Annotated in this window: 37 protein-coding genes; 18 read left to right on the top strand and 19 right to left on the bottom strand. The window is 74.4% G+C overall.

Annotated features, from left to right (window positions below; translation table 11 throughout):
- Positions 1 to 501: 501 nt before the first annotated feature.
- Both ACGFZP_RS38445 and ptsP read left to right on the top strand, forming a co-directional pair.
- Entirely contained in the window at positions 502 to 951 is a 450-nt protein-coding gene (locus ACGFZP_RS38445; RefSeq protein WP_392941819.1) for a PTS glucose transporter subunit IIA, read from the top strand.
- 174 nt (positions 952 to 1,125) lie between these two features.
- The gene (gene ptsP, locus ACGFZP_RS38450; protein ID WP_392941822.1) at positions 1,126 to 2,796 is read left to right on the top strand and encodes a phosphoenolpyruvate--protein phosphotransferase; all 1,671 of its coding nucleotides are present in this window, start codon (positions 1,126 to 1,128) and stop codon (positions 2,794 to 2,796) included.
- Between the two features lie 87 nt (positions 2,797 to 2,883).
- On the opposite strand, the gene ACGFZP_RS38455 is transcribed toward ptsP, so the two are convergent.
- The 3 genes from ACGFZP_RS38455 to ACGFZP_RS38465 form a co-directional block, all read right to left on the bottom strand.
- Complete coding sequence (locus tag ACGFZP_RS38455) at positions 2,884 to 4,920, bottom strand: acetoacetate--CoA ligase (RefSeq protein WP_392941825.1); 2,037 nt, start codon at positions 4,918 to 4,920, stop codon at positions 2,884 to 2,886.
- A gap of 143 nt (positions 4,921 to 5,063) precedes the next feature.
- Complete coding sequence (locus ACGFZP_RS38460) at positions 5,064 to 5,612, bottom strand: NUDIX domain-containing protein (RefSeq protein WP_392941827.1); 549 nt, start codon at positions 5,610 to 5,612, stop codon at positions 5,064 to 5,066.
- A 40-nt stretch (positions 5,613 to 5,652) separates the two neighbouring features.
- Positions 5,653 to 6,552: an NUDIX domain-containing protein gene (locus ACGFZP_RS38465; RefSeq protein WP_392941830.1), complete on the bottom strand. Its 900-nt coding sequence runs from the start codon at positions 6,550 to 6,552 to the stop codon at positions 5,653 to 5,655.
- 191 nt (positions 6,553 to 6,743) lie between these two features.
- On the opposite strand from ACGFZP_RS38465, the gene mmuM reads away from it, so the two are divergent.
- From mmuM to ACGFZP_RS38490, 5 genes are all read left to right on the top strand, one after another.
- Complete coding sequence (gene mmuM / locus ACGFZP_RS38470) at positions 6,744 to 7,703, top strand: homocysteine S-methyltransferase (protein WP_392941833.1); 960 nt, start codon at positions 6,744 to 6,746, stop codon at positions 7,701 to 7,703.
- Between the two features lie 102 nt (positions 7,704 to 7,805).
- Positions 7,806 to 8,570: an IclR family transcriptional regulator gene (locus ACGFZP_RS38475; RefSeq protein WP_392941836.1), complete on the top strand. Its 765-nt coding sequence runs from the start codon at positions 7,806 to 7,808 to the stop codon at positions 8,568 to 8,570.
- 346 nt (positions 8,571 to 8,916) lie between these two features.
- A complete protein-coding gene (locus ACGFZP_RS38480) occupies positions 8,917 to 9,636 on the top strand; it encodes an MIP/aquaporin family protein (protein ID WP_392941838.1) in 720 nt (239 codons plus the stop codon).
- 107 nt (positions 9,637 to 9,743) lie between these two features.
- Positions 9,744 to 11,270, top strand: coding sequence for a glycerol kinase GlpK (gene glpK, locus ACGFZP_RS38485; RefSeq protein WP_392941841.1), 1,527 nt, complete (start codon positions 9,744 to 9,746; stop codon positions 11,268 to 11,270).
- 151 nt (positions 11,271 to 11,421) lie between these two features.
- Complete coding sequence (locus ACGFZP_RS38490) at positions 11,422 to 13,017, top strand: FAD-dependent oxidoreductase (protein WP_392941844.1); 1,596 nt, start codon at positions 11,422 to 11,424, stop codon at positions 13,015 to 13,017.
- A gap of 319 nt (positions 13,018 to 13,336) precedes the next feature.
- Here ACGFZP_RS38490 and ACGFZP_RS38495 read toward each other — a convergent pair whose 3' ends face one another.
- A complete protein-coding gene (locus ACGFZP_RS38495; protein WP_392941847.1) occupies positions 13,337 to 14,728 on the bottom strand; it encodes a GntP family permease in 1,392 nt (463 codons plus the stop codon).
- Positions 14,725 to 15,279: a gluconokinase gene (locus ACGFZP_RS38500; RefSeq protein WP_392941849.1), complete on the bottom strand. Its 555-nt coding sequence runs from the start codon at positions 15,277 to 15,279 to the stop codon at positions 14,725 to 14,727. The genes ACGFZP_RS38495 and ACGFZP_RS38500 overlap by 4 nt, the downstream gene beginning before the upstream one ends.
- 143 nt (positions 15,280 to 15,422) lie before the next feature.
- Between ACGFZP_RS38500 and ACGFZP_RS38505 the strand changes: the two genes are divergently transcribed.
- Together ACGFZP_RS38505 and ACGFZP_RS38510 are read left to right on the top strand one after the other, a co-directional pair.
- Positions 15,423 to 16,118 (top strand): FadR/GntR family transcriptional regulator, encoded by a 696-nt coding sequence (locus ACGFZP_RS38505; RefSeq protein ID WP_392941852.1) that lies wholly within the window; start codon positions 15,423 to 15,425, stop codon positions 16,116 to 16,118.
- A gap of 193 nt (positions 16,119 to 16,311) precedes the next feature.
- Positions 16,312 to 16,671: a hypothetical protein gene (locus ACGFZP_RS38510; RefSeq protein ID WP_392941855.1), complete on the top strand. Its 360-nt coding sequence runs from the start codon at positions 16,312 to 16,314 to the stop codon at positions 16,669 to 16,671.
- Here the strand turns inward: ACGFZP_RS38510 and ACGFZP_RS38515 are convergent.
- From ACGFZP_RS38515 to ACGFZP_RS38540, 6 genes are all read right to left on the bottom strand, one after another.
- Positions 16,647 to 17,735, bottom strand: a complete 1,089-nt coding sequence (locus ACGFZP_RS38515) for an NADH:flavin oxidoreductase/NADH oxidase (RefSeq protein WP_392941857.1) — start codon at positions 17,733 to 17,735, stop codon at positions 16,647 to 16,649. The genes ACGFZP_RS38510 and ACGFZP_RS38515 overlap by 25 nt on opposite strands.
- A 26-nt stretch (positions 17,736 to 17,761) precedes the next feature.
- Positions 17,762 to 18,526 (bottom strand): metallophosphoesterase, encoded by a 765-nt coding sequence (locus ACGFZP_RS38520; RefSeq protein WP_392941860.1) that lies wholly within the window; start codon positions 18,524 to 18,526, stop codon positions 17,762 to 17,764.
- A 19-nt stretch (positions 18,527 to 18,545) separates the two neighbouring features.
- Positions 18,546 to 23,111, bottom strand: coding sequence for a hypothetical protein (locus tag ACGFZP_RS38525; RefSeq protein ID WP_392941863.1), 4,566 nt, complete (start codon positions 23,109 to 23,111; stop codon positions 18,546 to 18,548).
- 127 nt (positions 23,112 to 23,238) lie between these two features.
- Positions 23,239 to 24,114, bottom strand: a complete 876-nt coding sequence (locus ACGFZP_RS38530) for a hypothetical protein (protein WP_392941865.1) — start codon at positions 24,112 to 24,114, stop codon at positions 23,239 to 23,241.
- The gene (locus tag ACGFZP_RS38535; protein WP_392941867.1) at positions 24,111 to 24,302 is read right to left on the bottom strand and encodes a hypothetical protein; all 192 of its coding nucleotides are present in this window, start codon (positions 24,300 to 24,302) and stop codon (positions 24,111 to 24,113) included. The genes ACGFZP_RS38530 and ACGFZP_RS38535 overlap by 4 nt, the downstream gene beginning before the upstream one ends.
- Positions 24,299 to 25,834 (bottom strand): hypothetical protein, encoded by a 1,536-nt coding sequence (locus tag ACGFZP_RS38540; protein WP_392941910.1) that lies wholly within the window; start codon positions 25,832 to 25,834, stop codon positions 24,299 to 24,301. The genes ACGFZP_RS38535 and ACGFZP_RS38540 overlap by 4 nt, the downstream gene beginning before the upstream one ends.
- 222 nt (positions 25,835 to 26,056) lie before the next feature.
- Between ACGFZP_RS38540 and ACGFZP_RS38545 the strand changes: the two genes are divergently transcribed.
- The 4 genes from ACGFZP_RS38545 to ACGFZP_RS38560 all read left to right on the top strand — a co-directional run bounded on the left by ACGFZP_RS38545 (position 26,057) and on the right by ACGFZP_RS38560 (position 29,920).
- Entirely contained in the window at positions 26,057 to 27,136 is a 1,080-nt protein-coding gene (locus tag ACGFZP_RS38545; protein WP_392941869.1) for an IPT/TIG domain-containing protein, read from the top strand.
- Between the two features lie 344 nt (positions 27,137 to 27,480).
- Positions 27,481 to 28,257, top strand: a complete 777-nt coding sequence (locus tag ACGFZP_RS38550; protein ID WP_392941872.1) for a LamB/YcsF family protein — start codon at positions 27,481 to 27,483, stop codon at positions 28,255 to 28,257.
- 92 nt (positions 28,258 to 28,349) lie between these two features.
- Complete coding sequence (locus ACGFZP_RS38555) at positions 28,350 to 29,054, top strand: allophanate hydrolase subunit 1 (protein ID WP_392941874.1); 705 nt, start codon at positions 28,350 to 28,352, stop codon at positions 29,052 to 29,054.
- Between the two features lie 2 nt (positions 29,055 to 29,056).
- Positions 29,057 to 29,920: a biotin-dependent carboxyltransferase family protein gene (locus ACGFZP_RS38560; protein ID WP_392941913.1), complete on the top strand. Its 864-nt coding sequence runs from the start codon at positions 29,057 to 29,059 to the stop codon at positions 29,918 to 29,920.
- A 66-nt stretch (positions 29,921 to 29,986) separates the two neighbouring features.
- Here ACGFZP_RS38560 and ACGFZP_RS38565 read toward each other — a convergent pair whose 3' ends face one another.
- The 3 genes from ACGFZP_RS38565 to ACGFZP_RS38575 form a co-directional block, all read right to left on the bottom strand.
- On the bottom strand, positions 29,987 to 30,316 hold the full coding sequence (locus tag ACGFZP_RS38565; RefSeq protein ID WP_392941877.1) for a hypothetical protein: 330 nt from the start codon (positions 30,314 to 30,316) through the stop codon (positions 29,987 to 29,989).
- A gap of 113 nt (positions 30,317 to 30,429) precedes the next feature.
- The gene (locus ACGFZP_RS38570) at positions 30,430 to 31,425 is read right to left on the bottom strand and encodes an aminoglycoside phosphotransferase family protein (RefSeq protein ID WP_392941880.1); all 996 of its coding nucleotides are present in this window, start codon (positions 31,423 to 31,425) and stop codon (positions 30,430 to 30,432) included.
- A 411-nt stretch (positions 31,426 to 31,836) separates the two neighbouring features.
- Complete coding sequence (locus ACGFZP_RS38575; RefSeq protein ID WP_392941883.1) at positions 31,837 to 32,604, bottom strand: alpha/beta fold hydrolase; 768 nt, start codon at positions 32,602 to 32,604, stop codon at positions 31,837 to 31,839.
- Positions 32,605 to 32,777: 173 nt separating this feature from the next.
- Here ACGFZP_RS38575 and ACGFZP_RS38580 point away from each other — a divergent pair, with 173 nt between their 5' ends.
- A complete protein-coding gene (locus ACGFZP_RS38580; protein ID WP_392941885.1) occupies positions 32,778 to 33,311 on the top strand; it encodes a PadR family transcriptional regulator in 534 nt (177 codons plus the stop codon).
- A 165-nt stretch (positions 33,312 to 33,476) separates the two neighbouring features.
- Here the strand turns inward: ACGFZP_RS38580 and ACGFZP_RS38585 are convergent, their stop codons facing one another.
- The gene (locus ACGFZP_RS38585) at positions 33,477 to 34,025 is read right to left on the bottom strand and encodes a DUF4396 domain-containing protein (protein WP_392941888.1); all 549 of its coding nucleotides are present in this window, start codon (positions 34,023 to 34,025) and stop codon (positions 33,477 to 33,479) included.
- 195 nt (positions 34,026 to 34,220) lie between these two features.
- Between ACGFZP_RS38585 and ACGFZP_RS38590 the strand changes: the two genes are divergently transcribed.
- Complete coding sequence (locus ACGFZP_RS38590) at positions 34,221 to 34,913, top strand: class I SAM-dependent methyltransferase (RefSeq protein ID WP_392941892.1); 693 nt, start codon at positions 34,221 to 34,223, stop codon at positions 34,911 to 34,913.
- 231 nt (positions 34,914 to 35,144) lie between these two features.
- On the top strand, positions 35,145 to 35,987 hold the full coding sequence (locus tag ACGFZP_RS38595; RefSeq protein WP_392941916.1) for an undecaprenyl-diphosphate phosphatase: 843 nt from the start codon (positions 35,145 to 35,147) through the stop codon (positions 35,985 to 35,987).
- A 190-nt stretch (positions 35,988 to 36,177) separates the two neighbouring features.
- Here the strand turns inward: ACGFZP_RS38595 and ACGFZP_RS38600 are convergent, their stop codons facing one another.
- Positions 36,178 to 37,689, bottom strand: coding sequence for a HEAT repeat domain-containing protein (locus tag ACGFZP_RS38600; RefSeq protein ID WP_392941895.1), 1,512 nt, complete (start codon positions 37,687 to 37,689; stop codon positions 36,178 to 36,180).
- A gap of 271 nt (positions 37,690 to 37,960) precedes the next feature.
- On the opposite strand from ACGFZP_RS38600, the gene ACGFZP_RS38605 reads away from it, so the two are divergent.
- The gene (locus ACGFZP_RS38605) at positions 37,961 to 38,458 is read left to right on the top strand and encodes a hypothetical protein (RefSeq protein WP_392941897.1); all 498 of its coding nucleotides are present in this window, start codon (positions 37,961 to 37,963) and stop codon (positions 38,456 to 38,458) included.
- Positions 38,459 to 38,657: 199 nt separating this feature from the next.
- Here ACGFZP_RS38605 and ACGFZP_RS38610 read toward each other — a convergent pair whose 3' ends face one another.
- Entirely contained in the window at positions 38,658 to 40,139 is a 1,482-nt protein-coding gene (locus ACGFZP_RS38610; protein WP_392941900.1) for a hypothetical protein, read from the bottom strand.
- 470 nt (positions 40,140 to 40,609) lie between these two features.
- Between ACGFZP_RS38610 and ACGFZP_RS38615 the strand changes: the two genes are divergently transcribed.
- On the top strand, positions 40,610 to 41,821 hold the full coding sequence (locus ACGFZP_RS38615; RefSeq protein ID WP_392941903.1) for a phosphotransferase: 1,212 nt from the start codon (positions 40,610 to 40,612) through the stop codon (positions 41,819 to 41,821).
- A gap of 130 nt (positions 41,822 to 41,951) precedes the next feature.
- Here the strand turns inward: ACGFZP_RS38615 and ACGFZP_RS38620 are convergent, their stop codons facing one another.
- On the bottom strand, positions 41,952 to 43,232 hold the full coding sequence (locus ACGFZP_RS38620; protein WP_392941906.1) for an acyl-CoA dehydrogenase family protein: 1,281 nt from the start codon (positions 43,230 to 43,232) through the stop codon (positions 41,952 to 41,954).
- Between the two features lie 355 nt (positions 43,233 to 43,587).
- Positions 43,588 to 44,082, bottom strand: coding sequence for a hypothetical protein (locus ACGFZP_RS38625; protein WP_387951031.1), 495 nt, complete (start codon positions 44,080 to 44,082; stop codon positions 43,588 to 43,590).
- Positions 44,083 to 45,078 lie beyond the last annotated feature (996 nt).

Consider the following 45,078-nt stretch of genomic DNA (forward strand, 5'->3'; position numbering starts at 1 on the left):
TGGCACGCTGTTGAGTTCTCAAGGAACGGACACTTCCTTCGGACCGCCTTCCAGCGGGCCCTCCGGGCGCTTCGTTCTTTCGTGTTTCCAGCTTAGCAGATCCGTTTGCCAGTTATTAACCGGCGCTTTTCGTATCTGAAACCTGGTGTTAACCGCCAACTCGTGGCGACTCGCCCAACCATAGCGGGTCCCCGGCCCGAGTGCGAATCGAGTCGCGCCACCATCACCCGGTCGGCCGCATGATTTGTTGCTCTCGCGAGCATATACAGCAATGGTTCCGGTCCGGCAAGATGCCTGTAGAGTGCGGCGCATCAACCAGAGGACTAGACCACTTCAGCCGACGGACCGTCGGCCCGGCGCCCTGGCAACCGTCGTTACTTTGAGGGCTCCTGGCCCGGCTATGTCAGCAGATGTCCGAAGTTGACATGATTTAGGCTTCAGTCGATCGTCCTGCCGCTGCCTGCGGCCGCTCGCTGTACCGCGCACTTGGGAGGTTCAACCATGACCACTGTGACGTCGCCGCTGACCGGCAATGTCGTCGGGCTCGCCGGCGTGCCCGACCCCGTCTTCTCGGGCGCGATGGTCGGTCCCGGCACTGCCATCGACCCGGTGCGCCAGCCGACGGAGGCCGTTGCGCCGGTGGACGGTGTCGTCGTCTCCATGCACCCGCACGCCTTCGTCGTGGTGGACGCGGACGGGCACGGTGTACTGACCCACCTCGGCATCGACACCGTGCAGCTGAACGGCGAGGGCTTCGAGCTCCTCGTCAACAAGGGCGACACGGTGACCCGCGGCCAGGCCGTCATCAAGTGGGACCCGGCCGCCGTCGAGGCCGCCGGCAAGTCGCCGATCTCGCCGATCGTCGCGCTGGAGGCGGCCGCCGACGCACTGGTCGACGTCCGGGAGGACGGGCAGGTCGCCGTCGGCGACGCCCTCTTCGGCTGGAGCTGACCGCTCCCCTATGTACTTCCCCGGGCCGCTCGGCGCCCGGGGCGCGGGTGCGCACCGGCGGAGTCCACGCCACAACCAAGCCGAGCCAACACGCCCGCCCCGCCGTACTCGACGGGGCGGCCCGGCAGACGGCGGCTCCCGGCGGGGCCGCCGACCTCAGCGGAGACAGGTGACATGAAGAAGACGCTGCGCGGCGTGGGTGTGAGCCACGGGGTCGCGATCGGCCAGGTGCGGCACATGGGGACGGCGGTGCTGGAGCCGCCGGCCACCCAGATCCCCAGCGAGGACGCCCCCCGTGAGCAGGCCCGGGCCCAGGCGGCCGTCGAGGCGGTGGCCGCCGACCTGATCGCCCGCGGCAACCTGGCCGGCGGCGAGGCGCAGGCCGTGCTCGAGGCGCAGGCCCTGATGGCACAGGACCCTGAGCTGATGGCCGACGTCAGCCGGCGGATCACCGTCGGCAGCAGCGCCGAACGCGGCGTGTACGACGCCTTCGCCGCCTACCGCGCACTGCTCGCCTCCGCCGGGGAGTACCTGGCCGGGCGGGTCGCCGACCTGGACGACGTCCGCAACCGCATCGTGGCGCGGCTGCTCGGCGTGCCGATGCCGGGTGTGCCGGACAGCGACGAGCCGTACGTGCTGTTCGCTCGGGACCTCGCGCCCGCCGACACGGCGTTGCTGGACCCGCTCCTGGTGCTCGGCTTCGTGACCGAGGAGGGCGGGCCCACCAGCCACAGCGCCATTCTGGCCCGCGCGATGGGCGTGCCGGCCGTGGTCGCCCTGCCCGGTGCGGCCGAGGTCGCCGAGGGCACCGTGGTCGCGGTCGACGGCAGTTCCGGCGATGTGCTGGTGGAGCCGTCGCAGGAGACGCAGGACGAGCTGCGCCGCGTCGCCGCCGAGCGGAAGGCCGCGCTGGCCGCGTCCTCCGGTCCGGGCCGAACCTCGGACGGGCACCGGGTGCCGCTGCTCGCCAACGTGGGCGGCGCCTCGGACCTGCCGGCCGCGCTGGAGGCCGGAGCGGAGGGTGTCGGCCTGTTCCGCACCGAGTTCCTCTTCCTCGACGACTCGGCGAAGGCCCCGAGCGAGGAGAAGCAGGTCGAGGCGTACCGCAAGGTGCTGGAGGCGTTCCCGGAGGGCCGGGTCGTGGTCCGGGCGCTGGATGCCGGTGCGGACAAGCCGCTGGACTTCCTGACGCCGGCGGACGAGCCCAACCCGGCGCTCGGTGTGCGGGGTCTGCGCACGTTGCTGGAGAACCCCGAGGTCATGCAGACCCAGCTGCGCGCGCTGGCGAAGGCCGCCGAGGGTCTGCCGGTGCACCTTGAGGTGATGGCTCCGATGGTGGCCGACCGCAAGGACGCCAAGGACTTCGCGGACGCGTGTCGCCAGGCCGGGCTCCAGGCCAAGTTCGGCGCGATGGTGGAGATCCCGTCGGCCGCGCTGCGGGCGCGTTCGATCCTGCAGGAGGTCGAGTTCCTCTCGCTGGGGACCAACGACCTCGCGCAGTACACCTTCGCGGCCGACCGCCAGGTCGGTGCGCTGGCCCGGCTGCAGGACCCGTGGCAGCCGGCGCTGCTGGACCTGGTCGCGCTCGCGGCCGAGGCCGCTCAGGCCACCGGCAAGAGCTGCGGCGTCTGCGGCGAGGCGGCCTCCGACCCGCTGCTGGCCGTCGTGCTCACCGGTCTCGGGGTCACCAGCCTGTCCATGGGCGCGGCGTCCATCCCCTATGTCCGGACCGCGCTGGCCAAGTACACCCTGGCGCAGTGCCGCCGGGCCGCCGAGGCCGCGCGGGCTGCGGACAGTGCCGACGAGGCGCGGGCCGCGGCGCAGCAGGTGCTGTCGGGCGAGTAGCCCGGACCGGACCGGACAGCACAGCAGGACGGTACGAGAGAGGGGCCGCTTCCACCGGTGGGTGGGGGCGGCCCCTCTCTCGTGCGGTCAGGCCTGGCGGTCCCGGCGGAGCTGCTCGAAGAAGCGCAGGTGGTCGAGGTTGTCGACCGAGCCGGGGTTGACGGCCTGCTCCAGCGGGGTGCCGGAGAGCAGGCGCTTCACCGGGACCTCGATGCGCTTGCCGGTCAGGGTGTGCGGCAGGCCGCGGACGGCGATGACCTCGTCGGGCACGTGCCGCGGGGAGAGCTCGGTGCGCAGCGAGGTGCGGATGCGGCCGATCAGGCCGTCGTCCAGGGCCGCGCCGGGGGCGAGGACGACGAACAGCGGCATCCAGTAGCCGCCGTCGGGCTCCTCCAGGCCGATGACCAGGGATTCGGCGATCTCGGGCAGGCGCTCGACGACCTCGTAGATGTCGGAGGAGCCCATCCGGACGCCCTGGCGGTTGAGGGTGGAGTCGGAGCGGCCGTGGATGACGACGGTGCCGCGGGAGGTGACGGTGATCCAGTCGCCGTGCCGCCAGGTGCCCGGGTACATGTCGAAGTAGCTGTCGCGGTAGCGGGTGCCGCCGGGGTCGTTCCAGAAGCCGGTGGGCATCGACGGGATCGGCTTGGTGACGACGAGCTCGCCGACGGTGTCGGTGTGCGGGCGGCCCTGGACGTCCCAGGACTCGACGGCGGCGCCGAGGCAGGGGGCCTGGATCTCACCGAGGTACACCGGGAGGGTGGGGACGCCGCCGACGAAGCAGGAGCAGACGTCGGTGCCGCCGCTGACGGAGGCGAGCCAGACGTCCTCCTTGACCTCGTCGTAGATCCAGCGGAAGCCGTCGGGCGGGAGCGGTGAGCCGGTGGTGCCGATGCAGCGGACGGCGCTGAGGTCGAGGTCGCGGCCGGGGTGGAGCTCGGCCTTGCGGCTGGCGATCACGTAGGCGGCGGAGGTGCCGAGGACGGTCGCGCCGGTGCGGGCGGCGACGGACCAGAGGGCGCCGGTGTCGGGGTGGCCGGGGCTGCCGTCATAGGTGACGATCGTGGACCCGGTGAGCAGGCCGGCGAGGAGGAAGTTCCACATCATCCAGCCGGTGGAGGTGTACCAGAGGAAGCGGTCCTCGGGGCCGAGGTCGAGGTGGAGGCCGGCCTGCTTGAGGTGTTCGAGCAGGATGCCGCCCTGGCTCTGGACGATGGCCTTCGGCAGGCCGGTGGTGCCGGAGGAGTAGAGGACCCAGAGCGGGTGGTCGAAGGGGACCGGCTCGAAGACCGGCGCCACGTCGTCGGCGACCAGGTCGTCCCAGTGCAGGGCGCCCTCGGGGGCGGGGGCGCCGAGCAGCGGGACGTGCACGACGGTGCGCACCGTGGGGAGTTCGCGGCGCAGCTCGGCGACCACCTCGGTGCGGTCGTGGTCCTTGCCGCCGTAGTGGTAGCCGTCGATGGCGAAGAGGACGGCGGGTTCGATCTGCTGGAGGCGGTCGAGGACGCTGCGGGCGCCGAAGTCGGGGGCGCAGCTGGTCCAGACGGCGCCCACCGCGGCGGTGGCGAGGAGGGCGACGGCGGCCTGCGGGATGTTGGGCAGGTAGGCGCCGACGCGGTCGCCGGGGCCGATGCCCTGGGCCCGGAGGGCGGCGGCGAGGGAGCCGACCTGGCGGCGGAGTTCGGCCCAGGTGAGGGTGGTCGGCTGCTCGGTGGTCTCGTCCAGGTGGAGGATGGCCGGCTGGTCTGCGTTGGCCGACGGCGTTCCGTCGGGGCCGGGCTCACCGTGGCGCAGGGCGTGCTCGGCGTAGTTGAGGCGGGCCCCGGGGAACCAGCGGGCGCCGGGCATGGCGGGGTCGGCGAGGACGGCCTCGGGCGTCCGGGTGAACCGGACGTCGAACCACTGGGTGACGGCGGTCCAGAAGCGGTCGAGGTCCTCGGTGGACCAGGCGTGCAGGGCGGCGTAGCGCTCGGCGGCCTGCTGGTCGCCGTCCACGGGGGCGAGGGGTGCGGCCGGTGCGCCGTGGTGTTCGGCGGCCCAGGCCTGGAAGGCCACGAGGCCGGCGGCGGCGGCGCGAGCGGGGGTGGGGCGCCAGAGCGGCTGGTCCTGGGGTGGGGTGCTCACGGTGGTGGTCTCCCGGCCGGTGGATGGGACGGGGTTGCTTGTGGCAGGGCCCGTCCGGTTGGGGCTGTCGGTGCAGACCCTGCCATGTGATCGCCCGGTGCGCCAGGGTCTGTTCCCGGGGTGCGGGCCTGGTCAGCGGCAGGTCAGCGCGGGGTGTACTCGCCGTTGAACCAGGAGCGGGAGACCCGGGTGTGGAAGGGGAAGGCGAGCGGGGTGTCGAGGGTGCCGAGCTGCCAGCCTTCGGTCTCGTCGGTGGGCCGGGAGGGCGGCAGGTCCACGAGGGGGCGGGCGGGGAGGAGGCCGAAGAGGCAGAGGAAGCCGCCCCCGGTGTCGGTGTCGGTGGCGACCAGGGTGACGTCGGTGGAGTCGGCCAGGATGCCGGTCTCCTCGCGCAGTTCGCGGACGCAGGCCTGCTGCCAGCTCTCGCCGTAGTCGACGTAGCCGCCGGGGAGGGCGAGTTGGCCGTAGCCGGGCTCGATGGTGCGGCGGATGACGACGAGCCGCGGCTCGGTGCCGGTGTCGGTGACCGGGAGGAGGGTGACCACGACGGGCAGCGGGTTGCGGTAGCTGATCTCGGCGCAGCCGGGGCAGGTACGGGGCCAGGCGGAGGTGCCGGGCGGGTAGGGGGTGCCGCAGAAGTGGCAGTGGGAGTTGGGCCGGTGGGCCGCCGGGCGCGCCTCGTGTGTGGTCATGGGCGGATGCTAATGGGGCGGGTGGGGCCCGGGGAGCCGGTCAGTGGATCTCGTCCTCGCGGGTGGGGCGGAGCAGTGCGGGGTGGAGGAGCTGGGCGTCGCCCGCGCAGTAGTTGCGGGCGCGCGGGCCGCCGCGGGCGCCGCCGCGCTCGGTGGTGGTGCCGGTGCTCTCGACGAAGCCGGGGACGGAGAGCACCTTGCGGTGGAAGTTGCCCGGGTGGAGCTTCTCCGCCCAGACGGCCTCGTAGACGGCGCGCAGCTCGGGGATGGTGAAGTCGTGCTGCAGGAACGCGGTGGCCAGCGGGCTGTACTCGATCTTGGCGCGGGCGCGGTCGAGGCCGTCGGCGAGGATGCGGGCGTGGTCGAAGGCGAGCGTGATCGGTGCGGCCCCGTCGGGCCGGAGGCCGGTGTGCCCGTCGACGCCACCCCCGTGGGTGTCGACGGGCACACCGGCGGCTTGGGGGTGGCCGGTGTGCGGCCGGAGGTCGAGGCCGGTGACGGGGTGCCAGGCGGCGGACGCCGCGTCCGAGCCTGCCTGCGGGTCGGGCAGGTCGGGGGCGAAGGCCAGGTAGGCGACGGAGACCACGTGCATCCGAGGGTCCCGGTCGGGTGCGCCGTAGGTGCCCAGCTGTTCGAGGTGGATGCGGCTGAGGGCGGCCTCGGCGTCGGCGGCGTGCAGGCCGGTCTCCTCGGCGAGCTCGCGGGCGGCGGCCTCGGCGAGGCCCTCCTCGCCGGCCCGCAGGAAGCCGCCGGGCAGCGCCCAGGAGCCCTGGTAGGGCGGGGCGGCCCGCTCGACGAGCAGGACGTACAGATGGCCGTGGCGCAGCGTCAGGGCGACGACGTCGACGGTGACGGCGACCGGGGTGTAGGCACGGGGGTCGTAGGAGGCGAGCCAGGCGAGCTCGGCGGCGGTGCCGCTGTGCGGCTGCTCCCCTGTCATGGCGTGCTCCTCTCGGCCTCGGTCGTGTCGGTCGCGGGCCTCCGCGGCGGTGTCGTCGCCGCCCGTCCCGTCGTTCTCGGAATGAGCACAACGTAGCGATCGTTTGACTGTGCGGCAAATGGTTTTCCCCGTGATTGCAGGGCTCCCGCCCTCCTAGGGTGTGATCAGGAGCTTTACCTCAGGAGGCCGCCATGTCCGTCACTCCCCCGTCCGGTCGGCCGGACTTCGTCGCCGCGCTGGCGGCCGGACCGCTGGTGCTGGACGGCGGGATGTCCAACCAGCTGGCGGCGGCCGGGCACGACCTGTCGGACGCGCTCTGGTCGGCGCGGCTGCTCGCGGACGATCCCGGCGCGGTGGTGGCCGCGCACCGGGCGTACTTCGACGCCGGGGCGGACGTCGCGATCACCGCGAGCTACCAGGCGAGTTTCGAGGGGTTCGCCCGGCAGGGGCTGGGCCGCGCGGAGGCCGCCCGGCTGCTGGCGCGCAGCGTGGAGCTGGCGCGGCGCGCCGCACGGGAGGCGGCGGCGGACCGCCCGCTCTGGGTGGCCGCGTCGGTGGGCCCGTACGGGGCGGTGCTGGCGGACGGCTCGGAGTACCGGGGGCGGTACGGACTGGGCGTGGCGGAGCTGGAGGCCTTCCACCGGCCCCGGCTGGAGGTGCTGGCGGCGGCCGGTCCTGACGTCCTGGCGCTGGAGACGGTGCCGGACGCGGACGAGGCGCGGGCACTGCTGCGGGCGGTGCGCGGGCTGGGGGTGCCGGCCTGGCTGTCGTACAGCGTCGAGGGCGACCTGACCAGGGCGGGGCAGCCGCTGGCGGAGGCGTTCGCGCTCGCGGCGCGGGCGCCGGAGGTGGTGGCGGTGGGGGTGAACTGCTGCACGCCGGCGGACGCGGACCGGGCGGTGGCGCTGGCGGCACGGGTGACGGGCAAGCCGGTGGTGGTGTACCCCAACAGTGGTGAGGGGTGGGACGCCGCAACGCGCGACTGGTCCGGCGTGTCGACGTTCGGTTCGGCGGGCGGTTCGGCGGGCGAGGGGGCGGGGAGGGCGGGTGGCTGGCTGCGCGACGGCGCCCGGCTGGTGGGCGGCTGCTGCCGGGTGGGGCCGCGGGAGATCGCGGCGCTGGCCGCCGAGGTGGCGCGGGCCCGGCACTGAGTTACGAGGGGGAAGGTGCACGGAGCGGGTGCGGCCTGGCAGACTCGTCCCGTCACCATCGCGGTCGACATTGTCGACCGCCTGTCAGCGCGGAGGTACCGAATGCCCGGCCCGATCCAGTCGCTTTCCCGGGCCGCCGCGATCATGCGCCTCTTGGCCGGCGGCGAGCGCCGCCTGGGCCTGTCCGAGGTCGCGACGGCGCTCGACCTCGCCAAGGGCACCGCACACGGCATCCTGCGCACCCTCCAGCAGGAGGGATTCGTGGAGCAGGACCCGGAGAGCGGCAAGTACCAGCTGGGCGCCGAGCTGCTGCGGCTGGGCCAGAGCTACCTGGACGTGCACGAGTTGCGGGCGCGCGCCCTGGTCTGGGCGGACGACCTCGCCCGGGCGGCCGGCGAGACCGTCTACCTGGGGGTGCTGCACCAGCAGGGGGTACTGATCGTGCATCACGTCTTCCGTCCGGACGACACCCGGCAAGTGCTGGAGGTGGGCTCGATGCAGCCGCTGCACAGCACCGCCCTGGGCAAGGTGCTGGTGGCGTACGACCCGGTGGCGCGCGGCGAGCTGGGCGACGGGCCGCTGGAGGCGTACACCGGGCGGACCCTGACCGATCTCGCCGACGTCGACGCGGAGGCGGCGCTGACCCGCGAGCGCGGCTGGGCCGACTCGATCGAGGAGACCTGGGAGGGCGTGGCCTCGATCGGCGCACTGATCCAGGATCGGCGCCGCAACCCGGTGGGCGCGGTCTGCGTCAGCGGCCCGGTGGAGCGGGTCTGCGAGGACGGGTTCGTGCGGCCCTCGCTGGTCGCCTCGGTGCGCAGCGCGGCGCGGGCGATCTCCCGGGACCTGGGCGCCGGGCGCTTCTAGGCCCGGCCCAAGGGCACGTCCGGACGCGGGCCCGGCGCGGGCCCGGTCCGCGGACATCCGAACATCTGACGTTCACGCTGAGGCGCGGACAGGCGGGATGCCTGTCCGCGCCTTAGCGTTTTGTCCGTATTTAGGGTTATCCGATTGGTAACTTCGAGTGAAGGGTCACAGCTGCATAACCCGGCCTTGACGCGAAGGCGGCCAGGGGAGGAAGCTTCCGCATGACGGTCGACATTGTCGAACGATGGCCGAGCAGATCACTCCCACGTAGCGCTCACCCGCACAGCGATCGCTCGGCATCCTGCCCCCACCCGCACCTCCGGGCCATATGGACAAGGGAGTCTTTGTGTCCGCGTTCTCCAACGGCGACATCTTCGTCGGCGAAACCCTCGGCACCGCAGCCCTGATACTTCTCGGCGGCGGCGTCTGCGCCGCCGTGACGCTCAAGAAGTCGAAGGCCATCAACGCCGGCTGGCTGGCGATCACCTTCGGCTGGGGCTTCGCGGTGATGATCGCCGCCTACATGTCGGCCCCCAAGTCGGGCGCGCACCTGAACCCCGCCGTCACCCTCGCCCTCGCGGTCGACAGCGGCGACTGGAGCAAGGTCCCCGTCTACCTCGGCTCCCAGCTGCTCGGCGCGATGATCGGCGCCGTCCTCGTCTGGGTCACCTACCTCGGCCAGTTCCAGGCCAACGAGGAGCCGACCCTGGGCATCTTCTCGACCGGTCCCGAGATCCGGAACCCGATCCAGAACCTGCTCACCGAGATCATCGGCACCATGGTGCTCTGCCTGGGCATCCTCACCCAGGGCCTCAACAAGGGTCTCGGCCTCTCCGGCATGGGCATCCTGATCGTCGCCTTCACCGTGGTCGGCATCGGCCTCTCGCTCGGCGGCCCGACCGGGTACGCCATCAACCCGGTCCGCGACCTGGGCCCGCGCATCGTGCACGCGCTGCTGCCGATCCCGAACAAGGGCGGCTCGGACTGGTCCTACGCCTGGATCCCGGTGGCCGGTCCGGTCATCGGCGGTCTGCTGGCCGGCGGCCTGTACCACGTCGCCTTCTGACGGTCGCCTTCCGGCGGACCCGGGTTTCCCGCCCACCCGAGCACGGGGACTGACCAGACGAGTCGGACCCACCCACCCCGTACCCCCATCTTGAGCCGAGGACCCTCATGACCTCCACTGGCACTGGCAACTACATCGCCGCGATCGACCAGGGCACCACGTCCAGCCGCTGCATCATCTTCGGTGAGGACGGCCGGATCGTCGCCGTCGACCAGCAGGAGCACCGGCAGATCTTCCCCCAGCCCGGCTACGTCGAGCACGACGCCGCCGAGATCTGGACCCGGGTGCAGTCGGTCGTCCGCGGTGCGCTGGAGAAGGCCGGACTGACCAAGGACGACATCCGCGCGATCGGTATCACCAACCAGCGCGAGACCACCGTCCTGTGGGACAAGAACACCGGCGAGCCCGTGCACAACGCGCTGGTCTGGCAGGACACCCGCACCGAGGCGCTCTGCCGCGAGCTGGGCCGCAACGTCGGCCAGGACCGCTTCCGCCGCGAGACCGGCCTCCCGCTGGCCAGCTACTTCGCCGGCCCGAAGATCCGCTGGCTGCTGGACAACGTCGAGGGCCTGCGTGAGCGCGCCCTGGCCGGCGACATCCTCTTCGGCACCATGGACACCTGGGTCATCTGGAACCTCACCGGTGGTGTCAACGGCGGCAAGCACGTCACGGACGTCACCAACGCCAGCCGCACCATGCTGATGAACCTGCAGACCCTGGCCTGGGACGACAAGATCGCCGAGTCGATGGGCGTGCCGCTGGCCGTCCTGCCGGAGATCCGCTCCTCCGCCGAGGTCTACGGCCACGCCGTGGGCGACCTGGAGGGCGTGCCCGTCGCCTCCGCGCTCGGTGACCAGCAGGCCGCGCTGTTCGGCCAGACCTGCTTCAACAAGGGCGAGGCCAAGTCCACGTACGGCACCGGCACGTTCCTGCTGCTGAACACCGGCGAGGACATCGTCAACTCGTACCACGGCCTGCTGACCACCGTCGGCTACCGGATCGGCGACCAGGCCCCGGTGTACGCCCTGGAAGGCTCGATCGCCGTCACCGGCTCGCTGGTGCAGTGGCTGCGCGACCAGCTCGGCATCATCTCCACCGCCGCCGAGATCGAGACCCTGGCCAACACCGTCGAGGACAACGGCGGCGCCTACTTCGTCCCGGCCTTCTCCGGCCTGTTCGCCCCGTACTGGCGCTCCGACGCCCGCGGTGTGATCGCCGGCCTCACCCGGTACGTCACCAAGGGCCACCTGGCCCGCGCCGTCCTGGAGGCCACCGCCTGGCAGACCCGCGAGGTCGTCGACGCCATGGAGAAGGACTCCAAGGTCAAGCTGACCGCCCTCAAGGTCGACGGCGGCATGACCAGCAACAACCTGCTCATGCAGAACATCGCCGACGTGCTGGACGCCCCGGTCGAGCGCCCGTACGTCGCCGAGACCACCGCGCTCGGCGCCGCCTACGCGGCGGGCCTCGCGGTGGGCTTCTGGAACGACCTCGACACCCTGCGGGCCAACTGGCACCGCGCCGCCGAGTGGACCCCGCGCATGGACGAGGCCACCCGGGAGCGCGAGTACAAGAAGTGGCTCAAGGCCGTGGAGCGCACCATGGGCTGGGTGGAGGAGGACGACCAGAACTGACCGCCGAGCCGGTCGGGGCCACCAGCCCCGACCGGCTCGCTCCCGTTCCACCGGCCCGCCGCACCGGGCCGACCGGCCTCTCAGCAGGGGCCGCACCGCACACCGAGAGGAGTAACGGCGCCGCCCGACCCGCGTCGCCGTAACACACACCATGGCAACCATCCCGACCCTGGGCGCCGAGCGCACCGCCGGCCACACCGCCTCCCGCGCCGAGACCCGCGAGCTGCTGGGCAAGGCCACCTACGACCTGCTGGTGATCGGGGGCGGCATCCTCGGCACGGCCGTCGCCTGGACCGCCTCCCAGGCCGGCCTCAAGGTCGCGATGGTCGACGGCGGCGACTTCGCCGGTGCCACCTCCAGCGCCTCCTCCAAGCTCGTCCACGGCGGTCTGCGCTACCTGCAGACCGGCGCGGTCAAGCTGGTCGCCGAGAACCACAAGGAGCGCCGCGCGCTCGCCACCGACGTCGCCCCGCACCTGGTCAACCCGCTGACCTTCTTCGTGCCGGTCTACAAGGGCGGCCCGCACAGCGCGCCCAAGCTCGGCGCCGGTGTCTTCCTCTACTCGGCGCTCTCCGCCTTCCGCGACGGCATGGGCCGGGTCTCCACCGCCGCGCACGCCGCCCAGCAGGTGCCCGCGCTGCGCACCGAGGGCCTGCGCTCGGTGGCCGTGTACGGCGACCACCAGATGAACGACTCGCGCGTCGCCGTGATGACGGTGCGCGCCGCCGTCGAGGCCGGCGCCGTGGTGCTCAACCACGCCGAGGTCACCGGCCTGCGCTTCACCGGCAGCCGGGTCACCGGTGCCGAGCTCAAGGACCGCCTGGACGGCACCGAGTTCGGCGTCAACGCCCGCCTGGTGCTCAACGCCACCGGCCCCTGGGTCGACCACCTGCGCGCGATGGAGGACGCCGGCGCCGCGCCGTCGATCCGCCTCTCCAAGGGCGCGCACGTCGTCGTCAAGCGCCGCGCCCCGTGGCGTGCGGCCCTGACCATCCCGATCGACAAGTACCGCGTGTCCTTCGCCATCCCGTGGGAGGACCACGTCCTGCTCGGCACCACGGACGAGGAGTACACCGGCGACCCGAAGGACGTCCGGGCCACCGACGCCGACATCGACCAGATCATGGGCGAGGCCGGCCACGCGATCCGCGACGAGCACCTCGACCGCGACCTGATCACCTACGCCTTCGCCGGCCTGCGGGTGCTGCCCGGCGGCCCCGGCGACACCGCCGCCGCCAAGCGCGAGACGGTCGTCACCGAGGGCAAGGGCGGCATGCTGTCGGTCGCCGGCGGCAAGTGGACCACCTACCGGCACATCGGCCGCACCGTGCTGGAGAAGCTGGCCCACGTGCCCGGCACCAGCCTCGGCGAGGACATGTCCACGATCGCCCGGACCGTTCCGCTGCCGGGCGTCGGCGCGCCGAACGCCGTGGCGCACCGCCTGCTGATCGACCGCGAGCCCGGCTCCCGGATGGAGCCGCTGGTCGCCAAGCACCTGGCCAGCCACTACGGCACGCTCTCCTTCGAGATCGCCCGCATGATCGACGAGAACCCCGAGCTCGGCGCGCCGATCCACGCCGACGGGCCGGACGTGTGGGCACAGGTCGCGTACGCCGCCGACAGCGAGTGGGCGTACACCGCGGACGACGTGCTGCGCCGCCGCACCACGATGACCGTGCGCGGGCTGGACACGCCGGAGATCCGGGCCGAGGTCGAGGCCTTCCTCGCGAAGCGCGGAAACAAGTAGGAGCACAGCCTCGCGAAGCGCGGAAACAAGTAGGCACGCAGGACACAGCCTCGCGAGGCGTGGAGCCGGGTAACGGCACCGCCTCGCGAGGCGCGGGACTCCGGAGGGCGGGCACCCCAGGGCTGGGGGCGTCCGCCCTCCGGCATGTCCGGACGGGGCGGCACGGCCGGACGGCGGTGCCGGGGTCGTGCGCGGGCGGCGCGTCACGAGCCCACCGCCGCACGGTGAACGCCGAACGGGCGGGCACTCCCCGTGGAGCGCCCGCCCGTTCGGCGTTTCGGTTCTGCTGGGCCCTGTCCGGCCGGTCGAGGCGGACGGGTCAGATGATCAGGCTGAGCGGCATGATGAGGGCGATCGCGACCACCGATATCACCGTCTCCATCACCGACCAGGACTTGATGGTCTGCCCGACGCTCATCCCGAAGTACTCCTTCACCAGCCAGAAGCCGGCGTCGTTGACGTGCGAGAAGAACAGCGAACCCGCACCGATGGCCAGCACCAGCAGGGCCGAGTGCGTCGAGGACATGTCCGCGGCCAGCGGGGCCACGATGCCGGCGGCGGTGATGGTGGCGACCGTGGCGGAGCCGGTGGCCAGCCGGATGAGCACGGCGATCAGCCAGCCGAGCAGCAGCGCGGAGATGTGCCACCGGCTCGACCACTCGCTGACGGCGTTGCCCACGCCGACGTCGATCAGCGTCTGCTTGAAGCCGCCGCCCGCGCCGACGATGAAGACGATGCCCGCGATCGGGCCGAGCGAGCGGCCGACGGTGTCGGAGATCCGCTCCTTGGTGAAGCCCGCCGCCCGGCCGAGGGTCAGCATGCCGAGCAGGGTCGCGGCCAGCAAGGCGATCAGCGGGGAGCCGATGAAGTCGAACACCCGCTGCGGCAGCGCCTTGGGATCGTCGATGACGACGTCGGCCAGCGCCTTGCCGAGCATCAGTACGACGGGCAGCAGGATGGTGGCGAGGACCGCGCCGAAGCCCGGGGTGTGCTCGGGCTTCTCCATCTCCACGGGCGCGGTGGCCTGCGGGATCTCCAGCGGGCCGACCCAGCGCTCGGCCAGCCGGGCGAACAGCGGGCCGGCGATGACCAGCGTCGGCACGGCGATCAGCAGACCGAGCGCCAGGGTGATGCCGAGGTCCGCCTTCAGCGCGTCCACGGCCACCAGCGGGCCCGGGTGCGGCGGGACGAGGCCGTGCAGCACGGAGAGCCCGGCCAGCGCGGGGATGCCGATCCGCATCAGCGGGACGTTGCCGCGGCGGGCCACCAGCAGCACGATCGGGATCAGCAGGACGACCCCGACCTCGAAGAACAGCGGCAGGCCGAGGACGGCCGCGATCAGCGCCATCGCCCAGGGAAGGGCCCGGGGCCCGGAGCGCGACAGCACGGTGTCCGCGATGATGTTCGCCCCGCCGGAGTCGGCGAGCAGCTTGCCGAGCATCGCGCCGAGCCCGATCAGCAGGCCGACGCCCGCGACGGTCGCGCCGAAACCCGTGGAGAAGCTGCCCAGCAGCTTGTCGAAGGGGGCGCCGGCGACGGCGGCGAGCAGGCCCGACCCGAGGGTGAGGGCGAGGAACGGGTGCAGCTTCAGCCGGGTGATCAGCACCACGATGGCGCCGATGCTGAGCAGCACCGCGAGCAGCAGCCGGGCGTCGCTGTCGGTGTGCGGCAGGGCCGGTGGGGCGGCCGCCGCGAGCAGGGAGGGGATCACGCGAGGTCTCCATTGACGGGCCGCAGCAGGGATACGGCCATCTCGACGAGCTCTTCGGGGGACGGTCCGACGTCCAGAACGGCGCCGCGCTCGTCCGCCGCCAGGGGTTCCAGGGCGGCGTACTGCGAGTCGAGCAGCGACGGCGGCATGAAGTGGCCGGTGCGGTGGGCGAGTCGGTCCTCGACCAGCTCGGGGCCACCGCTGAGGTGCAGGAAGAAGGCGCCCGGGCAGGCCGCGCGCAGGATGTCGCGGTAGCGGTGCTTCAGCGCCGAGCAGGTGACCACGCCGCCGGTGCCGGCCTCGGCCCGCTCCCCCAGCCAGCCGCCGAGGGCGCGCAGCCAGGGGCCGCGGTCCGCGTCGTCCAGCGGGGTGCCGGCCGACATCTTGGCGATGTTGGCGGGCGGGTGGAAGTCGTCCGCCTCGGCGTAGGGGAGGCCGAGCCGGTCGGCCAGGAGGCGGGCCACGGTGGTCTTGCCGACACCGGAGACGCCCATCACCACGAGGGTGAGGGGCGGCTCAGGGGTGTCGTGGTTCTCGACGCTGAGAGCCATGGGTGGTGCTCCTTCGTTGCCAGGCCGCCACTATCGCTCCAAAGATATGACGTATTCAAGTGGCGGAAACCAAATCGTCATACTTTATCGGCTTGCGGGGGCCGACCGGAGAGCGGACCGCCGGCACCGCCTAGGCTGGGCGGATGGAGATCCAGGGGCTGCCCGGCCGACTGCTTGCCGACCTCGGACCGGCCATCGCCTCCGGGGAGGTCCCCGAGGGGGCGGTGCTGCGCGCCGAGGAGCTGGAACAGCGGTACGGGGTGTCGCGGACGGTGGTCCGCGAGGCGGTCCGGATCCTGGAGGGGATGGGCCTGGTCGCCTCCCGGCGGCGGGTCGGCAGCACCGTGCAGCCGAAGTCCGCCTGGGACGTCTTCGACCCGCTGGTGATCCGCTGGCGGCTGGCCGGCGCCGACCGGCCGGCGCAACTGCGCTCGCTCGGCTCACTGCGGGTGGCGGTGGAGCCGGCCGCGGCCGCGCTCGCGGCGCGGCACGCCACCGACGACGAGCGTCGCGAACTGAGCTCGCTGGCCGTGGAGTTGACGATGACGGCGCGGGCCGCCGACCTGGAGACCTTCCTCCGGCACGACATCGCCTTCCACGCGACCGTCCTGAAGGCCTCCGGCAACGAGATGTTCGCCCACCTCGGGGACACCGTCGGGGCGGTGCTGACCGGGCGCACCGAGTACCATCTGATGCCCCATCAGCCGGAGCCGTACGCGATCCGGCTGCACCGCGAGGTCGCGGAGGCGATCTGCGCAGGGGACGCCGCGCAGGCGGAACGGGCGATGCGGACGATCGTGACGGGCGCGCTGGAGGAGCTCGACCAGCAGCTGGGGTGAGCCGCCCCGGCCGAGCGTACGGTCGGACCGGGCGGCGCGGGGGTTTGCGGCGCTTTCCTGGGCAGATCACACGATTTGACGGCAGTTCAGCGGATTCGGACGCATAGTCCGGGTACGACGGGGCAGAGTGTTGCGCAGGGGCGCGCTCGGGTGCGCCCGTCCCACCACCGTGACCGCGCCTGGGGGTCGCCCGATGTCATCCGCACGCCGTCGCCGCCGTCTGCCGGACGAGGTGCGGGCCGCCGTCGTCCGGGCGGTGCTCTGCCTGGCCTTCACGCTGGTCGGCCTGCTGGTCGCGACGCTGGCCTCGTACGCGGACAGCTGGCTGATGACACCGGCCCTGATGGCGATGGGCCTCGGGGTGTTCGGCACCATGTGGTGTCTGCTGGAGATCATGATCTCGCGCCAGGTCGCCGCCCAGCGGATGCGCGGGCCGGGCCAGGCCACGCCGATGGCGGGCAGCCGGGAGCCGGGCAGGCCCCGGCCGTTCCCTCAGCCGGCGCCACCGCCGGCCGGACCGGCGCCGCGTCAGCCGCGGGTGCCGACCGCGTAGCCGTACTGCTCGGGCCAGTCCCGCCCGGCGCCGAGCTCACGGGCGGCGTGCAGCGGCCAGTACGGGTCGCGGAGCAGCTCGCGGCCGAGCAGCACGACGTCCGCCCGCCCGTCCGCGACGATCCGCTCGGCCTGCGCGGGCTCGGTGATCAGGCCGACCGCGCCGGTGGCCAGCCCGGAGGCGGTACGGACCTCCTCGGCGAACGGCACCTGGTAGCCCGGGCCGACCGGGATCACCGCGTCCGGCGAGGTGCCGCCGCTGGAGACGTCGACCAGGTCGATGCCGATGGTCCGCAGCTCCTTCGCGAGCAGCACCGTCTCCTCGACGGTCCAGCCGGGCCGCCCCTCCAGCCAGTCGGTGGCCGAGACGCGGAAGAGCAGCGGCAGGGTGTCCGGCCAGACGGCGCGCACCGCCGCGGCGACCTCCAGGGCGAAGCGGCTGCGCCCGGCGAAGTCCCCGCCGTAGGCGTCGGTGCGGTGGTTGGCGGCCGGGGAGAGGAAGGCGTGCACCAGGTAGCCGTGCGCGCCGTGGATCTCGACGGTCCGGAAGCCGGCCGCCAGCGCCCGACGGGCGGCCTGGGCGAAGTCCTCGACGATTTCGCCGATCTGCCCGACCGTCAGCTCGGACGGCGCCGGCCGGGTGCCGAACGCGACGGCGGACGGCCCGACCGTCGGCCAGTCGAGCCCCTCGGGGGCCGAACCCCCGCCCTGCCAGGGGCGGTTGCCGGACCCCTTGCGCCCGGCGTGGGCCAGCTGGACCGCGGGTATCGCGCCGTGCGCGGCGATCAGCGCGGCCACCCGGGCCAGTCGGTCGCGCTGGCGGTCGTTCCACAGGCCCAGGTCGAACGGGGAGATCCGGCCCTCGGGACTGACCGCCGTGGCCTCCAGCACCACCGCTCCGGCGCCGCCGGCCGCCCGGGAGCCGTAGTGGGCGAGGTGGAAGTCGGTGGCCACACCGGCCGCGTCCCCCTGCGAGGCCGCCGAGTACGTGCACATCGGTGCCATCCAGACCCGGTTGCGGGCGGTCAGCGACCTCAGGGTGATCGGCTCGAACAGGGCGCTCATGGCGGCTCCTCGCAGGGGGCGGTGGGTCATTCCGGGGTGACGGCCCGGTAGTGGGAGGTCAGCCGGCCCTCGTCGTCCAGGACGTGGAAGACGAGCATCGGCGGCTGGTCGAAGGTGATGTCGGGCTCGCCCTCGCAGGGCAGCGTGACGGTGGAGACGACGCCGGGCGCCACCCGGACCGGCAGCCCGGCGAAGGTGGTGGCGGCACCGGTGTGGGAGTGGCCGCAGAGCAGGGCCGCCACCCGGGGGTGGCGGGCCAGCACCTCGGCGAGCCGCTGCTCGCCGAACTGCCGGATCGGGTCGACGAACGGCAGGTGGAGCTCCACCGGCGGGTGGTGGAAGGCCACCAGCGCCGGTACGTCCTGGCGGCCGTCGGCGAGCCGGGCGTCCAGCCAGCCGAGGGTCTCCTCGTCCAGCAGGCCGTCGTCGCGGCCCGGTATCGACGAGTCGAGCATCAGCACGTCCGCACCGGGCAGCCGGTGCAGGCGGTTGACCGGGCCGTCGGCGGGTGCCTCGCCGAGCAGGCCCTCGCGGTAGGGCGCGCGCCGGTCGTGGTTGCCGGGGCAGTCGAACAGCGGGTGACGGGAGGTCAGCACCTTGGCGGCCTGCTCGTACTCGGCGGGCAGGCCGTGGTCGGCGATGTCCCCCGTCACCAGCACGGCGTCCAGCGGGCCGGGCAGGGCGTTGAGGTACGCCATCACCTGCCCGGCGCGCCGGTACGCCCGGGCACCGCCGTCCCCGCGGTGGTCCTGGCCGATGTGGATGTCACTGAAGTGGGCGATCGTCAGCATGGCCGTCACGCTAGCCCGGTCAGGGCGCGGCGGGTACCTCCGCGGGCCGCTTGAACATCCGGGTGGCGGTGATCTCGCCGTGGACGGCCGGGCCGTCCGGGTCCTGCGGGGCGGGCAGGCCGGGGCGCAGGTGCTCCTCCACCGAGATGTACTTGAGGCCGGCCCGCAGGTCGGCGTCGTTGCGCAGCCGGATGACGAGCGGGAACTCGGCGAGCGCGGTGGTGTCGAACAGGCCGGTGGTGTAGATCAGCTGGACGCCGAGCGCGTCGGCCACGGCCCGCTGGAGCTCCAGCAGGTAGGTGGCGTTGGCGCGGCCGATCGGGTTGTCCAGGAAGAGCGTGCCGGCGTGCCGCAGCTGGGACTGGCCGCGGTCGTTGGCCCGCAGGGCGGCCATCGTGCAGTAGAGCGCGATGGCCGCGGTGAGCAGCTGGCCGCCGGAGAAGACGTCGGACATCTGGCCGACGCCGACCCGCTCGGCGCGCAGCACGGCGTCCGGCTTGAGGATCTCGACGCTGACGCCGCGCGGGCCGATCGCGGCGGCGACGCCGCGCAGCAGCAGGGACATGCCGTCGCGGCGCAGGTCGCTGTTCTTCCGGACGGCGGCGCGGGTGGCCTCGTCGATGACCTCGCCGAGGCGCTCGACCAGGGTGGCGTGGTCCGGGTCCTCGAAGCGGATCCGCAGGAACTCCTGGCCGGACCACTCCCCCAGGCCCTCCGGGAGGCGGGAGAGGCGCTGGGCGGCGCGCAGGGTGGTGAGCGAGGACTCGACCAGTCCGCGCAGCCGGTCGACGATCGAGCCGCGGTTGCGCTCCAGCTGGGCGAGCTCGTCGGTGAGCACGCGCAGCCGGGGCGCGAAGGCGGTGGCCCAGGCGGCCGCGTGGTCGGGCAGCGCGGCGGCGGGCAGTTCGCGGATCTGCTGGCGGGCCGGGGTGCGGACGGCCTCGTAGCGGGCCGCGTTGGCGTGCCGGACGAGCGCGTCGGAGGCGTCCCGGACGGCCAGTTCGGCGGAGGACAGCTCACCGGCGGCGGTGCGCAGGGCCCGGCGGGCGTCGGCCGCGGCCGCGCGGGCTTCGGCGAGTGCGCCGAGGTAGGGCTCGACCGGCTGGCCGTCCTCGTCCTGGTGCTCGCGCAGGCCGTCGCGCAGCTGCCCCGCGTGCTCGTCGAAGTCGGCGGCGGCGGCCTGGGCGGCGTCGAAGGTGCGCTGCAGGTCGGCGTGGGCGGTGCGGGCCGCGTCGACGCTCTCGCGGCGCTCGGCGAGCCGGGTGGTGGCGGTGCGCAGCAGCACCTGGGCGTGCTCGGGGTCGGTGGGGACGAGGTCCTCGGGCAGCTCGGTGTGGGCCTCGCCGTCGGCGGGGGCGGAGCGTTCGGCCTCGCCGCGCAGGCGGCCGAGCTGCTCGCTGGCGACGGCGGAGCGGGCCTCGATGGTGGCGACCAGCTCCTCGGCGCGGGCGGCGGCGGCCTGGCGGGCGGGACCGTCGGCGCCGTCGGGGCTGCCGAGCAGCTCCTCGGCGCGGGTGCGGACCTTGTTGGTGAGGCGGTCGAGTTCGGTCGCGGCGGCGGCCTCGTCGCCCTCGGCGCGGGCCTGTTCGGCGCGCAGGTCGGCGCCGACGCCGACCTTCTCGTAGAGCTGGGAGGCGGCGCGGTAGGCCTCGCGCAGGGCGGGCAGCGCGGCCGGGGCGGTGTCGGCCGGGTCGTCGGTCTGCTCGGCGGCGGGGATCTCGGCGCGCTCGGCGCGCAGGGTGCGTGCGGTGCGGCGGGCGTCGTCGGCGGCGCGCTGGGCGGCGCGGCGGTCCTCGTCGCAGGTGCGGGCCCGTTCGGCGCACTGGGCCTGGCGGCGGTCGCACTCGACGGCGTCCTCGGCGAGTTCGCGCAGCGAGCGGACCCAGCCGGCGCGCTCGCGCAGGCGGAAGGCCAGGCCGGAGAGGGCGTCGGCGCGGCGGCGGGCCTGCTGGGCGGCCTCGCGGTGCTCCTCGTGGGCCGCGGCCGCGGTGGCGTGGTCGACCTCGGCCTCGTCGTGGTCGGCGCGCAGGGTGCCGAGGCCGGCCGCGGCCTGCTCGGCGTGCTCGCGGGCGGCCTCGGCGGCGGCCGCCAGCTCGGCGAGGGTGCCGGGCGGGCAGCTGGCGTGCCAGGAGGCGAGGCGGGCGGCGAGCGCCCGGTCGCCGCCGAGGCGGGCGGCCAGTTCGCGGATGTGCTCCTCGCGGGCGGTGGCGCGGGCGCGCAGTTCGCGGCGCTCGCCGTCGGCGGCGCTCTCGTCGTGCATGGCCGGGTTCGGCGGGACGAGGAAGAAGGCGGGCTCGTCGGTGATCGGGGCGATCAGCGCGGCGGCGGCGCCGACGGCGACGGTGGAGCGGGGCAGCAGGGCGGCGGACTGCAGCGCCTCGCGGGCCCGGTCGAGCGAGTTGGGGTCGGTGATCACCACGCCGTCGACCAGTTCGGGGCGGGCGGCGAGGATCGCCTCGTGGTCGGTCGGGTCGACGGACTGGGCGAGGTAGCGCCAGCCGGGCAGGGCGGGGATGCCGTGCTCGGCGAGGTACTCGACGGTGGCGAGCACGTCGGGGCCGGGCGGCAGCAGGCCCCCGTCACCGAGCGCGGCGAGGATGCGGGAGTCGTCGGCGGCGGCGGTGCGCAGGTCGAACAGGGTGCGCTCGGCGGTGGCGATGGCCTCGTCGAGCAGCTCGCGCAGCGCCTCGGCGGAGCGGTCCAGGACGGCGGGGGTGAGGAAGCCGGCGTCCTCGTCGGCGCTGTCCTGGTAGGGCGTCAGGGAGAGCAGGTCGGCGAGGCGCGGCTCGGTGGCGAGCAGGGCGGCGGTGCGCTGCTCGGCGGCGAGGGCCTGGGCGGCGGACTTGCGGGCGTCGTGGGCGCGGGCGGCGGCGAGCTCGGCGCGGCCGGCGGCGGCGGCGGCCTCACGCAGCCGGGCGGCGGCGCCCTCGGCGGCCGTGCGGGCCCGGGCGAGCGCGGCGCTGGCGGCCTTCTCGACGTCGGCGGCGTGCAGGGCTGCGCGGGCCGGGTCCGGTTCGTCGGAGTCGGCGTCGATCCAGCCGGACTCGACGGCGGCCGCGGTCTCCTGCTCGACCTCGGCGAGGCGCTGGCGCAGGTGGTCGGCCTCGCTGCGGGCCTTCTGGGCGGCGGTGGCGGCCTCGGTGGCGTCGGACTGGGCCCTGGAGCCGTCGGACTGGAGCTCTCCGGCGCGCTCCTCCTCGGTGTCGGCGCGGCTCTCGGCGGCCGCGGCGGCGCTCTCCAGGGCGCGGGCGAGGGCGGTGGCGGCGCGGGCGCGGGCGGCCAGGGCGGGGGCGGCGTCGAGCTCGGCCTCGCGGATCGCGGCGGCGACCCGGGTGACCCGGTCGGCGGCGGCGCGCTGGCGCAGCACGGCCTCGGCGGCCTGCCAGGCGGAGTGCAGGGTGCGGGCCTCGATGAGCTCGCGGCGCAGCGCGGCGGCCTCGGCGGTCGCGGCGGCCAGGCCCAGGGTGGCGTGGCGGTGGGTGAGCTCGGCGGTGATCAGGGTGTGCCGGGTGCGGTCGGCCTCGGCGGCGGTGACGGCGCCCGCGGCGGCGGCGACGTCGATGGCGAGGTCCTGGGCGCGGTCGCGCTCGGCGGCGGCGCGGGAGGTGAGGGCGTGGGCGAGGCGGCGGGTGCGGCGCTCGGCGGTGCGGTGGGCCTCGCGGACGCCCTCGCGGGCGAGGGTGGACTCGGCGATGCGCTCCAGCAGGTCGAGCGAGCCGGCGGTGAAGTCCCGTTCGGCGGTGAGCTCGGCGCGGCGGCCGAGCTTGGCGGCGAAGCCGTGGACCAGGTCGGCGAGGCCGTCGGTGTCCCGGGTGTCGGTGACGGCGCGCAGCAGGAGGTCGGTGAAGTCGCTGTCGTGCTTGACCGCGAAGAGGCCGGCGGCCTCGCCCTCGTCGGCGTTCATCTCGCGCTGGTAGCGGAAGAGTTCGGGGTCGAGGCCGAGCTCGCCGAGGTGCTCCGTCCAGCGGTCGTGGCCGTCCTCGAAGACCAGGTCGAGGTGGGAGTGGGCCTTGCCGGCCTCTGTGAGGGCGTCGCGGAAGCCCTTCATGGTGCGGCGGCGGCCGCGGGCCTTCTGGTCGCCGGCCAGGCTGACCCGCTCGGCGACGGGCAGCGAGTCGAGGGTGAGGCCGGCGCCGGGGCGGAAGGAGTACCAGGTCTCGGCGAACTTGCGCGGGTCGGAGGAGACCTGGCGGCCGCGCCACTCGCTGACCTTGCCGACCACGATCAGCTCGCCGGTGACGGTGTGCTGCCACTCCAGGGCGACGTGGCCGCAGTCGTCGGCGAGCAGGAACTTGCGCAGCACGCCGGAGCTGGCGCCGCCGAGGGTGTTGCGGTGGCCGGGGAGCATCACCGAGAAGATCAGCTTGAGCAGGACGGACTTGCCGCCGCCGTTCTCCAGGAAGAGCACGCCGGCCGGTGCCGGGCGGCGGACCGGTCCGTCGAGGTCCTCGCCGAAGAGGCCGATCTGCTGGGGGGCCGGGTCGGAGACGGGCTCGCCGACGCCGCGCAGGTCGAGCACCGTGTCGGCGTAGCGCGCGCCGGCCGGTCCGATCGAGTAGAGGCGGACCCGGTTGAGCTCGTACATGTGCGGCGGTTCTCCAGGATGTGCAGGGGTCTGGATCTGGGGTGGGGCTCGGGTGGGGCTTGGTCTGGGACTTGGGGCGCGGGCTGGGCTGCTCTGGGTGGTGTGGGTGGTGTGGGTGGCGTGGGGCTCAGAGCGAGTGGAACGGCAGGCCCGCGTCGGCGACCAGTTCGTCCCCGGTGTCCGGGGGCAGCAGGCTGGCGGTGCCGTCGGAGACCGGGACGATGCCGAGGTCGAGCAGTTCGGCCATGGCGGCACTGCCGGCCAGGTCGCGGACCTGGAGCTGGTAGCGGGCGGTGGTGCGGTAGGTGCCGCCGGCGTCGTCCGAGGTCTTCTGCAGGAAGCCGGAGTCGACCAGGAACATGACGGCCTTGGCGACGATGCCGATGGTGGAGCCGGAGAGCCGGCGGGCGTCCTTGGTGGCTCCGGTGGCGGTGCGCCGGGCCCAGACCCGCCAGGCGGCCTCCAGGCCGGGGGCGTCGCTCTGCGGGTCGGTGTTGGCGCCCTCGGCGTCGGCCTGCTCCTCCAGGCGGCGGCAGGCCTGGCGGACGAAGGCGTCGACACCGTTGACAGTGATCCGGCCGAGGTAGCCGTCGTCGGCGAGGTCCTCGGGGCGGGGGAAGGCCATCGCGGCGACGGCGAGGTGGGCCAGGCCGTGCAGGAAGCGGTCGGTGGACTCGGAGGCGGCGCGGCGGGAGTAGTCGCCCATCCGGACGGCGAAGACGGAGTCCTCGGCGGCGGAGACGGCCATTCCGGCGCGCGGCGAGACCTCCAGGACGATCAGGCCCATGCCGGTGGCGACGGCGTCGGCGAGGCGGGCGAAGGCCGGGTCCTCGCGGTGGCGGCGGACCAGTTCGGCGTACTCGGCGTCGCGGGCGGGGAGCAGCTTGGCCTGGAGACCGAAGGAGACCAGCCGGGCGGCGTCGGCGACGTCGGCCGGGGTGATCGCGGCGGGGGCCGCGGGCTCGGTCTCGGGCGCCCAGGACGTGTCGTGGTGGGTCGTCACGGGCGGTGCTCCTCGGGGCTGATGCGGGCGGTGCTGGTGGTGCCGGTGGTGCCGGTGGTACTGGTGAGGCCAGTGGTGGCTTCGGTGTGCGCCGGCCTGTTGCCGCCGTCGCGGGGGCCGCGCTGGTGCGGTCGGCGCGGATGCGGTCGGCGCGGCTCGCGGGCCGGGAGGGGGCGGCGGGCCGTCAACTGGCGTCCTTGCGGTCGGCGGCCATACCGGCCGCGTCGAGCAGGGCGCTGCCGACGATGAGGTCGGCGCCGCCGAACTCCGGGTCCTGCAGCGGGGTGCCGTCGTCGACGGCGAAGAGCAGCCGCTCCTCGCCCTGCCGATAGGCGGTGCCGACCGGCGGGCTGGCCGCGTGGACCGCCAGCAGGGCGACCAGGTAGGGCAGGTCCCGGTCCTGCCCGCGCGCCTCGGCGAGCAGTCCGGAGAGCCGGCGCGGGGCGTCGGGGGGCAGGTCGAGCAGGAGCAGGGCCGCCTCCAGCTGGTCCTCGGAGAAGCGGCTGTCGTCCGGGGTGGCGACGAGGTCCGGGTCGGGCAGCTCGGCGCCCAGGTGCTCGCGCTCGACCGGCGGGGTGAGGAGCAGGTCGACCAGGTCGGCGACCCGGACGGAGACGGGTGTCCGCAGGCCGGCGCCACGGGCGAAGAACGCTCCGGTGGGCCGGACGGCCTGCTCCACCGGCAGCCGCAGGACGGGCGCGAGGAGCTGCCCGTAGAGGTCGATGCCGCTGCGGGCGGCGGGCGCGGCGAAGGCCTGCCGGTCCTGCTCGGCGCGGAACAGCGGGCCGGCCTCCAGCAGGCGGGTCTGCAGCTGGGTGTGGCGGCGGATGCAGTCCTTGACGATGTCGACCAGCTCGGCGGCGCGGCGCTTGTGCTCGGGCTCCTCGGCCTCGTCGCGGGCCTTGCGGATGTTGGTGAGAATCGCGTTCTCGTGCCGGTAGCGGTCCGCGATGTGGTCGAGGGCCTCGTCGATCAGATCGGGGATGGCCTGCATCCAGTCGACGGCGCGCACGTTGCGCCTGGTCGCGTCGAGGGCGCGGCGCAGCGTCTCGGCGTACTGGACGGTGCGGTAGCGGGCCTGCTCGGCGGCGAGCTGGGCGTCGGCGAGGCGGCCGCGGCGGATCAGCACCTCGAGCTTGACCTCGGCGGCGATCTGGGCGGAGGTGACGTCGGTGTCGAGCGCGCCGACCAGGACGTTGACGGCCTCGTCGGTGGTGCGCAGGTAGACGCCGCCGTCGGGGCCCGGTACCTCCTCGATCAGCTTGAAGTCGTAGTCGCGGCGGACGTACGCGCCGTCCTGGCCGAAGGTGCCGTAGACGGCGCGGAAGCCGCGGTCGACGCTGCCGACGTTGATCAGCGACTCCAGCACCCAGCGGGCGACCCGCTCGTGCTCCGCGGTGGGCCTGGTGGCGGCCTGGGCGGCGACCCGGGGCAGCAGCCGGGCCAGCACTATGTCGCGGTCGGCCCCGGTGTCGAAGTCCATGTGCAGGGTGACCAGGTCGATCGCGGCGAGACCGACCTCGGCCATCGCGTAGCCGCCGTACTCGCCGGCCAGCATCACCTTGCGGCTGTCCAGGTCGTGCAGCGGGGCGGTGCAGGCCAGCGCCTTGAGCCGGCGGGCGAGGCCCTCGTCGGCGGCGGGGCCGGGCGCGGGCCGCGCGGCGGCTGCGGCGGGCCCGGCGGGCGGCCGGGGCCCGTGCTCGATGGGCGGGTCAGCGATGGCGGTCACGGTGGACAAGATTAGAGGTACGCACCGACAACGACCGAAACGGACCTTATGGGCGGGCGGGAGCGGAGGGTGGGACGGGGTGGGTCAAGGGGCGGGCGGGGCCGGGTCAGGGAGCGGGCAGGGGCCGCACCGCAGGGGCCGAGGCATGGACGATAGAACTGGCTTTCGAGAAAATGCCCCCGCGGCTCGGCCGCCACCGCCATGATTCCTCATATGATCATCCGACTGGTACGAGGCGGCCTCGCCGCCGCCCTCGCCGTGGCCGCCCTCGCCGCCGGCACCGCCGTCTCCACTGCCGCGACCACCTCGGCGACCACCGCCGGGACCGCCTCCGGGGCCGCCAAGGCCGTCGCCACGGCGGCGGTCACCGGCCAGAACGTGGCCGTCACCCAGGCCGGGAACTACCCGATCTTCCCGACCGACTACACCAACTTCTCGGTGACCTGGAAGTCCTCGGGCACCGCCGACCTGACCGGGGTCACCCACCTCACCGTCGAGCTGCCGCCCGGCCTGACCACCAGCGGCGCCATGATCACCTCCTTCCAGGACTACACGTTCACCCAGGCGATCTCACCCGACGGCCGCCGCCTGGACGCCTTCTTCACCGGCAACCGCGCCCCGGGGCGCAGCGAGTTCATGAAGGTCTTCGTGGCCTCCCACGGCACCAGGCCGGCCGGGACGATCAAGGTGACGGCCGCGAACCGGAACGACGCGGACCCGTCCGACAACGTGTCGACCTACCTGCTCGGCAGCGGCCCGCAGGCGCCGGCCACCCAGGCCGCCCCCGCGGTGACCGGCATCGGCACCACGTCCGGCGCGGGCACCGGCGGTACCGCCGTCACCGTGACCGGCACCAACCTGGACAACGGCTTCGTGCTGTTCGGCGACTCGGTCGCGGTCGGCGGCTGCACCGCCACCACCTGCACCGTGACCACCCCCGGCGGTGCGGGCAGCACGCCGGTCACCGTGGTCACCCCGGGCGGCTCGGCGACCTCGTCCACCCCGTTCGACTACACCGGCGCGGCTCCCCCGGCGCCGCCCGCCCCTGCGGTCACCGGCCTGACCACCAGCACCGGCCCGGCCGCCGGCGGCACCCAGATCTACGTTCAGGGCGGCAACCTGGCCAACGGCGCGGTGCTCTTCGGCGGGGTCCCCGCCACCCGCTACTCCTGCGGGGCGTCGCTCTGCTCGGCGACCGCCCCGGCGGGCACCGGCGTGGTCGACGTGACGGTGGCCACGGCCGGCGGGACCAGCGCGACGAGCACGGCCGACCGGTACACGTACACCTCGTAGCGGGCGCCCACAGGGCCCGTACCGCGCACGGCGGTGGCCGGACACGTCCCGTGTCCGGCCACCGCCGTTTCTCCTCCCGCCCCGGCCCGGGGTCCACCAGATGGCCCTGTCCTGCCGATCTCCCCCGGGCAGCCCGTGCCGTACTGGCGATTCGTCGACATGTCGTTCGAGGTCGCCTGCGCGGTACCGCTGCCGATCGCGCCGAGCGGCAGCACGGCTGGGCCGAGCGGGGGAGCGTCTGCGGCCGTACCGACGCCGGGGCGCCCAGGGCCCGGGTCACGGGCACCGGCCTTCACACGCAGGCCCTACCATCTGGCTCAACAGCTGCTGGGAGGCGGACGGGCGTGGCCGATGCGGTGATCGATCTCAATGCGGACCTCGGTGAGGGGTTCGGGCGGTGGACGCTGACCGACGACGAGGCCCTGCTCTCCGTGGTGACCAGCGCCAACGTCGCCTGCGGCTTCCACGCCGGGGACCCTTCGACGATGCGCCGGGTCTGCGCACTCGCCGCCGAGCGCGGGGTCCGGATCGGCGCCCAGGTCTCCTACCGCGACCTGGCCGGCTTCGGCCGGCGCGCGATGGACGTCCCGCCGGATGAGCTGGCCGACGAGATCGCCTACCAGATCGGCGCCCTCCAGGTCTTCGCCCGCGCGGCCGGCTCCCGGGTCTCCTACGTCAAACCGCACGGCGCCCTCTACAACCGCGTGGTGGCCGACTCCGACCAGGCCGAGGCGGTGGTCGCGGGCGTGCTGCGGGCCGGGGCGGTCTGCGACGGCCCGCTGCCGGTGCTCGGCCTGCCCGGCTCCCGCCTGCTGGCCGTCGCCGACGGCGTCGGGCTGCCGGTGGTCGCCGAGGCCTTCGCCGACCGTGCCTACACCTGGGCCGGCACCCTGGTGCCCCGCCGCGAACCGGGCGCGGTGGTCCACGACCCGGAGGCGGTGATCACCCGCGCGGTCGGCATCGCCCGGGACGGCGTGGTGGAGGCCGTCGGCGGCGAGTCGATCGCCGTCGAGGCGCGCTCCCTGTGCGTACACGGCGACACCCCCGGCGCCGCCCAGCTCGCCTGGCGGGTACGCGGCGCGCTCGCCTCGGCGGGGGTGCGGGTGGAGGCCTTCACGTGACGGCACCGGACGGGGCAGCACCGGGCGGGGCGGCACCGGGCGGGGCGGCTGCTGTTGGCGGCCTTGGCGGGGCATCGGACAGCGAGCCGGGGGTGGCGCAGCAGCCGGAGCCCCCCGAGCTCCGGCGCGTCGGCGGTCGGGCGCTGCTGGTCGAGGTCGGCGGCACGGCCGAGGTGAGCGCCCTGTACGGCTGGCTCCGGGAGCAGCAGGCGGCGGGCGCCCTGCCCGAGGTCGAGGAGATCGTCCCCGCCGCGCGGAGCGTGCTGCTGGACGGCGTCGCCGACCTCCCCGCGCTGACCGCCCTATTGCGAGCTCCCCGGCCCGCCGCGTCGACCAGTGCCCAAGGCCCACTGCTCGACGTCCCCACCGTCTACGACGGCGCCGACCTCGCCGAGGTGGCTGCCCGGTGGGGCGTCTCCACCGAGGCCGCGGTCCGGATCCACACCGAGGCCGAGTACGAGGTCGCGTTCTGCGGCTTCGCCCCCGGTTTCGGCTACCTCACCGGTCTGCCCGAGCGGTACTGGGTGCCGCGCCGCGACACCCCGCGCAGCTCCGTCCCGACCGGCTCGGTCGCCCTGGCCGGCCCGTACACCGGGGTGTACCCGCGGTCCTCACCCGGTGGCTGGCAGCTGCTCGGGCGGACGTCGCTGGCGCTCTGGGACACCGGGCGCGACCCGGCCGCGCTGCTGGCGCCGGGCGTGCGGGTACGGTTCACTGCCGTGCGCGCCGCGGCCGAAGGTGGCGGCCGCGGCCGGGCCGGGGGCCCGTCGAGCAGGCGCGGTGAGGGAGGCCGGTGAGGGTGGTGACCGAGCTGGAGGTCGTCCGGCCGGGCCCGTTGACGACCGTTCAGGACCTCGGCCGACGCGGTGTCGCCCACCTCGGGGTGCCCCGGGCGGGCGCGCTGGACGAGCCCGCGATGCGCGCCGCCAACCGGCTGGTGGGCAACGACGCGGACGCGGCCGTGCTGGAGACCACCCTCGGTGGGGTCGCCCTGCGCGCACTCGGCCCGGTGCTCCTCGCCGTCACCGGCGCGCCGGCCCCGGTCCTGGTGGACGGTCGCCCCGCGGCCTGGGGCGCGGCCGTCGCCGTCCCGGCCGGCGCGGTGGTCGAGGTCGGGGCCGCCACCCACGGAGTGCGCGGCTATCTGGCGGCGGCGGGCGGGATCGCCGTCCCGCCGGTGCTCGGCAGCCGCTCGGCCGACCTGCTGTCCGGACTCGGGCCCGCCCCGCTGGCCGCCGGCGACCGGCTGCCGGTCGGACCGCCCCCCTCGTACCGGCCGCTACCCGACCAGGTACCGCTGCCCGCTCCCCCGGCCGAGCTGGTGCTGCGCCTGGGCCTCGGACCGCGCGCGGACTGGTTCGAACCGCAGTCGGTCGCCTGGCTGGCCCGCGAGCACTACCGGGTCGCCCCGGCCAGCAACCGGATCGCGCTCAGGACGGACGGCCCGGCCGTCACCCGGGCCCGGGGCGGCGAGCTCCCCAGCGAGGGCATGGTGCTGGGCGCCGTCCAGATCCCCCCGGACGGCCGACCGGTGGTCTTCCTCGCCGACCACCCCACCACCGGCGGCTACCCCGTGGTCGGCGTCGTCCCCCCGGCCGACCTGGCCGGCGCCGCCCAGGCCCGCCCGGGCACCCCGGTCCGGTTCGTCCTGCTCCCGGGGTGAGCGCCTGGCCTTCCGGGGCTTCCGGAGTGAACCGGGCCGCCGCCGTACGGCCACCGGGCCTCGCCGCTACTCGAAGCAGGTCGGACAGGGCGTGGTCGCCACCCGGGCGGTGTTGCCCGCGGTGGCGCGCAGCGGCTGCTCGTCCGTGATGTGGTGACCGGAGACCGGCACGGCCACCCAGCCGAACTGAGGCGCCGTCAACGTGCTCGCCGTGAGGTGGGAGCAGCCCCGGCGGTGGGCGTAGCCGGTGTTCGAGATGATGACCGCCGCCCCCTCCGGCCAGCCCGCCCAGGGCGCGCCGGGGGCGTTCCGGCGGTGGTCGGCCCGCGGAACGGAACCGTCGGCCGGGCAGTCGCACCAGAGCATGTCGCAGCGCTCGCACCGCTCGTCGGCCATTTCCCGCCCCTTTGCCTCGATACCCGATGGGGCGGATTTTACGGCGGGCGGGCCCTGCGGCGGGCGGGCCCGGTTGCGGGCAGACGGGTGCCGGGGCGCGGGGGACGGCCGGCTCAGCGGCCCAGCAGGGCCTCGGCGACGACACGTTGGGCCGGGTCGATGGCGGGTGAGCCGTCCTCGATGTCCCACAGGGCGTTCTGCAGGATCCGGGCGAGGGTCCAGGCCGCGGCGCGGGAACGGTCGAGGTCGAGGACGTCGGTCATCAGGTCGAAGCGGCGGTGCAGCGCCCGCGGGACGTCGCCGGTGGCGGCGAGGTCGCTCCAGCGGTTGCGAAGGGCCGGGAGGAGTTCGAAGGCCGGATCCCCGGCGAGCGGCTTCGGGTCGATGGCGAGCCAGGGGGCGCGGGGGTCGGGCCCGAGCGCGGCGAGCACGTTGTCGTAGTGCAGGTCCCAGTGCAGGAGGCGGTCGCCGGGTTCGCCCCGCACCTCGCGCAGGGCGGCCGCGCAGTCGGCGAGCAGGCGGCGGTCGGCCGGGTCGACGAGCCCCGAAAGCCCCTCCGGGGTATCGGCCAGCAGTGTGTCGGCGATGTCGGACAGCCGGCGCAGACCGGGCGGCGCCGGGTGGGCGGTCAGGTCGGCCAGGAGTTCGGCGAGGGTGCGCAGCGCGGCGGTGGCGTCCGGTACGGCGAGCAGTGAACGGTCCCGGTCCAGGCGTTCGAGCAGCATCGCACCGGAGGCCTGCTCCTGGTCGAGCAGTCGGACGGCGCTCCGGCCGGCCCAGACGCGCAGGGCGGCGGGCTCGCCCACCGTCTCCCCGTCCACCGGCTGGAGCTTGAGGACGGCGGGCGTGCCGTCCGTACGCAGCACGGGGAGCACCAGCGCGACCATGCCGTGGGCGGGCGGACCGTCCGGGCGCAGCGCCCAGCGCTCCATCAGCTCCTCGGCGAGCAGCGGGAGGCCGACCGCCCAGACCCGGCCGGCCTCGCCGAGGGAGTCGGTCAGCGAGTCCGCCAGGGCTTTCGGCACCCGGGGCGGGGCGGGGGCCTGCCCGGAGGCTCCTTCAGGAGTCGCGGCGCGGTCGGGGACGGCGGCGGAGGCGGCGTTCGTCATGGGCGGTGGCTCCTGCTGGCGGGGCGGGCTTCGACGGGCGCCCTCGGAGAGGGCGGAACGACGTGCGGGTACGAGCCGGGTCGCGGATGCGGCACGTCGCGCCGGGGTGGCCCGACGTGTCGGCGGCCGGGCCCCGACGGGTGGCATTCCGTGCCGGTGAGGCATGGCGCGCCGGGGTGACATGACCTGCCACCTGCACGGCAGGCACCTGCACAACGCGCCGGCCGCACCTGCCGTGCCGGGCCACGCCATGCCATGCCGTGCCCCGACATGCCACCCCGGCACGACGTGCCGGATCGACGCCGCCCACCCGGGGCGTGCCAGGGGTGGCACATCACGCCGGGGTGGCACGTCGCGCCGGGCTGACACAAGGCGCCACTCCAGCACGACACGCCACTCCGGCACGTCGTGTCAGTAACTGCCCAGCGTCTCGGCGACAGCCTTTGCAAAGTCGTCCGGGTTGTCGAACATGATGTTGTGGCCGGAGTCCGGAATCGCCGTCACGACCACACCGGCCTCCCGCAGGCGCTCCTCGCCGAGGAGTTCGCCGTCGGCCTCGGGGTAGAGGAACGCACGCGGGACGTCCAGCTCGAGCAGCATCTCGCGCATCGTCGGGACGGTGCCACGGGTCCCGTGGACGGCGGTGCGGTGGAGCGCCTCGGGGCCCGCCAGCCGCATGGTGGACCACCAGAACGGCCCGACCCACTGCTGCACCTCCTGCAGCCCCCCGGTCAGGAACTCCTCCTCGGTGAAGGTGGCGATCCCGCTGCTGCCCGGACGACGGGTGGGAGTGATCGGGTCGAGGTTGGAGTCCACCAGGACGAGCCGCGAGACCAGGTGCGGGTGCCGGTAGGCCAGCACGATCGCGACCGAGCCGCCCATGCTGTGCGCGACCACCTCGACACCCGTCACACCGGCGGCGTCCAGGGCGGTCGCCACCGCGTCGGCATGGGCCTCCAGGGTGTACGAGAAGTCGGCAGGCCGGTCGCTGATGCCGAAGCCCAGCAGGTCGAGCAGGAGCGAGCGGCGCCCGGCGAGCAGCGGGTGGACGGCGGCGGCGGCGAAGTAGACGGGCGAGCTGGCACCGAGGCCGTGCAGGTAGAGCCGGGCCGGGCCGGTCCCGGGGATCTCCACCCAGCGGATCCGGTCGCCGTTCGGGGTGACGGGGGCTTCTCGCATGGCATTGCTCCTTGCTGGGCGCGGGAACGCGGGAACGCGGTGGGAAACGCTCGACGACGAATGCCCCTGGGCGAACCCGGAGCGTTCGAGTGAGACCGTTCGAGTGAGACAATACATCGACGTCGAGGTATAGCGACATCGATATACCGAAGCGCATCTGAGAGAGTGGCCCCATGCTGAAACTCGCGATCCTCGGGTTCCTCCACGACCGGCCGCTGCACGGCTACGAGCTGCGCCGACACCTCGCCGCACTCACCGGCCACGTCCGACCGATCAGCGACGGCACGCTCTACCCGGCGATCAAGCGACTGGAGGCCGCGGGCCTGCTGGTGCGCGAGACCGAGCCGGGGACGGTGGCGGCACCGCGGCACACCCTCCACCTCACCGAGGCGGGCCAGGCGGCGCTCCTCGACCGCCTGCGCGCACCGGAACCCCTGGACATCAGCGACGAGAACCGCTGGTTCACCGTGCTCAGCTTCCTGCGCCACCTGTCCGACCCCGCCGAGCAGGCCGCCGTCCTGCGCCGCCGGCTCGCCTTCCTCGGCGAGCCGGCCAGCTTCTTCTACGACGGCGACCGGCCGGTCGGCGCGGAGGAGTTCGCGGACCCGTTCCGCCGCGGCATGCTGCTGATCGCCCGGGCGACCACCGACACCGAACTGGCCTGGCTGCGCGAGACCCTGGCCGACCTGGAGACCCCGCAGCAGTAGGCCGCGACGCCGACAGCCCGCCCCCCCCCCCCCCCCCCCCCACACCCCCCGGGGCCGGCCGCGCCCCCCCCCCCCGCGCCGCCCCCCCCGCCCCGCGCCCCCCCCGGCCCCCCCCCCGGGGGCCCCCCCGGGCCGCGGCCTCGAGGCGCACCCGGCGCGGGGCGCTCAGTGCTGGTGGTGGGCGTGGACGACCGCGTGGCCGCGACCGCGGGCGATCATCCACCGGTTGACCGGGACGGTCAGGAGGAAGGCGAGGGCGAGCGAACCCGCCAGGGCGAACCAGAACAGCACGTCACCGAGGCCGGCGTCCATCGCACCCGGGACGGTGACCATCACGGTGTTGTCGATCAGCTCCATGACCAGGATCGAGACGGTGTCCGCGGCCAGCGCCACCTTGACCGCCGCACGGACGTCCAGGCCGGCCCGCAGGACGCCGCGCATGGTCAGCGCGTAGCCGAAGACGAAGGCCAGCAGGACCGAGAGCGCCACGGTCGCACCGCTGTGCAGGCCGAAGGCGGTGCCGAGGACCATCCCGAGGATCTCGCCGATGGCGCAGCCGGTGAGGCAGTGCAGGGTGGCCTGCGCGGCGGTCCGCCAGCTTGCCGCGCCCCCCTGGTCGCCGTGGCCGTGGTGGCCACCGTGCCCGGCATGCCCGGCGAGCTCGCCCGGGTGGTTCTCATGCTGCAGGTGCTCGTGGTGCGCGGGCTGTGCCATGTCGTCCTCCGCGTGCTCTCCGGCGCCGGTTCCCTCGGTGCTTCGATGCCCACCATATACCCCCCAGGGGTATCCAGGCCACCTTTGGGGTGCCTCCGAATCACACCCCGCCCGCCGCACCTCCCCTCCCGCGCCCGACCTCCCCGCCCCCGGGCCCCCTTCCCGAAGACGCCCGCCCGTGTTCCGATGGACCGCATGACCATTGAGCGACGCAGGGGCTACGACGGGACGGGACCGGGGGCGATCACGCCGGACGGCTGCGCCGTCGAGCTCTGGGAACGACTGCTGGTCGGCGACGAACCGGAGGTGATCGCCCGGGCGGTGCCCGCCGGCGCGCGCATCCTCGAACTCGGCTGCGGGGTGGGCCGGGTGACACACCCTCTGACGGAGCTCGGGTTCCAGGTGACGGCGGTGGACGAGTCGGCCGAGATGCTGGCCCGGGTCCGCGGCGCCCGGACGGTCCGCAGCCCGATCGAGCACCTGGACCTCGGCGAGCGCTTCGACGTCGTCCTGCTCGGATCCTTCCTGGTGCACGCGGGCGACCCGGCCGTCCGCCAGGGCCTCCTGGACACCTGCCGCCGACACCTCGCCGACGGCGGCTGCGTGCTGATCCAGCGCGAGGGCGCGGACTACCACGACAACGTGCCCCGCGAGCGCCGGCTCAGCCCGGACGGCGTGGCCCGCGTGGTGTCGGACACCCCGGTGGAGCCGGGCGTGCACTCCGTCCTGATGGAGTTCGAGTTCCCGGACGCGCGCTGGACCCACACCTTCCGCTCCCGGCCGCTCGACCCGGCCCAGTTCGAGCAGGCCCTGGCGGATGCCGGGCTGGCCGTGGACGCCTATCTGACGGAGGACCGAACCTGGGTCCGCGCACTCGCGACGGACTGACCTCCCAGGGGCCGCACTGCGGGGCGGTGGGGGCGGCGCGGAGAGTCGTCACCTTCACCGCGTACCATGGCGCGCGCGCCGGGCCTGCGCGCGGCCCGAGCGCCGGGCGGGACCGGCCGTTCGCATGCCATCGGCATGTGCCACAGGCATGCCGTCGGCATGCTCCCGCACCGACCAGCAAGGACCACTGATGCGCATCGAGCGACGGATACCCTGGGCGGGTGTCCGGTGATCGACTGGTTCCACGGGGCCGTCCTCGGCCTGATCCAGGGTCTCACCGAGTTCCTGCCGATCTCCTCCAGCGCCCACCTGCGGGTCTTCTCGGCCCTGCTGGGCTGGGACGACCCGGGCGCGGCGTTCACCGCCGTGACCCAGCTCGGCACCGAGTCCGCGGTGCTGATCTACTTCCGCCGCGACATCGCCTCGATCGTGAAGACCTGGACGCTCTCGCTGTTCCGTCCGGCGCTGCGCTCGCACCAGGACGCCCGGATGGGCTGGTTCGTGATCATCGGCACCCTGCCGATCGGCATCCTGGGCAAGCTGTTCCAGGACACCATCGAGACCAACCTCCGCGACCTGCGGATCATCGGCACCACCCTGATCGTCTTCGGCCTGATCCTCGCGGTGGCCGACCGCACCCGGGCGGTCCGGCACGCCAAGCCGATCAGCGACCTGACCCTGCCGCACGCGGCCGGATACGGCCTCGCCCAGGCACTGGCGCTCATCCCGGGCGTTTCGCGCTCCGGCGGCACCATCAGCGCGGGACTGCTGCTCGGCTACAGCCGCGAGGCGGCGGCCCGCTACTCGTTCCTGCTCGCCATCCCGGCGGTGCTGGCCTCGGGCCTGCTGGAACTCTTCAAGATCGGCGAGGGCCCGGCGCCCGCCTGGGGTCCGACCATCCTGGCCACCCTGATCGCCTTCGTGGTCGGCTACGCCGCGATCGCCTGGTTCCTGAAGTACATCTCGAACAACAGCTTCATGCCGTTCGTGGTCTACCGCGTCCTGCTCGGCATTCTGATCATCGTCCTGGTGAGCGTCGGCACGCTCAGCCCCGACGCCGGCGTGGTCAAGTAGCGCAGGAACGAGAACGCCGTTGCAGCACGCCGGACCCGATCCTCAGCACGGCAGCGCCGGTCCGGCGCCGCGACGGAGGCGGAAGCGGCCGGCCGGCCGGACACGGCACGGCACGGCACGGCAAGCGAACGGCCCAGGCGCAGAAGCGCCCGGGCCGTTCGTCGTACCGGGCCACCGGCCCGAAGGGGATCTAGCGCCCGCGCTCCCGGGCGGCGGTCAGGCGGCCGCGGACGGCGGCATGGACCTCGGCCTCCTCGGCCGGGTCGGCGGCGAGGCGGCGCAGGCGCTCCAGCACGCGGGCGTCGCCGGTGGTGGCGACATGCCGGGCGGCGAGCTCCCGGGTGGCCTCCTCGCAGTCCCAGAGGCACTCGACGGCCGGACCCTCGGGGAAGTGCACGTCGGTCACGGCGAGCGCGCGGGCCGCACGGCCGCGCAGCTCGGACGAGGCGGCCTCGCCGTAGATGTGGCGCAGGACGGGGACGGCTCCGGCGGCGGCCAGCCGCCCCGCGCCGTCGACCAGCGACCCGAGCCCGGTACCGGAGACCCCGCGCACCGAGACCCAGCGGCGCAGCCCGTCGACCACCAGGGGCGCGTCACAGGCCTCGCCGGCATCGGCCAGCAGCTGGACGGCGGCCTCCCCGAGGGCGCTGTCGGCGCCGCCGGTGGCCGGGTCGGCCCAGCGGCGGGCGTGGGCGAGGGCCTCCGGGCCGCGCATCCGGCCGAGCAGCTCCAGGGCGGTGCGCACGATCCGGTCGTCGACATCGGCGGCGGCGGCCTCGATCAGCACGGCGGCGGCCGGGTCCTGTTGGTCGACCAGGTAGCGCAGGGCGGCCCGCCGGGCTCCGGGCAGACCGCCACCGGCGGCCTCCAGCACGGCGGGACGGTCCTCGGGGCGCACCACGGCGGCCAGGCAGCGGGCGGCCGCGGCCGCCCGGCGGTCGCCGGCGTCGGGGCCGGACGGATCACCGTCGGACCCCCGGGCCGACTCGGGGCGGTCGGGCGGCCGGGTGAAGGCGCCGGCGGTCAGTCCGCCGAGGTCGCCCTGGTCGGCCCAGACCAGCACGTCGGCGGTGGACCAGCCGGGGGTGGCGCCGCTGCGGTTCAGCTGGCGCTGCCAGACGTCGAAGGGGGACTGCTCGCTCGCGGCGGCGACCCTCGGGTGGTAGGCGGCCCAGAGCCGCCAGGGCCTCGGCTCGTACGCGCCCCGGATGACCTCGCGCAGCTCGGCGTCGCCCTCGGGGCCGGGCGCGAACCGGTCCAGCACCGCGGTGCCGAGCAGCAGCAGGCCGCGGTCGTCGTCGCGCAGCGCCAGCTCGTCCAGGGCCCACGCCCAGTTGGTGCCGGTGGCGGCGTACTCGCGCAGCATCAGCAGCGCGTCGCGCCGGCCGTACGCGGCGAGGTGGCCCAGGACGGACAGCGCGAGGCCCGTCCGGCCCTCGTCGTCGTCGAGGAGGTCCTCCGGGTCGTGCAGGTGGTCCTCGATGCCGCCGAGCGGCGCCTCCAGCTCCATGTAGAGGCGTGCGTAGTAGAGGGAGCGGTTCTCGACCTGCCAGTCGGCTCGCGGATCCCTGGTGACGCACTCCTGCAGCGCGGCGATGGCTTCGGTGCGGTCGGCGGCCAGCGCATGGAGCTGCCCGTCACCGCGGCCTCGCTGAAGGAGGCCGAGGAGGCTGGCACTAGGTGCTATCACTGGCTCGAACATGAGGTCAGCATCCGTTGCGGCGGTCGTAGTGGCAACGGGATTTCCGTCGCCGGGGTCTCTGGTCGGTACTGCGGTGGGCGCCCGGGCGCCGGAATCACCGAAGGTTACCGCCTGGGACGCCCCACCGCACACAGGGCAATGGACCCGTGCACCGCACTGGCATATGCCGCAGGAATTTTGCCGGGATCTCGGCAAATCCCTCACCGGGGGGACGCGGCTGTGCGACAGTCGTTCCACCACCCCGCCCTGCCCCCGGCCCGATGGATCTGCTATGAGCCCTTCCAGCCCCGCCGCCCGTCCGCCGGGCACCGCCATGGCGGAAGGCCCGGCGGACAGCCCCGCGGACGAACCGGCAGGCGACCCGGCCGCCTCGGCGACGGGCCCGGCGGACGACGCAACGGACGGCAGCGTGGGCAGCACGATGGACGGCACCGCACAGACGCCGCCCGGACCCGGCGTCGGCTCGGCCGAGTGGGACCTCCTGACCGACGACATCCGGTGGTCGGCGGAGACGTTCCGACTGCTCGGGTGCGACCCCGGGCAGGCCCCGCTCAGCCTCGACCGGCTGCCCGACCGGCTCGACGAGGCCGACCGGCCGCTGCTGCGCCGGATGATGACCGACGCCCTGGTGCACGGACGCTGCGCGGTCGGCACCGTCGTGGTCCGCCGGCCCGGCGGCGGGCGCGGCGCGGTCGAGTGCGCGGGCGAGCCCGTGATCGGCGTGGACGGCACCGTCACCGCCCTGCGGATGATGCTCCGCCCGGCCTGACGGAACCCGGCCTGACGGAACCCGGCCCGACCGAACGCGACCCGCCCGAAGTCGGCCAGCCCGGACCTTCGGCACCGACGAACCCGGCCGCCCGAGACCGAGCCGCCTCGAACCCGACTCGAAGCCCGACCCGCCGAAGCCCTGCTCGAACCCGGCCCAGACCCTGCCCGGACACCACCGGCCCGAACCCGACCGGGGATCAGGCCAGCTTCGGCCGGTTCTTGGCGTCCGCCGTCCGCAGCTCCCGGCCCAGCTCGGCCCGGAGCTCGTCCACCACCGGCAGGCCCCGGTAGCGGGCGGTCAACCGGTACATCTCCCGCAACCGGTCCCAGGTGCGGTGCGAGGAGTTCTGCCCGATCAGGTTCATCACCATCTTGGCCTGGAACTCGGCCGCGTCCGGCTCACCGGTGATCCAGTGCAGCGAGGCCAGCGTGAGCCGGTCGAACAGCGCCGAACGCAGCTGCCCCGTGCCCTCGCGCAGCTTGATCACCCGCTCGGCGTGCCGACGGGCCTGCGGGGCCGCCGACGGGTCGTGCTCGGAGAGCGTGCGCAGCACCAGCGCCTGCATCCCGCGCAGCTCGGCCTCGTCGAACAGCTGCATCCAGGACGGCGGCGGCTCGGTCACGTCCTCGGCGAAGAGGTCCTCCGCCTCGCCGAGCAGCCGATAGGTGTCCTGCGAGTGCCCGATCGAGGCGTGCGCCCAGGCTTCCACGGTGTTCAGCATCGCCCGCGTCCTGGGCAGCACCCGGCCGCCGCTGGCCCTGGCCGCGGACATCAGGTCGAGCGCGTCGTCGGCCCGGCCGAGGTGGACCATCTGCCGGGCGGCCCGGGAGATCGCCTCGCCGGCCCGCGGTCGGTCGCCGGCCTCCTTGGCCGACTCCGCGGCGATCATGAAGTACTTCTGCGCCGTCGACTCCAGGCCCACGTCGTGCGACATCCAGCCGGCCAGCACCGCCAGGTTGGCGGCGACCAGCCACAACCGCTGCTCCACCACCTGGCTGTGGCGGTGCGTCAACAGCCCGCCCACCTCGTTGAGCTGGCCGACCACCGCCTTGCGCTGCAGGCCGCCGCCGCGCGCCGCGTCCCAGGCCCGGAAGACCTGGACGGAGCGCTCCAGCGCCTCCACCTCGTCGAGCCCGACCGGGCCCGCGTCGTACACATCCACCACCGGCCGCGCACCGCCCTGGGTGACGACCTGCCGGGGGCCGGGGACCTCGGCCGCGTACGCGACCGCGTCCCCTCCCAGCCAGCCCTTCAGGGAGTCGGCGATGACCGCCCCGGCCGTGAGCGCGGCGCCCGCGCCCACCAATCCACGTCGGTTGAGCATGAGGTCCATTCCCGTGAACTCGGTGAGGACCGCGGCCGTTCGATCCGGCTCCCATGGCACTGCTGCGGACTGCGCCGCTCCGGACCTGGTGGGCCGGTGTCGTTCCAGACCGAGGTCCTCAGTGGTGACGACACGGCCGAGCCGCTCCGTGAACACGGCTGCCAACACCCTCGGCACCGGATCGCGCGGGATCTCCCCCTGCTCGATCCAACGTCGCACCCTCGAGGTGTCGGTGGACAGCTGCTGCTGTCCCATCGCGGCACCCCGACGGTTGACCAGCCGCGCAAGCTCGCCCTTGGACCATCCGGCCAGGACGAACAGATCGGCGAGTCGGGTGTTGGGTCCCCTGCTCACGTGAAGCCCCCAGGTTCCTCGGCTGGTTCGAGGCTAGAGGCTCCGTCATGTGCCAGGCGAGCATTCGCCAGGCTTCGCCAGGGTCCGCCACATTACTAACCAGTGCCGTCCGGGTGTCATGTAGAGGTGCGCCACCTCGCCCCTCGGGTCGGAGGCGCCCAAGGCCGGGTCCGGGGTCCTCCCCCGTCCGTGTCACAGGGCGTCCCCGGTCCTCACCCGAGGGGGTGGCGCGGCCGGGTGGCGCGGGGGCGCCGGGCACGGCCACGGCAGCACCGGTCGACCGCATTCCCCAGGGTGCGGGCGGCCGGTCCACTGCCGCAGGGGCTTCGGCCCCGCGTCCGTGCCCGGCGCCCGCGCTCCACCCATCGCACCGGGCAAGGGCCGCCGCCACGCCAGGAAGCACACGGCACCGGCCTCCCCGCACCGCGGGGCCCACCCGCCGACGGACAGGAAGGGACCACCCTCACCCCATGTACTCCTCAGCGACCACCCCCACGCCGACCGCGACCCGCACCGCGCTGCGCCCCCCCACCGCAGCCACCGGCCGTCCCGGCCCGAAGCAGGTGCCGCCGAGCCGCCCCGCGGCCCCGCGCGGTGCCGACGGCCGGTCCACGGACGCGCGGGGCCAGGCCGGCCGTGCGGCGCTGGGACTGCGAACCCCCGAGGCCTCCCCGGCCACCGCCCCCCGGCCCCCCTTCGCCCGTCCCGGCGACGGCCGGGCGCTGCGTCCGCCGCACCGCCCGGGCCAGCCCGGCGGTCCCGAGCGGATCGACCCGGCCGCCCTGCAAACCCCGACGGTGCGGGCCGCCCTCGCGAGCGTCGCGCGGATATGCCCCGCGTTCACCCCGCGCCAGGTGCTGCGGGAGGGGAGCCGCCACATCCTGGTGGCGGGCACCATCGGGCGTGCCCCGGTGGTCGCCAAGTGCCTTTCCCCGCAGGCGGTCCGGGGTGAGCACTTCGAGCAGCTGGTGGCGGACTTCCACCACGAGGTCGCGGTCTACCGGGCCTTCGTCCGGCACCGTCCGCCGGTCCGGCTGCCCCGGCTGGTCGCGGCCGACCACGACCGCTGCGTGCTCGTCATGGAGCGCGTGCCCGGCAGGCCCGCCGCCCGCGAGCGCCACCCCGTCAACTCGCCCACCCCGGGCGAGGTCCGGGCGCTGCTCACCGCCGTCCGCACGCTCAACCTGTGGCGACCGCCGACCGACGTGTTCCAGCCACGGCTGGACTACCAGCTGGAGGTGGCCCGGTACCACTCGGTGGGCCAGCTCACCGACCGGGACGCCGGCGACCTGCGCGGCCTGCTGCACGGCCTGAGCCACACCCCGCTCCAGCTCTGCCACGGCGACGCGCTGCTCAGCAACATGCTGCTGGCGCCCTCCGGGCCGGTGCTGGTGGACTGGGAGCAGGCCGGCTGGTACCTGCCGGGCTACGACCTCGCGGTGCTGTGGAGCGTGCTCTCCGGGGACACCGCGGCCCGCCGCCAGATCAGCCAACTCGCCCAGAGCGGCGGCACGCTGGCCCGGGACGCGTTCCTGGTCAACCTGGTGCTGGTGCTGATGCGGGAGATCCGGCTGTACGACGTGCCGGGCGCCGGCGAGGAGCAGCGGATCATGATCCGCCGTCTGTACGACGACGCCGCGCTGGCCCGCCGGGCCGTCCGGGCCGCGGTCGGCACCCGTTGAGGAAGGTGCGCGCCGGGCTCGGGGCCTGACGTCAGGCCCCGAGCCCGGTCGGGTGTTGCGCGCCGGCGCGCGAGACCGGCGTACAACACCGGCGCGCGGGGCGGCCGCTGAGCGCGCGTCCGGGGCCGGGCTACGGCCGGGGGCCGCCGCGTTCCAGGGCGGCCCGCCCGGCGGCGTCCAGGACGGCCTCGTCCGGGGCGAGGTGCACCCGGCTGCTGAGCACGTCGCGCAGGTAGCGCTCCAGCGGGTGGCGCCGGCTCAGCCCCGGGTTGCCGGTCAGCGAGACCGCCTGCTGCACGGCGGCTATCGCGGCGCGGGTAGCCAGCAGGTGGGCGGGGCCGGTCCTGGCCACGGCGTCCGGCTCGGCCAGATCGACCCGGGGGGCCAGGCCGTTGACCAGTTCCTCGGCGCCGATCAACTGCGCCTCGATCTCGCCCAGGGCACAGCGGTAGCGGGGCAGGCTGCCGAGCGGCTCGGTCAGATTGGCCGGAGTGCGCTGGTTGAGGAAGCGGACCAGCCAGTCCTGGGCGGAGCGGGCGACCCCGAGGGCGACGGCGGAGAGCGCCAGGTCGTGCCAGGCTCGGGTGAGTTCGGCGGCGGCGGCCCGACCGGGGCCGGGTGCGGCGGAGGTCTTCGGCGCAGCCGACGCGTTCGGCGAGGCCTTCAGTGAGGCCTTCAGCGAGGCGGAGGCCCTCGGCGCGGTCAGGCCGAGCGCGAGGTCGGCCGGCACCCGGACGTCGTCCAGCACCACGTCGTGGCTGGCGCTGGCCCGCAGACCGAGCTGGTCCCAGGTCGGGTCGACCTCGATGCCCTCGCTCTCGCCCCGCACCAGGAAGGTGCCGATCCGCGGCACCGGCTCGTCGGTCCGCGCGGTGACGGCCATCCAGGCCAGCGCCTCGGCGCCGGCACAGTACGTCTTGCGGCCGCTGAGCAGCCAGCCGTCGCCCTCCCACCGGGCCACCGTGGCCGGCGGGCCACCGGCCCCGTGGGTGCCGCCGCCCTGACCGCCGGGCTCCGCGCGCAGGGTGCTGACCAGCGCCGGGCCGCGCCGGGACTCGGTGAGCAGCCGCCGGTAGCCGGCCGTCGGCCAGGGCGCCGTCCGGGCCTGCTCGGCGTGCTGAAGCAGGGTGAACGCGGTGACCACGGCCACCGAGGCGTCCCCGCGCCCGAGTTGGGCGAGCACCCGGACGACGTCGGCGAGCGTGCCACCCGGTCCGCCGTACCGCTGGGCGACCGTCAGGGTGAGCAGTCCGGCCTCGTGCACGGCCTCGATGCCCTGGTACGGGAAGGTCGCGTCGCGGTCGTGCTCCTCCGCGCGGGCGGCGAGCAGGTCGACGACCCGGGGCAGTCCGGCGAGCGCGGCGGCGAGCGGCGACTCGTCGCCGGTGGTGGTGGTCGCGGTGCTGGTCATGGTGCTGGTGCCTCCGGGCGGCAGCGTGGGCTCGGCAACTGCGGGCGGCACGCCGGACGGGCGTGCGGTACCGGTTGGCGGCCCCGGAGGTCAGCGCAACGTCCGCCCCCGGATCGGCGCCGGCCGCTCGGCCGACCGCCCACCGCCTCGGGGACGAATCCCCCTCAGTGGCCCGGACACGCCGCGCTGGCGGTGCGCCGCAGGTCCAGATAGCTGCGGCGGGTCAGCAGCGGGAGACGGCACGACATGTTCGCGACTGTACGAAGCGGTGATCGAAACCGTCAAGCAGCGCCCGGGGAGCGGGCCCCGGCCCGAGCGGGCCGACGCACCCGGCCGGCGCACCGGCCCACCGGGTTCAGCCCTGCTGGAACATGTCCGCCGGGAGCGGCTTGAGCAACTGGTAGAGGTCGTCCGAAATCGGCCGGTCCCAGGAGGCGATGGTGACCTGGACGCCGTCGCTGCGCCCGAACTGGGAGCAGAACACCCGACCCTCGCTGACCTTGACCTTCTTCACGATCAGCAGGTCGTCGCCGAGCATCACGGGGAAGTCCTCGACCGAGACGAACTCGACCGGTTCCTCGTTCTCCAGCGCCGCGAGCAGCTGCCGGACCTCGAAGGGCACCTCGTCCCCGGTCTCCCTGGCGGGCGAGCCCTCGGGGAGGTTGCCGATGAACATCGCCGGGCCTCTGCCCCCGAACAGGTCGTAGCGCAGGAAAATACCCTGGCAGGAGCCGTCCGGGCCGGTCATCATGGCCGCACCGAAGTCGCCGGGCCAGTCGCCCGGGTCCATCGCGAGCACGTCGAAGTCCGGGCCGGCGGGCTGTCCGGAGCGACGGCGGAGAAAAGACATGGGAACATCGTACGTGCCCGGCACACCGCGTTCGCGGGGTGGGTGGGGCACCGGACGGAGATCCACGCTCAGAGACCAATGTTGACTCTGAGCAACCGTCCGGGCTACGTTCGGTTCAGCACGACAGCCGTTCTGGGTTTCACCCTCCGGGGGGACGGCATGTCGCAACGCGGCCCTACACGCGTATCCCTCACTGTGCACATCGTCGTGCCGATCCGCCGAGCACCCAGCTTCGTCGTCGCACACAGCACAGCACACAAGCCAACAGTTCCATGTCACACAAGCAAGGTCCGCGGGGCCCCGGCCCGTCGCTCCCGCGGATCTGCTCGGGACGCCGCCGCGTGGGGGCGTGCGGGTCCCGAGCACCCGGTTCCGCCGTCGAGTCGCTCTCGGCGTCGGTGCCAGCCTCCCGGCGACTGCCGGCCCCTTGTGGGCCGGGACCGGCCGACGCACCCCGGTGCGAAGGGGATGACTGGGAGGCAGGCCTGGCTAGCGCTGCCGGGCCACACAGCAGGCGCCGTGTCTGGCCGCGTGGGGGCGGTGGGCACGGCGTCTGCCTGTGCTCATACTCTGAGCTGCGTTTGTCTAACAGTCAACAGAAATTATGACGGGGCACGCTCAAGCGATGATCTGTGACCTGGCGGGTAGGGAAACGTGACCTGCCGGGCGTTGTTCGGGGGTTTGGCGGGGGTTCGGCGGCCCGCCAGGTCTGCACCAACGGGCAGGGCTGGAGTCGCTTCGCTGCCCCTAGGCGCTGGCCGGAGCGCCTGCGCGTGACACCGCCCGGGGGCGTCAAGGGCCGGCCGGTCAAGGACCTGGCCGTCAAGAACCCTGCAGTCGAGGATTCGCCCGCCAGGCCCGTCCGGAGGCGGTCCGTCCGGACCGGCAGGCCCTGGGGGCCGACTAGGGCCTTTCTTTTGGATCAGCGGGCGGACCAGATGAAGATGCCCGCGATGTGGAGTCCGGCCTGGAAGACGGTGGCGGTCTTCTCGTAGC

Source organism: Kitasatospora sp. NPDC048239, from assembly GCF_043202015.1.
GTDB lineage: Bacteria > Actinomycetota > Actinomycetes > Streptomycetales > Streptomycetaceae > Kitasatospora.

Excerpts from the sequence above, each read along its gene's own strand:
- ACGFZP_RS38600 (WP_392941895.1), bottom strand. The coding sequence starts at position 37,689 with ATGTTCGAGCCAGTGATAGCACCTAGTGCCAGCCTCCTCGGCCTCCTT.
- ACGFZP_RS38615 (WP_392941903.1), top strand. The coding sequence starts at position 40,610 with ATGTACTCCTCAGCGACCACCCCCACGCCGACCGCGACCCGCACCGCG.
- ACGFZP_RS38590 (WP_392941892.1), top strand. The coding sequence starts at position 34,221 with ATGACCATTGAGCGACGCAGGGGCTACGACGGGACGGGACCGGGGGCG.
- ACGFZP_RS38545 (WP_392941869.1), top strand. The coding sequence starts at position 26,057 with ATGATCATCCGACTGGTACGAGGCGGCCTCGCCGCCGCCCTCGCCGTG.
- ACGFZP_RS38565 (WP_392941877.1), bottom strand. The coding sequence starts at position 30,316 with ATGGCCGACGAGCGGTGCGAGCGCTGCGACATGCTCTGGTGCGACTGC.
- ACGFZP_RS38575 (WP_392941883.1), bottom strand. The coding sequence starts at position 32,604 with ATGCGAGAAGCCCCCGTCACCCCGAACGGCGACCGGATCCGCTGGGTG.
- ACGFZP_RS38585 (WP_392941888.1), bottom strand. The coding sequence starts at position 34,025 with ATGGCACAGCCCGCGCACCACGAGCACCTGCAGCATGAGAACCACCCG.
- ACGFZP_RS38570 (WP_392941880.1), bottom strand. The coding sequence starts at position 31,425 with ATGACGAACGCCGCCTCCGCCGCCGTCCCCGACCGCGCCGCGACTCCT.
- ACGFZP_RS38500 (WP_392941849.1), bottom strand. The coding sequence starts at position 15,279 with ATGGCTCTCAGCGTCGAGAACCACGACACCCCTGAGCCGCCCCTCACC.
- ACGFZP_RS38505 (WP_392941852.1), top strand. The coding sequence starts at position 15,423 with ATGGAGATCCAGGGGCTGCCCGGCCGACTGCTTGCCGACCTCGGACCG.
- ACGFZP_RS38620 (WP_392941906.1), bottom strand. The coding sequence starts at position 43,232 with ATGACCAGCACCGCGACCACCACCACCGGCGACGAGTCGCCGCTCGCC.
- ACGFZP_RS38510 (WP_392941855.1), top strand. The coding sequence starts at position 16,312 with ATGTCATCCGCACGCCGTCGCCGCCGTCTGCCGGACGAGGTGCGGGCC.
- ACGFZP_RS38625 (WP_387951031.1), bottom strand. The coding sequence starts at position 44,082 with ATGTCTTTTCTCCGCCGTCGCTCCGGACAGCCCGCCGGCCCGGACTTC.
- ptsP (WP_392941822.1), top strand. The coding sequence starts at position 1,126 with ATGAAGAAGACGCTGCGCGGCGTGGGTGTGAGCCACGGGGTCGCGATC.
- ACGFZP_RS38525 (WP_392941863.1), bottom strand. The coding sequence starts at position 23,111 with ATGTACGAGCTCAACCGGGTCCGCCTCTACTCGATCGGACCGGCCGGC.
- ACGFZP_RS38605 (WP_392941897.1), top strand. The coding sequence starts at position 37,961 with ATGAGCCCTTCCAGCCCCGCCGCCCGTCCGCCGGGCACCGCCATGGCG.
- ACGFZP_RS38580 (WP_392941885.1), top strand. The coding sequence starts at position 32,778 with ATGCTGAAACTCGCGATCCTCGGGTTCCTCCACGACCGGCCGCTGCAC.
- glpK (WP_392941841.1), top strand. The coding sequence starts at position 9,744 with ATGACCTCCACTGGCACTGGCAACTACATCGCCGCGATCGACCAGGGC.
- ACGFZP_RS38475 (WP_392941836.1), top strand. The coding sequence starts at position 7,806 with ATGCCCGGCCCGATCCAGTCGCTTTCCCGGGCCGCCGCGATCATGCGC.
- mmuM (WP_392941833.1), top strand. The coding sequence starts at position 6,744 with ATGTCCGTCACTCCCCCGTCCGGTCGGCCGGACTTCGTCGCCGCGCTG.
- ACGFZP_RS38490 (WP_392941844.1), top strand. The coding sequence starts at position 11,422 with ATGGCAACCATCCCGACCCTGGGCGCCGAGCGCACCGCCGGCCACACC.
- ACGFZP_RS38445 (WP_392941819.1), top strand. The coding sequence starts at position 502 with ATGACCACTGTGACGTCGCCGCTGACCGGCAATGTCGTCGGGCTCGCC.
- ACGFZP_RS38460 (WP_392941827.1), bottom strand. The coding sequence starts at position 5,612 with ATGACCACACACGAGGCGCGCCCGGCGGCCCACCGGCCCAACTCCCAC.
- ACGFZP_RS38520 (WP_392941860.1), bottom strand. The coding sequence starts at position 18,526 with ATGCTGACGATCGCCCACTTCAGTGACATCCACATCGGCCAGGACCAC.
- ACGFZP_RS38515 (WP_392941857.1), bottom strand. The coding sequence starts at position 17,735 with ATGAGCGCCCTGTTCGAGCCGATCACCCTGAGGTCGCTGACCGCCCGC.
- ACGFZP_RS38465 (WP_392941830.1), bottom strand. The coding sequence starts at position 6,552 with ATGACAGGGGAGCAGCCGCACAGCGGCACCGCCGCCGAGCTCGCCTGG.